The 57,671-nt window shown below is 44.2% G+C and carries 52 protein-coding genes and 2 pseudogenes (1 of these 54 running past the window's edge); 21 read left to right on the plus strand and 33 right to left on the minus strand.

Annotation, left to right across the window (positions count from 1 at the left end):
- Positions 1-129: 129 nt before the first annotated feature.
- Together AB6F11_RS06195 and AB6F11_RS06200 are read right to left on the minus strand one after the other, a co-directional pair.
- Complete coding sequence (locus tag AB6F11_RS06195; protein WP_102394185.1) at positions 130-1,464, minus strand: MATE family efflux transporter; 1,335 nt, start codon at positions 1,462-1,464, stop codon at positions 130-132.
- A 262-nt stretch (positions 1,465-1,726) separates the two neighbouring features.
- A complete protein-coding gene (locus AB6F11_RS06200) occupies positions 1,727-2,701 on the minus strand; it encodes an AraC family transcriptional regulator (RefSeq protein ID WP_017071579.1) in 975 nt (324 codons plus the stop codon).
- 92 nt (positions 2,702-2,793) lie between these two features.
- Between AB6F11_RS06200 and AB6F11_RS06205 the strand changes: the two genes are divergently transcribed.
- The gene (locus AB6F11_RS06205; protein ID WP_102394183.1) at positions 2,794-4,149 is read left to right on the plus strand and encodes a serine hydrolase; all 1,356 of its coding nucleotides are present in this window, start codon (positions 2,794-2,796) and stop codon (positions 4,147-4,149) included.
- 66 nt (positions 4,150-4,215) lie between these two features.
- Complete coding sequence (locus AB6F11_RS06210) at positions 4,216-5,007, plus strand: hypothetical protein (protein WP_017060557.1); 792 nt, start codon at positions 4,216-4,218, stop codon at positions 5,005-5,007.
- Between the two features lie 119 nt (positions 5,008-5,126).
- Here AB6F11_RS06210 and ppsA read toward each other — a convergent pair whose 3' ends face one another.
- Positions 5,127-7,499: a phosphoenolpyruvate synthase gene (gene ppsA / locus AB6F11_RS06215; RefSeq protein ID WP_102394182.1), complete on the minus strand. Its 2,373-nt coding sequence runs from the start codon at positions 7,497-7,499 to the stop codon at positions 5,127-5,129.
- 178 nt (positions 7,500-7,677) lie between these two features.
- Between ppsA and AB6F11_RS06220 the strand changes: the two genes are divergently transcribed.
- On the plus strand, positions 7,678-8,511 hold the full coding sequence (locus AB6F11_RS06220; RefSeq protein WP_102394181.1) for a pyruvate, water dikinase regulatory protein: 834 nt from the start codon (positions 7,678-7,680) through the stop codon (positions 8,509-8,511).
- 140 nt (positions 8,512-8,651) lie between these two features.
- Here the strand turns inward: AB6F11_RS06220 and grxB are convergent, their stop codons facing one another.
- The 3 genes from grxB to AB6F11_RS06235 all read right to left on the minus strand — a co-directional run bounded on the left by grxB (position 8,652) and on the right by AB6F11_RS06235 (position 10,935).
- Positions 8,652-9,284, minus strand: a complete 633-nt coding sequence (grxB, locus tag AB6F11_RS06225) for a glutaredoxin 2 (RefSeq protein WP_102394180.1) — start codon at positions 9,282-9,284, stop codon at positions 8,652-8,654.
- 347 nt (positions 9,285-9,631) lie between these two features.
- Positions 9,632-9,790 carry a hypothetical protein gene (locus AB6F11_RS06230; protein WP_004733064.1) on the minus strand — a complete coding sequence of 53 codons (159 nt, stop codon included), beginning with the start codon at positions 9,788-9,790 and terminating at the stop codon, positions 9,632-9,634.
- Positions 9,791-9,954: 164 nt separating this feature from the next.
- A complete protein-coding gene (locus AB6F11_RS06235; RefSeq protein ID WP_017060561.1) occupies positions 9,955-10,935 on the minus strand; it encodes a Gfo/Idh/MocA family protein in 981 nt (326 codons plus the stop codon).
- A 219-nt stretch (positions 10,936-11,154) separates the two neighbouring features.
- Here AB6F11_RS06235 and AB6F11_RS06240 point away from each other — a divergent pair, with 219 nt between their 5' ends.
- Positions 11,155-11,637 (plus strand): GNAT family N-acetyltransferase, encoded by a 483-nt coding sequence (locus AB6F11_RS06240; protein ID WP_017064907.1) that lies wholly within the window; start codon positions 11,155-11,157, stop codon positions 11,635-11,637.
- A 2-nt stretch (positions 11,638-11,639) separates the two neighbouring features.
- Complete coding sequence (locus tag AB6F11_RS06245; protein WP_017067270.1) at positions 11,640-12,413, plus strand: murein L,D-transpeptidase family protein; 774 nt, start codon at positions 11,640-11,642, stop codon at positions 12,411-12,413.
- A gap of 105 nt (positions 12,414-12,518) precedes the next feature.
- Here the strand turns inward: AB6F11_RS06245 and AB6F11_RS06250 are convergent, their stop codons facing one another.
- The 7 genes from AB6F11_RS06250 to AB6F11_RS06280 form a co-directional block, all read right to left on the minus strand.
- Positions 12,519-13,256, minus strand: coding sequence for a sulfite exporter TauE/SafE family protein (locus tag AB6F11_RS06250; RefSeq protein WP_102394179.1), 738 nt, complete (start codon positions 13,254-13,256; stop codon positions 12,519-12,521).
- Between the two features lie 159 nt (positions 13,257-13,415).
- Complete coding sequence (locus AB6F11_RS06255; protein ID WP_102394178.1) at positions 13,416-14,135, minus strand: glycerophosphodiester phosphodiesterase family protein; 720 nt, start codon at positions 14,133-14,135, stop codon at positions 13,416-13,418.
- 56 nt (positions 14,136-14,191) lie between these two features.
- On the minus strand, positions 14,192-15,502 hold the full coding sequence (gene ugpC, locus AB6F11_RS06260) for a sn-glycerol-3-phosphate ABC transporter ATP-binding protein UgpC (protein ID WP_102394177.1): 1,311 nt from the start codon (positions 15,500-15,502) through the stop codon (positions 14,192-14,194).
- Positions 15,492-16,334: a sn-glycerol-3-phosphate ABC transporter permease UgpE gene (gene ugpE / locus AB6F11_RS06265; RefSeq protein ID WP_017071585.1), complete on the minus strand. Its 843-nt coding sequence runs from the start codon at positions 16,332-16,334 to the stop codon at positions 15,492-15,494. Before ugpE ends, ugpC begins: the two co-directional genes overlap by 11 nt.
- Positions 16,335-16,372: 38 nt before the next feature.
- Positions 16,373-17,254, minus strand: a complete 882-nt coding sequence (locus AB6F11_RS06270) for an ABC transporter permease subunit (RefSeq protein WP_017060567.1) — start codon at positions 17,252-17,254, stop codon at positions 16,373-16,375.
- Between the two features lie 242 nt (positions 17,255-17,496).
- Positions 17,497-18,789 (minus strand): extracellular solute-binding protein, encoded by a 1,293-nt coding sequence (locus tag AB6F11_RS06275; RefSeq protein WP_017064900.1) that lies wholly within the window; start codon positions 18,787-18,789, stop codon positions 17,497-17,499.
- Positions 18,790-19,093: 304 nt separating this feature from the next.
- Positions 19,094-19,696 carry a 2OG-Fe(II) oxygenase gene (locus AB6F11_RS06280; RefSeq protein ID WP_017064899.1) on the minus strand — a complete coding sequence of 201 codons (603 nt, stop codon included), beginning with the start codon at positions 19,694-19,696 and terminating at the stop codon, positions 19,094-19,096.
- A gap of 202 nt (positions 19,697-19,898) precedes the next feature.
- On the opposite strand from AB6F11_RS06280, the gene AB6F11_RS06285 reads away from it, so the two are divergent.
- Positions 19,899-20,687 carry an MBL fold metallo-hydrolase gene (locus AB6F11_RS06285; protein WP_104216066.1) on the plus strand — a complete coding sequence of 263 codons (789 nt, stop codon included), beginning with the start codon at positions 19,899-19,901 and terminating at the stop codon, positions 20,685-20,687.
- A 146-nt stretch (positions 20,688-20,833) separates the two neighbouring features.
- Here AB6F11_RS06285 and AB6F11_RS06290 read toward each other — a convergent pair whose 3' ends face one another.
- A complete protein-coding gene (locus tag AB6F11_RS06290) occupies positions 20,834-21,262 on the minus strand; it encodes a RimK/LysX family protein (protein ID WP_004740039.1) in 429 nt (142 codons plus the stop codon).
- A 32-nt stretch (positions 21,263-21,294) separates the two neighbouring features.
- Positions 21,295-22,200, minus strand: a complete 906-nt coding sequence (gene rimK, locus AB6F11_RS06295) for a 30S ribosomal protein S6--L-glutamate ligase (protein ID WP_004740040.1) — start codon at positions 22,198-22,200, stop codon at positions 21,295-21,297.
- A gap of 602 nt (positions 22,201-22,802) precedes the next feature.
- On the opposite strand from rimK, the gene AB6F11_RS06300 reads away from it, so the two are divergent.
- Positions 22,803-24,587 (plus strand): SgrR family transcriptional regulator, encoded by a 1,785-nt coding sequence (locus AB6F11_RS06300; RefSeq protein ID WP_104216067.1) that lies wholly within the window; start codon positions 22,803-22,805, stop codon positions 24,585-24,587.
- A 187-nt stretch (positions 24,588-24,774) separates the two neighbouring features.
- Positions 24,775-25,836 (plus strand): MBL fold metallo-hydrolase, encoded by a 1,062-nt coding sequence (locus AB6F11_RS06305; RefSeq protein ID WP_029235615.1) that lies wholly within the window; start codon positions 24,775-24,777, stop codon positions 25,834-25,836.
- Positions 25,837-25,947: 111 nt separating this feature from the next.
- Here the strand turns inward: AB6F11_RS06305 and AB6F11_RS06310 are convergent, their stop codons facing one another.
- Positions 25,948-26,373, minus strand: a complete 426-nt coding sequence (locus AB6F11_RS06310) for a MarR family winged helix-turn-helix transcriptional regulator (protein ID WP_017060573.1) — start codon at positions 26,371-26,373, stop codon at positions 25,948-25,950.
- Positions 26,374-26,470: 97 nt separating this feature from the next.
- On the opposite strand from AB6F11_RS06310, the gene AB6F11_RS06315 reads away from it, so the two are divergent.
- From AB6F11_RS06315 to AB6F11_RS06330, 4 genes are all read left to right on the plus strand, one after another.
- Positions 26,471-26,962, plus strand: coding sequence for a DUF2798 domain-containing protein (locus tag AB6F11_RS06315; RefSeq protein ID WP_017069211.1), 492 nt, complete (start codon positions 26,471-26,473; stop codon positions 26,960-26,962).
- A 33-nt stretch (positions 26,963-26,995) separates the two neighbouring features.
- A complete protein-coding gene (locus AB6F11_RS06320) occupies positions 26,996-27,301 on the plus strand; it encodes a DUF3861 domain-containing protein (protein WP_017069212.1) in 306 nt (101 codons plus the stop codon).
- A gap of 205 nt (positions 27,302-27,506) precedes the next feature.
- A complete protein-coding gene (locus AB6F11_RS06325) occupies positions 27,507-28,271 on the plus strand; it encodes a hydratase (protein WP_104216068.1) in 765 nt (254 codons plus the stop codon).
- A 223-nt stretch (positions 28,272-28,494) separates the two neighbouring features.
- On the plus strand, positions 28,495-29,856 hold the full coding sequence (locus tag AB6F11_RS06330; protein WP_104216069.1) for a Na+/H+ antiporter NhaC family protein: 1,362 nt from the start codon (positions 28,495-28,497) through the stop codon (positions 29,854-29,856).
- 198 nt (positions 29,857-30,054) lie between these two features.
- On the opposite strand, the gene AB6F11_RS06335 is transcribed toward AB6F11_RS06330, so the two are convergent.
- The 5 genes from AB6F11_RS06335 to AB6F11_RS06355 all read right to left on the minus strand — a co-directional run bounded on the left by AB6F11_RS06335 (position 30,055) and on the right by AB6F11_RS06355 (position 36,236).
- Entirely contained in the window at positions 30,055-31,215 is a 1,161-nt protein-coding gene (locus AB6F11_RS06335; protein WP_050633202.1) for a multidrug effflux MFS transporter, read from the minus strand.
- Positions 31,216-31,425: 210 nt separating this feature from the next.
- Complete coding sequence (locus AB6F11_RS06340) at positions 31,426-32,919, minus strand: methyl-accepting chemotaxis protein (RefSeq protein ID WP_240698176.1); 1,494 nt, start codon at positions 32,917-32,919, stop codon at positions 31,426-31,428.
- Positions 32,909-33,766 (minus strand): ABC transporter substrate-binding protein, encoded by an 858-nt coding sequence (locus AB6F11_RS06345; protein WP_102394170.1) that lies wholly within the window; start codon positions 33,764-33,766, stop codon positions 32,909-32,911. The genes AB6F11_RS06340 and AB6F11_RS06345 overlap by 11 nt, the downstream gene beginning before the upstream one ends.
- A gap of 221 nt (positions 33,767-33,987) precedes the next feature.
- Positions 33,988-34,368: a hypothetical protein gene (locus AB6F11_RS06350; RefSeq protein ID WP_017064884.1), complete on the minus strand. Its 381-nt coding sequence runs from the start codon at positions 34,366-34,368 to the stop codon at positions 33,988-33,990.
- A gap of 155 nt (positions 34,369-34,523) precedes the next feature.
- A complete protein-coding gene (locus AB6F11_RS06355) occupies positions 34,524-36,236 on the minus strand; it encodes an RluA family pseudouridine synthase (RefSeq protein WP_017072196.1) in 1,713 nt (570 codons plus the stop codon).
- A gap of 279 nt (positions 36,237-36,515) precedes the next feature.
- Between AB6F11_RS06355 and AB6F11_RS06360 the strand changes: the two genes are divergently transcribed.
- A complete protein-coding gene (locus AB6F11_RS06360) occupies positions 36,516-36,968 on the plus strand; it encodes an NUDIX pyrophosphatase (protein WP_017060581.1) in 453 nt (150 codons plus the stop codon).
- Positions 36,969-36,985: 17 nt separating this feature from the next.
- Here AB6F11_RS06360 and AB6F11_RS06365 read toward each other — a convergent pair whose 3' ends face one another.
- The 9 genes and pseudogenes from AB6F11_RS06365 to AB6F11_RS06405 all read right to left on the minus strand — a co-directional run.
- Entirely contained in the window at positions 36,986-37,423 is a 438-nt protein-coding gene (locus tag AB6F11_RS06365; RefSeq protein WP_102394169.1) for a bifunctional diaminohydroxyphosphoribosylaminopyrimidine deaminase/5-amino-6-(5-phosphoribosylamino)uracil reductase RibD, read from the minus strand.
- A gap of 155 nt (positions 37,424-37,578) precedes the next feature.
- The gene (locus AB6F11_RS06370) at positions 37,579-38,133 is read right to left on the minus strand and encodes a nucleotidyltransferase family protein (RefSeq protein WP_102394168.1); all 555 of its coding nucleotides are present in this window, start codon (positions 38,131-38,133) and stop codon (positions 37,579-37,581) included.
- The gene (locus AB6F11_RS06375) at positions 38,133-38,420 is read right to left on the minus strand and encodes a putative quinol monooxygenase (protein ID WP_017060584.1); all 288 of its coding nucleotides are present in this window, start codon (positions 38,418-38,420) and stop codon (positions 38,133-38,135) included. The genes AB6F11_RS06370 and AB6F11_RS06375 overlap by 1 nt, the downstream gene beginning before the upstream one ends.
- A gap of 1,009 nt (positions 38,421-39,429) precedes the next feature.
- Complete coding sequence (locus AB6F11_RS06380) at positions 39,430-40,287, minus strand: hypothetical protein (protein ID WP_017083226.1); 858 nt, start codon at positions 40,285-40,287, stop codon at positions 39,430-39,432.
- The gene (locus AB6F11_RS06385) at positions 40,287-41,141 is read right to left on the minus strand and encodes an ABC transporter ATP-binding protein (protein WP_017079596.1); all 855 of its coding nucleotides are present in this window, start codon (positions 41,139-41,141) and stop codon (positions 40,287-40,289) included. Before AB6F11_RS06385 ends, AB6F11_RS06380 begins: the two co-directional genes overlap by 1 nt.
- Complete coding sequence (locus AB6F11_RS06390; protein ID WP_004729948.1) at positions 41,138-41,509, minus strand: GntR family transcriptional regulator; 372 nt, start codon at positions 41,507-41,509, stop codon at positions 41,138-41,140. Before AB6F11_RS06390 ends, AB6F11_RS06385 begins: the two co-directional genes overlap by 4 nt.
- Positions 41,510-41,732: 223 nt before the next feature.
- The gene (locus AB6F11_RS06395) at positions 41,733-43,478 is read right to left on the minus strand and encodes an EAL domain-containing protein (RefSeq protein ID WP_102394167.1); all 1,746 of its coding nucleotides are present in this window, start codon (positions 43,476-43,478) and stop codon (positions 41,733-41,735) included.
- 835 nt (positions 43,479-44,313) lie between these two features.
- Positions 44,314-44,793 carry a type II secretion system protein gene (locus AB6F11_RS06400; RefSeq protein ID WP_017060589.1) on the minus strand — a complete coding sequence of 160 codons (480 nt, stop codon included), beginning with the start codon at positions 44,791-44,793 and terminating at the stop codon, positions 44,314-44,316.
- A 250-nt stretch (positions 44,794-45,043) separates the two neighbouring features.
- Positions 45,044-46,432 (minus strand): annotated as a pseudogene (locus tag AB6F11_RS06405) (putative bifunctional diguanylate cyclase/phosphodiesterase); the annotation flags it as partial.
- A 182-nt stretch (positions 46,433-46,614) separates the two neighbouring features.
- Between AB6F11_RS06405 and AB6F11_RS06410 the strand changes: the two are divergent.
- Together AB6F11_RS06410 and AB6F11_RS06415 are read left to right on the plus strand one after the other, a co-directional pair.
- Positions 46,615-47,304: a response regulator transcription factor gene (locus AB6F11_RS06410; RefSeq protein ID WP_102394166.1), complete on the plus strand. Its 690-nt coding sequence runs from the start codon at positions 46,615-46,617 to the stop codon at positions 47,302-47,304.
- Entirely contained in the window at positions 47,297-48,646 is a 1,350-nt protein-coding gene (locus AB6F11_RS06415) for a HAMP domain-containing sensor histidine kinase (protein ID WP_102394165.1), read from the plus strand. Before AB6F11_RS06410 ends, AB6F11_RS06415 begins: the two co-directional genes overlap by 8 nt.
- Before the next feature lie 144 nt (positions 48,647-48,790).
- On the opposite strand, the gene AB6F11_RS06420 is transcribed toward AB6F11_RS06415, so the two are convergent.
- Complete coding sequence (locus tag AB6F11_RS06420; protein ID WP_102394164.1) at positions 48,791-49,327, minus strand: GNAT family N-acetyltransferase; 537 nt, start codon at positions 49,325-49,327, stop codon at positions 48,791-48,793.
- A 226-nt stretch (positions 49,328-49,553) separates the two neighbouring features.
- Here AB6F11_RS06420 and AB6F11_RS06425 point away from each other — a divergent pair, with 226 nt between their 5' ends.
- Entirely contained in the window at positions 49,554-50,819 is a 1,266-nt protein-coding gene (locus tag AB6F11_RS06425; RefSeq protein WP_050644072.1) for an HD-GYP domain-containing protein, read from the plus strand.
- 133 nt (positions 50,820-50,952) lie between these two features.
- Here AB6F11_RS06425 and AB6F11_RS06430 read toward each other — a convergent pair.
- Positions 50,953-51,276: pseudogene (locus AB6F11_RS06430) on the minus strand (PTS sugar transporter subunit IIA); the annotation flags it as partial.
- 200 nt (positions 51,277-51,476) lie between these two features.
- Here AB6F11_RS06430 and AB6F11_RS06435 point away from each other — a divergent pair.
- The 4 genes from AB6F11_RS06435 to AB6F11_RS06450 all read left to right on the plus strand — a co-directional run bounded on the left by AB6F11_RS06435 (position 51,477) and on the right by AB6F11_RS06450 (position 54,999).
- Entirely contained in the window at positions 51,477-52,097 is a 621-nt protein-coding gene (locus AB6F11_RS06435) for a hypothetical protein (RefSeq protein ID WP_017060596.1), read from the plus strand.
- Between the two features lie 445 nt (positions 52,098-52,542).
- Positions 52,543-53,751, plus strand: a complete 1,209-nt coding sequence (locus AB6F11_RS06440) for a NupC/NupG family nucleoside CNT transporter (protein ID WP_102394163.1) — start codon at positions 52,543-52,545, stop codon at positions 53,749-53,751.
- A 321-nt stretch (positions 53,752-54,072) separates the two neighbouring features.
- Positions 54,073-54,342, plus strand: a complete 270-nt coding sequence (locus tag AB6F11_RS06445; protein WP_017064869.1) for a hypothetical protein — start codon at positions 54,073-54,075, stop codon at positions 54,340-54,342.
- A gap of 45 nt (positions 54,343-54,387) precedes the next feature.
- Positions 54,388-54,999, plus strand: a complete 612-nt coding sequence (locus AB6F11_RS06450; RefSeq protein ID WP_102394162.1) for a class I SAM-dependent methyltransferase — start codon at positions 54,388-54,390, stop codon at positions 54,997-54,999.
- Positions 55,000-55,117: 118 nt separating this feature from the next.
- Here AB6F11_RS06450 and AB6F11_RS06455 read toward each other — a convergent pair whose 3' ends face one another.
- Complete coding sequence (locus AB6F11_RS06455; RefSeq protein ID WP_102394161.1) at positions 55,118-56,266, minus strand: DUF3541 domain-containing protein; 1,149 nt, start codon at positions 56,264-56,266, stop codon at positions 55,118-55,120.
- 283 nt (positions 56,267-56,549) lie between these two features.
- Here AB6F11_RS06455 and AB6F11_RS06460 point away from each other — a divergent pair, with 283 nt between their 5' ends.
- Positions 56,550-57,671, plus strand: partial view of a diguanylate cyclase gene (locus AB6F11_RS06460; protein ID WP_102394160.1) — the 5' portion only. The gene runs 234 nt beyond the window's last position; the window shows 1,122 of its 1,356 coding nt (coding positions 1-1,122); the start codon lies at positions 56,550-56,552; its stop codon lies off the right edge, out of view.

A 57,671-nucleotide genomic window follows, 5' to 3' on the forward strand; every position in this document is an offset into this window, starting at 1 on the left:
GACAGCTCTGAAGGATCCTTCAACCGATCGCTTTGGCTTTAACTGATCGGCATTAAGCCTAAGTGGCTGCTTTTTCGTTTAATAACTTTATAGCGGTTTAGCTGGCAAGCCGTTTAGTTCGCTAACTGATTAATTAGAAAGCTTAGCCTCGACTTGCCCAAGTGCGCGTTGGTACATAAACCAAGCACATGTACCGGCAAGCACATTACCCACCATGGCACCCCAGAACAGGCCTTCAATACCAGCAAGCTGCGAACCAATCCACAAGCAAGGCAAGAAGAAGGCGAACAGGCGCAGTGCTGATATCGTTAAGGCAGTATAAGACTTACCAAGCGCATTCGAGATAGAAACCATCAGCATACAGATACCCAACGGCCCTAAACTGATAGGAACGATAAGTAAGTGGTAGTTCAAAATGGTCGAGACTTCGTCTTCGCTGGTCATGAGATTTGCCAACCCGCCAGAGAACATCCAAGTTACCAGTGCGATCACCAATTGGAATCCTAATACAAACATCACGGCAATCTTCACAAGACTACGTATGTTCCCTAGGTTCTTTTCTCCCAACATTCGGCCAATCATAGGTGGCATCGACATAGTCAGAGCAAGCACTGCAACAATCGAAAAGAACTCAAAACGTGAACCTAGCGCCCAAGCTGCAACGGCTGCTGTGCCGTAGCCTGCAAGCAGTTTGGTGGCGAGCATCGAAGAGACTGGTGGCAGTAGCTGACTGATCATCGCAGGCCCCATGATGTTTCCTATAGAACGAATACTCTTGCCGATATCAAGATCGTGCCAGTCGAATGTCATCCAATGCTTCTTAGTTACCTTAGGAGCAACGATAAAGATACCCGCACCGAACGCCAAGATGGTCGCAATCGCGGCTCCGTTGATGCCCATGTCGAGCGTGAATATGAAAATCGGGTCCAATATCAAGTTGATGATGCTGGTCGCGATCATCATCGAACCGGGCAGCATGGTATTACCATTGGCACGACACACACTGTAGAAAAAGTAGAGCACTGCGCCTGTCCAAGAGCTTACCAGCCAATAGATCCAGTAATAATCAATGATCGGCAGTACCGTCGGTGGTGCATCGAGGAGTTGTAAAATAGGACCACGCAACAGATAGATGATGACCGAGAACAGCGCGACACTCACACTGCCCATCGCAACGACTAATCCGCCGAGCTGTTTGGCATAGCGTATCTCGTTAGCCCCAATAGCTCTCGCGATCACAGCCGTTGTCGCGATGCCTAGTCCGACTTGAATCCCGATAATGATCATCTGAATTGGTAGCGTGAAGCCTTGAACCGCGAGCGGCAGTACGCCTAACTGGCCAATAAAAGCACTGTCTACAAGTTGGAAGCTCATCAGGGAGAGCACCCCAAACAGCATTGGCCATGTCATTGTATAGAGTTGTCGGCCAAGAGAAGGCGAGGGAGTTGCGGTCGTAGAATTCATAACACTCTTATCAGTCTTGAAGGTAGGTTTGTCGTAGTGACAATCCACTCAATGAAGAATTGCGTAAAGGATAACGTAACGTTAGCTCGATACCAATAAATGTCATTAAATCTATCGATATTACCTTTGCACAGTTTCATCGGTATGTGAGCATTGTGCAATGCAACTTTATGCATTCGCTTATTGAAATTTAAGGTGTCGTATCTTGTTTCTGAGTTTTATATTAGCGGATTGGGTCTAAAGGTTTTCCATTCGACTATTTCTAATGTTTCGCTTTATCCCGATAACTTGGTGGCGTGACTCCAACCCAACCTTTGAATGCACGATTGAAATTACTCAAGTCGCTGTAACCCACTTGCCAACTGATGTCTTGAACAGAAAGGTTGGTCTCTTCAAGTAGCTGTTTTGCTTTAGCTTCCCGAACTTGTTCTTTGGCTTGTTTAAAGAGAATGTTTTTGCTCTTCAGGTTTCTCTGCAGCGTTCGTTTTGTCATGCCGAGCATGGTCGCAAACCACTCAATATTGAACCAAGGTAGAGTCGCATAGGTGTCTATTAATATCTCGACAGCGTGATGCCAATCTTGGGTACTATTTCGTTCTGAAATGGCACGATAATCATCGGGCAGCGGAATCGAGAACGCACCGTATTGCTCTTCAAACTGAATATCAGAATCAAAGAAATGCTTAGGTAATTTACGTGCGCTGTTGTTCTTAGAGACCAACTTGGCGTGTGATGGTTGCCAGCGACTGTCAATGAACTTACGGCATAGGCTAATCACGGTCAGGGCGCGAAACCATTCTGCTTGTTCAAAACCTGAGGTCGATGGGTGATAGCAACTTCGATGACACAGCCACCACAATCCATCGCTTTTTTCCGTCCATATGGTGACGTGATTACTTAAGGTCGATATTTCAGTAATCAAGCAGCGTACCGCTTGCTCGAGAGAAGTGCATTGTTCAATTTTTCGGTCTAGCTCAGGTGACAATTGCTCTAGAGAGGCCTTACGTCCAACCTCAATCCCTATCGAATAGCCAAACTTACGCTCAAGGCCATGAATGAAGCGAATCACGTCTTGTGTAGGAAGCCATTGATTGGATTGTGTCAGTTCAATGGGTAGACCGCACGCAACGGCGACGGTGCGCCAATCCAGTCTATGTTTGTCACAATACTGAATATATGGAGCAATGTTACTGGTCGAAGTGAGCAGTATGCTGGTGGTGTTCGATGATGCTTTCATTGTTTTGTGCCTACCATTAAATGTCATCAAGTGACCTAATTAAGTGTAGCGCATCTCCCTATACTTTTCCTAACCCAAACAGGAGAACAATTATGAAACTTAAACACATTGCCGTTCTAGTATCGTTAGCGACCCCATCATCATTTGCTCTTGCAGCAAACCCAGTTGAAGAAGCTCTGAAAGTTGAAGGTGCTCAAGTTACCTTGACCGTGAAAGAGGCGAGCACAGCATTTACCCCAAGTTTTACTGACTCAGCTCGTGAGTTATTCAATAACTTTCATTGGCAGATGGGCGGCGACCACAGCGTTTACTACAACATGCACATGAGTGAGTTTCTACCAACGGCACTGGCGGCTCCAAACGAAGAGTACAAGCCTTTAGTCAAAAATATCGACCCACGACTCGCTGCACTGAAAGTTGATACTGAAAGCAAAGGTCAGTTGACAATGGATGAGTACTTGGCGGATGAACAGTTCCGTACCCAAGGCTTTATGTTGATTCACAAAGGGGAGATCGTTTACGAAGCTTACCCAGGTATGAAGCCGACAGATACGCACGTTTGGGCATCTACAGCAAAAACGACGGTTGGCACAGTGATCGCAATGTTAGTGGAAGAGGGCAAAGTCGACCCTGAAAAAGAGATCGCTGAGTATGTTTCTGAATTGAAAGGAACGAACTGGGATGGCATCACAGTACACCAAGTTCTGAACATGTCGACCGCGCTAGACAATGAAGAGACATTAGAGTCTATCTTGAACCCAGACTCTGATGTGGTGCGTTTCTTTGCGGCATCGTTTAACTCACCAAGAGCAAAAACGGGTGAGATGGAAACTTGGATGGACGTGGCTAAGGGCGCGCAAAAGCTCGCAGGTGAAAAAGCCGGTGACCACTTCCGTTATGCATCTATCAACACCATGGTGCTGACTAAGTTAGTTGAAAACGTTGAAAACAAAACTTGGACTCAAGTATTCGAAGATCGTGTTTGGTCAAAAGTGCACGCACGTCAACCAATGCAATTCAACTTGACGCCAGATGGCATGGCGATCGCGGTTGGCTTGGTTTCATCAACGGTAGAAGATATGGCTCGCTGGGGAACACTATTTACACCTAGCTGGAAAGCGGTGGCTGATGAGCCAGTGGTGTCACAAGCTGTGATTGATCGTATCCGCAACGGCGGTGATCCAAAAGCATTCGTAGGTACTAGCAAAGAGAGCAGTTCACTGCACGCATACAACGAAAAAGCAGACTACAACGCATACCAGTTTGATTTCATTTTCAACGATGGTGCGATGTCGAAAAGCGGCAACCTAGGCCAATTTATTTACATCGATCCGGCACGTGACTTTGTGGGTGTGATGTTCTCAACCAACCCATACCACTCAGGTTTTGGTGAGAATAAAGGCCCTGCACTAATGCGTTCGGCAGCAAAACTACTTGCTGACAAGTAATCTATTTATTACCTAACAGGATGTTCCAGGCTTCAAGGAGGAAGCAAACGACTTTCGAGAGATATAATGAAAAAGTTTGCTCTATTAATCCCGTTGAGTTTAGGTCTAGCCCTTCCTGCACATGCCGATTCAGATTCCGAACGTGTTATCGATCCTGCTGATGTCACTAAAGTTTATACTCAAGCTGCATTGATGCTGAATGGTAGTTCAGATATCCAATTTCAAGGGCAAGTTTCTGGCGGTTTAGAAAACGGTCAGCAGTTTGCCCTACTGGCCGAAGGGACGTTTGTCGATGAAAGCAACACAGCGCTTCGCGATCCAGACAAATTCGGTACAGAGTACAGCAACTCTAGAATTCAGTACTTCCACGTCTTTGAAACAGGGACGAAAGCTACGCCTAAAGTGGGTCTTTCATTAGATTATATTAATACGCGCAACAGTATTAAAAATGACTTATTGTCGGTTGGCGGTGTTGTTGCGATTAATCCAGCTTATACCGGTGGATTCCTGGTATTTCCAAGAGCAGGACTGATGACTGGTAGTATGGAGATCCCTGGCGTCACTTCATCTAAAGATGATTTAACGGGATACTCGCTTGGTTTGATTACCGCGAAGCATCTCGGTGACTCTGGCGCTTATGTGTCTTTGGTTCCTGAGTGGCAAGATCTTTCTGGTGATGATATCGACATGCAAAACTTCTCATTTAAAACATCGTTAAATGTGCCGATGAACACTGCAAGAACTTGGTGGTTGAATACGCGCTATGACATTACCAAAGCGGATGTTGATGTGAAAGGTGTGCCAATGCCGAATGGTTGGCAAACCGAAGCTTGGGTTGGTGTGAGATACTACTTCTAGCGCTCTAGCCAGCTAATTTGGAAAGAACCTAAAAAAGCCAGTCAACGTGACTGGCTTTTGTCGTTAAGGTACCGCGTGAAGCGTTACTTATTTACTTATTTACTTATTTACTTATTTACTTATTTATTAACAACGTTACCTAGCTTCAACCACGTATCGATAACCGTATCCGGGTTTAGTGAAACAGAGCTGATGCCTTGATCCATTAACCACTCTGCTAGGTCGTCATGGTCAGATGGGCCTTGGCCACAAATGCCCACGTATTTACCCGCTTTGGTTGCTGCATCGATCGCCATTTTCAGCATTGCTTTCACGGCTGGGTTACGCTCATCGAATAGGTGTGCCACGTCACCTGAATCTCGGTCTAGGCCAAGCGTCAGCTGTGTCATGTCGTTTGAACCGATAGAGAAGCCATCGAAGTACTTCAAGAACTCATCAGCCAAAATTGCGTTCGATGGTAGCTCACACATCATGATGACTTTCAGACCTTGGTCGCCACGGCGAAGGTCGAATTTAGCCAGAATGTCGATAACCGATGCCGCTTCGCTTGGAGTACGAACGAATGGGATCATGATTTCAACGTTCTTAAGGCCCATTTCGTTGCGAACGCGTTTGATCGCTTGAGTTTCTAGCTCGAAACAGTCTTCGAATACTGGTGAGATGTAACGAGATGCACCACGGAAGCCCAGCATTGGGTTCTCTTCATGCGGTTCAAACGTTTTACCGCCGACTAGGTTGCTGTACTCGTTCGACTTAAAGTCAGACATACGTACGATCACACGCTTAGGCCAGAATGCAGAAGCGATAGTCGCGATGCCTTCTGTTAATTTGCTTACGTAGAAATCGATAGGATCTTTGTAGCCACGAATACGTTCGTTGATTTCCGCTTTTAGCTCATCCGTTTGTGCATCGAAGTTAAGCAGCGCTTTAGGGTGAATACCGATCATCTTGTTGATGATGAATTCTAGACGAGCAAGGCCAACACCTTCGTTCGGGATTTGTGCAAAGTCGAAGGCACGATCTGGGTTACCCACGTTCATCATTACTTTGGTTGGTAGCATTGGTAGCTCATCAACCTCAGAACGTTTGATTTCAAAATCGAGTTCGCCGTTGTAAACGTAGCCTGTTTCGCCTTCTGAACATGACACTGTCACGGTATCGCCATCGTTTAGGCTGCTTGTTGCGCTGCCACAACCAACGATTGCTGGGATACCAAGCTCGCGAGCAATGATCGCAGCGTGACAAGTACGGCCACCACGGTTAGTCACAATCGCAGACGCTTTCTTCATCACAGGTTCCCAGTCTGGGTCTGTCATGTCAGTTACCAGCACGTCGCCTTCTTGAACCAGTGACATTTGGTCTAGAGAATCAACCAAGCGAACAGGGCCAGAGCCGATACGCTGACCGATAGCGCGGCCTTCAACCAAGACATCCGCCTTGTTGTTTAGCTCGTAACGCTCGATAACGTTTTGGTCGCTTTGAGAGCATACGGTTTCTGGGCGAGCCTGAACGATGTAAAGCTTGCCGTCGATGCCATCTTTCGCCCACTCAATGTCCATTGGACGTTGGTAGTGCTTCTCGATGATCATCGCTTGTTTTGCTAACTCTTTGATCTCTTCATCGTTCAGTGAGAACTGGTTACGCTCTTGCTCGTCAGTATCAATGATGTCGACTTGCTTACCGATCTCTTGATTGGTCGAGTAGATCATCTTGATCAACTTAGAACCAAAGGTCTTCTTCACGATAGGCTGGTGGCCTGCTTCTAACATTGGCTTGTGCACGTAGAACTCATCTGGGTTCACTGCGCCCTGTACAACCATTTCGCCAAGACCCCAAGAAGAAGTGATGAACACGACTTGGTCGAAGCCTGACTCAGTATCAAGCGTAAACATCACACCTGAAGAGGCTTTGTCTGAGCGAACCATGCGTTGAATACCCGCAGACAATGAAATGCCACGGTGGTCAAAGCCTTGGTGTACACGGTAAGAGATAGCTCGGTCGTTAAACAGAGACGCGTAAACGTGCTTGGTTGCTTCGAGTACCGCGTCGATACCTTTCACGTTAAGGAAGGTCTCTTGCTGGCCTGCGAATGAAGCATCTGGAAGGTCTTCTGCGGTTGCAGATGAACGCACAGCTACAGACAATTCTTCGTTGTCTTCGATTAGCTCGCGGTAGTTATCACGGATGTCTTGCTCTAGTGATTCTGGGAAGGGTGCGTCTAGAACCCATTGTCGAATCGTTGCACCTGTCTTACGCAGTGCGTCAACGTCTTCAACATCAAGTTCATCAAGTAGTTGGTGAATGCGCTCATCAAGACCTTTGTAATCAAGAAAGTCGTTAAACGCATGAGAGGTGGTAGCAAAACCATTAGGTACAGAAACACCAGCATTGGATAGGTTAGAAACCATCTCGCCCAGTGAGGCGTTCTTACCGCCGACTTTGTCGACATCTTCCATGGATAGGCCATTGAACCATAGGGTATTATTTTGCATTTATTTCTCCAGAAACATAGCAAGCATTGTAGGGATTTAAAGGCAAACGATTACGTATCAGTTTAAAAAAATGTAAATTATTTTTTAAAGCTGTGGGGGACGTAATAGTCAGCAGGGTTTTGTTATATATATTATGGTTACCATCCTACTCAAAATAATTTTAAACATTAAATAAAAAATGCAAATTGATATTCAAAGTCGTGATGTATTCTATGTTTCTGATGGAACGGCCATAACATGTGAGACTTTAGGGCATGTTGTTCTAGGTCAATTCCCTTTTAAAGCCAATGAAAAAACCTTTCCGTTTGTGGAAAGTGAGGACAAACTTTCTGATTTATTAAAAGAGATCGAAATTTCGTATCGCGATAATGGAGTCGAACCACTTGTGTTCTTTTCAATCGTGATTCCAGATATCAAGGCCAAGCTGCTTGAAGCACCAGCGCACTGTTATGACGTGTTGGAAAGTATCGTTCAGAAGGTACAAGATGACATCCATATGGCGCCTGTTCCTAAGTTGCAGCGCTCACGCAGTGTAAACAAGGACTCGGTGAAGTATTTCGACCGTATTGCTGCGATTGAGTACACGCTCGCGCATGATGATGGCATCACGCTAAAAGGGCTGGAAGAAGCCGACATCATCTTGTTGGGTGTTTCTCGAAGTGGCAAAACACCAACAAGTTTGTATATGGCGATGCAGTTTGGCTTACGCGTAGCAAACTACCCATTTATCCACGATGACTTGGCACGCTTAAAGCTGTTGCCAGAGTTTGAGATTTACCGACATAAGCTGTTTGGTTTGACCATTGATGCAGAAAGGCTCACTGAAATTCGTGAGAACCGCTTAGCAGGCAGCGAATACGCCAGTGACTCACAATGTTTGTATGAATTGCAAACGGTAGAGGCGATGTTCCGTCGAGAAGCGATACCTTACATCAACACCTCTTCACTATCGGTTGAAGAAATTTCGACACGAATCTTGGAGCGAACAGGTTTGAGAAGGCGTCTGCTGTAAGACAAAGCCTTAGAGAAATAGAATGGCCAGATAAAAGAAAATCGAAGCTCGCAGTTTACACCTGAGAGCTTCGATTTTCTGTTTGTGCTCGTTGTAGTCGCTTGCGAGTCAGAGCTTGTTTTCTTAATCGAGATAGCTTTCTAGCGAAGTAAAGACAGCTTTAGCGTTTCACTTTTCTTTTCTAACCAGCGTTCAAGTGCTGGTGGCCATGTGATGCTTGGTTCTACGCAAAAGCCACGAAGCATCGAGAAATACACCGCTTGATCGACTAGAGGCAGTGATGACTCACCATTCTCTAGATCCAGTAAGAGTTCGGCATCTTTCAGTAATGGGTTAATCAGTTGAACGAACTGAGGCGTCTTTTCTAACAGTTCTTCAAAGTTAAAACCTTCGGTCTCTTTACTGGCACGCCAAGCTTCTTTGGCTCCAGCAGAGCGATATTCAGCCAAGTCGAGGTTCCACCAACGTGGGCGTCCAATCTGTTGAGTAAGAGGGAATGCGCGAGTTTGGAACACAGTCACTTGCTCAGATGGCACACGCTGCTCATCGCTTGATTTCAAGTCCATGAAGTACGCGATGATATCTAGGCTCTCTGCCATGATAGAGCCATCGTCTTTTTGTAAGACGGGTACCATCTTTTTACCGATCAGATCGATAAGGGTTTGGGCATCATCATAATCGACAGAAACAAGCTCAATGTTCAAGCCTAGCGATTGAGCAATGTAGGAGACTCTTGCACAGAAAGGGCAGTGATCGTAAATGTAAAGCTTCATAGCTTCCCTCATTCGGGTCTTTCTTAGTATAAGATGATGCTAATGTACCAGAAACTTTCGCAGACAATAAGCCTTTGTTAACAAGAACTATTCACTGCGATTAAGTGCACGGGAATATCAAGAGAACGATGAGAATAAGCACCTAGTGTAGAAACTCGTTGCCTAATTCTATTGTCAGTTGAGTGCGGTTTTATTGTAACGAGTAAGCTAATGAGAAAGCTGGTGGGTAAATGACGGGCATAAAAAAGGCTCTGGCTGCTTACTCTAATGCAGAAGAGTGAAGTCAGCCAAAGCCTCAATTTTGTTACCTTTAGTAGAGTGACTACTAAAAGGGCAGAGTGGTTAAACTATGCTTTTTTAAGATCTTGCGCTGGGTAAGTAAGCGTCATTGCGCCTTCTACCGTTGTAACGTGAACGTAGCCGCCACCAGCACTTAGGCCAGTTACTACCATTTCACCTAGTTCAACACCTTTTGTTGCTACAACGCGATCATCAACTGAAAACACTTTACACACCTTCAATAAATTAAATAAATACGATAGATATCGAACGCGGATTTAAACAGATGGGACCTTAATCAACTAATCCGGTTATTTGTCGTAAAGATTAAATTCAGTTATGTATAAATAATTATGTATTAAAAATCAGTTTGTTAACTTACGCTGTGACGTTATTTATCCGCTGGATACACTACACCAACTTGTTGGCGCATCTCTGTAATTAACTTCGCAACCGTTAAAGCGCGCAGTTGGGCCTGCGCTTGTGTTGCGTTGTCGCCAGCAATGCAGCTAGCAAAGGCCTGCGCTTCGTAACTCATGGAGTTTTCGCTTTGTGCTTGAGTAAGGTTTTCTACCGTGCCATCGCGGTAGCGGATCTTAACGTCAGTACATTCAGCGATGTGATCGATGATGATCGCCCCTAATTCACCTTGGATCTCGCTTGGCGCATAAGAGTCGCTGACTTTGGAGTGCGCAAGGGTCACATCAAACTCAGGGTATTGGAAGATCGCACAGCCATGAGCATCGACACCTGAATCAAGTAGCTTTGCAGAAGCCTGTGCGTTTTCAGGTTTGCCAAATAGCGCGACTGTCGCGGCAACACAGTAAAAGCCAATATCGACCAATGAGCCGTTAGAAAAAGCTGGGTTGAAGGTATTTGGGTTCTCGCCGTTTAGGTATTTTTGGTAGCGCGATGAATACTGGCAGTAGTTGATGTGTGCTTTATGTACCTTGCCAATCTTTTCTAACCCAAGTTGAACTTGCTTAAAGTTCGGTAGGAATTGAGATTTATACGCCTCAAACAGCACCACACCGTTTTTCTCAGCGACTTCGAACATGCGTGTTGCTTCATCAATATTTGATGCAACCGGCTTTTCACAGATAACATGCTTGCCGTGTTCCATCATGAAGATAGATTGCTCGCAATGCAGTGAGTTAGGGGAAGCGATGTACACGGCTTCTACAGTGTTGTCATTGGCCAATGCGTCGAGTGAGTCATACGTGGTTTCAACGTCAAATTCTTGGGCGAACTGTGCCGCGCTGTCTAGATTTCGAGAGTAAACCGCAGCAAGTTGCATCGATTGAGATTCGTGCGCAGCTTGAACAAACTTTTGTGTAATCCAATTGGTTCCAATTACAGCAAACTTAATCATAGAGGTATCCAGTCGTTAGTCGTCGTTAGTATATTGATTCTGCAGAGATAGTAGCACTCAACGGCTGGCAATGTGCCTGAGATTTACGGAACAATTTCCCTAAACATAGTGCCTAATATTAATGTTCAGCCTTCACAGAGCGTCTGAGTTGACCAGTGTAACGGTGCACAACTAAGCCATTTTTGCTAAGGTGTTATTGAATTCAAACAAGGTGATGATATGCAAATCCGGACGGCCAAGGTAACTGATATTAACGCGATCTTAGCGCTCTCTGAGCAGATAAACCGTCAACATCATCTTGGTGCGCCTATGGTATTTGCACCAGCGTCACAAGGCTTGGCCGACAGTGAAGAGTATTGGTTAGGTTTGATGCTTGACCCACTTGGCGCTTTCTTGGTTGCAGTAGACGACAAGCAAGTCGTTGGCTTTTTAGCGGGTAAGGTAACGCAGAACAAAGGCGTCAGTTTTATTCAGCCGCACAAGGTGGCAAGGGTCAATACGATTGTGGTGAACGATCAGGTTCAGAGCAAAGGTGCTGGTCGAGCGTTAATGAAGTCTTTTAATCAATGGGCGCAGGCGAGAGGAGCGATAGAACTTAGGTTGGAGGTAATGGAGTTTAACCAACAAGCTCAGGGTTTCTATGAGTCGTTAGGAATGGAAACTCAGTCACGAACCATGTCCATGCGTTTTGAGGAGATCTAAAGGTGCGTCTGTTTCTGCCTTTATCACTGTGTTTACTGTTTGTGGCTTCGAACGCGAATGCTGAGCAAGTCGTGGTCGAGAAAATAGTCTCTGACGCGACCGCTATCGAAACCATCGTATTCGAGTCTGCACCGGCTCATTCTCAACGTGTCTCAACGTCTTCATCTAACTCAACCTCTTCCACGAGCTCAAACTCCGAGCATGTGATTATTGTGGATGATGTTCTTAACAGTAGCCCTGATGAAAAGGTAGCTCAGCTTTCTCAAGGGTCATCGAAACGTCCACCTCAAAGTTCCTCTCGACAGTTTTACAACGTACCGGATAGCGCATCTGAGATAGATTCGCTGTCGCAAGTGGTTACGTTAGTTAAAGTCGATAAATCGAAACGTAGGATGTATCTGCTAAAAGGTGAAGAGGTGATTCAGGAGTTTCGTATTGCGCTAGGCAAACAACCGAAAGGGCATAAACGCTTTGAAGGGGACAACCGAACGCCGGAAGGGGAATACCAGCTCGATTATGTGATGGAAGAGTCGGACTTTTATCGCTCAGTACATATTAACTATCCGCAACCTTCGGATATGCAATGGGCAGAGCAAAATGATGTAGATCCTGGAGGAAACATCAAAATCCATGGCATCAAAAACGGCGAGCGTCGTTCGCCGAGCTTTATTCAAAGTTTTGATTGGACGGATGGCTGTATCGCGTTAACCAATCAAGATATGGATGAGTTTCTCCAACTTGTAAAAATGGGTACCCCTATCCATATCGAATGGTAGTCATTGGTACCCAGTTTTCTTAATCACTTTCCGCAGTCAATTAGCGCAATCAATTCGCGAAACCAATTCGTAAAAGCAACGTCCAAACTTAACCGCTAAAGCCAGTTACAGTATGACTCGACCTGCACTGAATATTGCAATCACAATCAGCAATGCAATGGTGACTGGCTTGAACTTCGCTCCACCAAATCTCTCGAACAGTTTAGAACCCACATAACCGCCAAACATGCTGCTTGGTAGAAGCGCGAGAGTCAGCCAAACTACATCGCGGTCGACTAACCCAGCGATAGATGCCGAAACAAATGCAGTGGAATCCGCCAAGACAAAGAAGGCTATCAGTCCGGCTCTAGCAATGTGCGGAGCGACTGGGCTTGCCAATGCATGAGTGCCAATTGGAGGTCCTGACATCGAAGCCGCGCCGTTCATTACACCTGCAAGGCTGCCTAGAATATAGGGAGCAAATCTAGGTTCGCTTTTGTACTGGAAGCCTTTATAGATCATAAGCGCAGACGCAAAAATGAAGGCACTGATGATCAAGATGATCGTGTCTTGGCTAACGGATTTAAGCAGAAGTAGGCCGACTGGTGTGAAGGCAAAACAAGGGATAAACACCTTTAAAACCCAGCGCCAGTTAACGTGCTTTCGAACTTTAGGCAGTAATTGAACATTGCCTAGGAGATCGATCAACATGAAGACGGGAACCAGTTCGATAACAGGTGCGAATAACGCACTTAATGGCAATGCCACTAAGGTGAAACCGAAACCTGAGAAGCCACGAACAATAGCGGCGAAAATGAAGATTGCACCCAAAATTGGGAAGGTTGGACTAAAAATGAGATCCATAAATTAAGTAACCAATGAAGCTGTCTAAATAGAGCGAGCTAATGAAACCAAGTGAGTAGCGGAATGTACTCCTACTCACTTGTGTTTGCTACCTAATTTTGAGGTTTCTAGAGGTTAATTTTAAAGTCTCTCAGGGTGACTTTTATTGTATTTGTGGGGTCAATTTATCGAGCTGAATTTATTCGGAAAATCAGTGAATACCGCGTCCACATTTGAGAGAAATTCGAAGCGAGACGGATCGTTTACGGTGTAGCACCAAGTTTGAATATTTGCTTCACTGAGTGTATCAAGATCGCTCTGATTCACATGCTCGTAGTTCATGTGACAGCTGAACGCTTTAACCTCGTCAATCAACATCAAGTCGGCTTGAGTCAGCTGCTCTGTGATCACACCTACGCGGTATCTCGGCAGGTGAAGAGCCATTTCAGAAACCACTTGATGGCTGAAACTTGAAAGCAGCACTCTGTCGGTGTCTAGATTTGAACGAATCAACTCGGTATGCAGCAAATCAACGACATGAGGCGCTTGATGTCGACTGTCGACTTTGATCTCTAAGTTCACGCTGAGATCATGCTGCTCAACAAGCGCGAGCAACTCTTCCAACGTCAATATTCTTTCACCAGCGAACTGCTCAGACTTCCAACTGCCAAAATCGAGCTGACGCAGTTCTGCAAGGGTGTGTTCGTCGACACGACCCTTGCCATCGCTGCAGCGCTCAAGGGTGTGGTCGTGACAAACCACAAGTTGATCATCCTGAGTTGGCTGAATATCTACTTCAATCCATTTCAAGCCGAGTTTAGCGGCTTGTTCAATGCTTGCTTTGGTATTTTCTGGGTGAGTACCTGCTACACCCCGATGACCTACGATGATAGACGACATAATTAATCCTTCTTAAAGACGCACCGTAAAAACGCATTAAATATCAGTGTACTCGATTAAGCGAGAGCCGTCGTTATGCTTGTCGTCTCTTCGCGTGACTCTTGTGAAGTAAAGTTATTCGGCTGAATACGCTTCCCACGACTGTCAAAAATATGCAGGTTGGATTTATTAATGCTTACTCCGAGCGGCAGTACTTGGCATAGTGTCGTTTCTGGCGTGACGGCGATAAAGGGTTGGTCGTTCACCAGGCCATGAACCAATTGATTCGGCCCCAATGGCTCAACCACACTGATACGCAGTTCGAGAGGCAAGGTGTTCATTTTTAATTCGGAACAAACCTCAGAGTGTTCAGGGCGAATGCCAAGCGTGATAGTCGCGTTCTTAACGTGCGCGTACTCTGGCAGGTACATTTGTTGATCACCGATTTCAAGATAGCCATCATCGAGCGTGGCAGTTAGGAAGTTCATCGCGGGGCTGCCAATAAAGCTTGCCACAAAGGTACTGGCAGGCTGGTGGTAAACTTCTCTTGGTGTGCCGACTTGTTCTATCTGACCTTTGTTGAGAACCACGATTCTATCTGCCAGTGTCATGGCTTCAACTTGGTCATGAGTCACGTAAATACTGGTTACGCCTAGCTCGCGTTGTAGCTTTTTGATTTCTAACCTCATGTGAGCGCGCAATGAGGCATCTAGGTTAGACAAAGGCTCGTCAAATAGGAACAGTTGAGGGTCGCGTACAATCGCTCGTCCCATAGCAACGCGCTGGCGCTGACCACCCGAAAGCTTGGCTGGCTTGCGGTCTAGGTACTCTTCGATCTTTAGTGTCTTGGCGACTTTCTCAATCTTCTCTTCAATTACGTGTTGGCTGACACCTCGGTTCTTTAAACCATAAGCGAGGTTTTTGTATACCGTCATGTGAGGGTAGAGTGCGTAATTTTGAAAGACCATTGCGATATCTCGTTGAGCTGGCTTTTCGTTATCAACACGGCGGCCACCTAAGTGAATCTCTCCGCCAGAGATGCTTTCCAGCCCCGCTATTGAACGTAGGATAGAAGACTTGCCGCAACCCGATGGGCCAACCAACACAAGAAATTCACCCTTTTCGATATCAAGCGAGACATCTTTCACTGCACGATGACCGTTCTCGTAAGTCTTTACCAAGTTTTTGATGCCTAACATGGTAGGTGCTTTGTGCGTATGGTTGTGAGTGGCTTGGGTGTGCCCTAACGTTTGTTTTAACTTTGGCATCGGGGTGTCCTCTGTATTTTTGTGGATAGCTTGGTGAGAATGCAGGTGAGACATCTTGTACTCAGCGAGTGATTGAATGCGGTTATCGTTCATTTGATTTTTGTCGTTATTATTTTTCACTTTCTACTAGCCCTTTTACAAACCAACGTTGAAATACAACCACCACTAAAACGGGTGGCAACATAGCTAAAATCACCATGGCAAAAACATAGTCGTAGCGCGGTAAACTGGTTTCATTGATGTTGTTGAGTACTTGTTTGATGCCCATCACGATGGTGTTGTAGCCTTCGTCCGTGGTCATCATGATTGGCCACAGATATTGGTTCCAACCCACCACAAACATGATGATGAAGATTGCGGCAATCATGGTTTTAGACAGTGGCAATAAGATGTCGACAAAGAATCGAAATGGACCTGCGTTATCTAGCTGAGCGGCTTCTAACAATTCATCGGGGATGGTTTTGAAGAACTGCCTAAAAAAGAACGTCGCGGTGGCTGAGGCGATCAAAGGCAGAATTAAACCTGTGTAGCTATTAAGAAGCCCAAGCCCAGCGACAACCTCATAGGAAGGGATAATGCGCACTTCTAATGGCAGCAAAAGCGTCACGAAGATCAACCAGAACCAAGCTGTAGCATAAGGCAGTCTGAAGTAGACCAAAGCATACGCAGCCATCATCGAAATGATGATCTTACCGATCGCAAAACCTAGCCCCATGATCATCGAGTTGGCGATCATTTTGCTGGCGGTGACTTCGCCACTGAAGCCCATGCTTTTGTTCCAAGCTTCGCTATAAATGGCCGTAAAGTTATCGCCTGGTACCCATTGCAGGCCTTCGCTGACAATGGTGTTCGGGTTATGCGTCGAGCTGGCGAAGATTAGCCAGATAGGGACCAACATGAACAGCATCCCAGCAATTAGAATTAGGTGGTCATAGACCTTATTACTTTTCATAAATAACTCCTGTCGCGTTAAAACCTAGCTGTGGTGGGCTAGTAGTGAACACGCTTTTCTACAACGCGAAACTGGATAAATGTAAGAGTGAGTACCAGTAGCAACAACACAACTGACTGCGCAGAGCTGCCGCCTAAATCTGCGCCAACAAACCCGTCTCGATACACCTTGTACACCAACGACGTTGTGCCGCCACCTGGGCCGCCATTGGTCATGGTGTCGATCACGCCAAAGGTTTCAAAGAACGAGTAGGTGAGGTTGATGACCAGAAGAAAGAAGCCTGTAGGTGCGAGTAGCGGGAAAGTAATGGTCCAGAAACGTTTCGAGTCACTGACACAATCGAGCATCGCCGCTTCTTTTACTGCGTAAGAGATCGATTGAAGCCCAGCCAGAAAGTAGATGAAATTCACCGAAACCTGTTTCCAAACCGAAACCAAAATCAGAGCAAACGTGGCATCCAAAGGGTCGGTCTGGAAGCTAAAGTCCCAACCTATAACCGCAAATATCTCGGCAAACACGCCAATATGTGGGTTAAACAAGAAAGCACCGATTACGCCTGCAATCGCAGGGGCAACCGCGTAAACCCAAGTGAGAGTGACCTTGTAAGCGCCTTGTCCGTGAATGATGTTGTCGGCTTTTACGGCGAGCAGTAGCGCTAAGGCAAGCGATAAGAAAGAAACCACAATCGCGAACATTAAGGTGAAGCCAATCGAGTTCAGATATTCGCTCGATTCGAACAGCATTTGATAGTTTTCGAACCACACGAATATCGATGAGGTGCCCCAAGGGTCTTCTAGCATGAAGGACAGGTAAACTGCCTTTGCCGCTGGGTAGATAAAGAAAACCGCAATGATGAGTATCTGAGGCGCCAAAAACAGGTAAGGCAGCGGAGAGTGAAAGAATTGCTGACGTCGTTCCACAGGGTAATCCCCAAAAATTAGTGACTGTTATCACTGTTAGTTACGGTGAGCACTAGCGCTATAGCAAAGGAATGCATCCAGTTGAGTTGTAGTTTTTGGAGCAAGAAATGGCGCTAGTGAAGAATCTCCTCACACCTTGCCATTACGTTTTTAATGACGCAGTGACAAGTGGTGAGGAGCAATGAACGGCTTTGGTTTATTAAGCCTTTAGCTCAGTAATCTGCTTTGGTTAAAAAGCCAAATTAGTTCATCGTACGAGCGAAGCGTTTCAGCAGTTTGCTGCTCTCATCTTCGACTTTATCTAGGCTATTCTCGACGCTAGAGCGGTCAGCGAAGATATTGTCGAACTCACGATGCATCACTTCACGAATTTGAGGGTAGTAACCTAAGCGGTAGCCCTTAGTCCATTCGCCCGATTTTAGGCTTAGCTGCTTAACGCCCACTTCTGCATCTGGTTGTTCGTTGTAGTAGCCAGACTCTTTCGCTAGCTCATAGGCAGCCGTTGTTACAGGTACATAACCAGTGGTTTTGTGCCAGTAGACTTGAGTTTCAGGCTTAGTCAGGTAATCAAAGAACGCTGCGACACCTTTGTCTTGTTGTTGGTCATGGCCATTGAGTGCAAACAGAGCTGCGCCGCCAATGAAGGTTAAGCCTGCGTCTGGGTTAACCGATTTCCAGTATGGAAGGTATGTGGTGCCGAGTTCGAAAGGTACGCGGTTACGTAAGCCACCGAATGAGCCTGAAGAACCCATCCACATCGCCACTTCTTGGCGCTCGAAAGGGGTTTGGTTTGCATCCCAGTCACTGCCGTAATACTTGTAGTAACCTAGATCTGACCACTCTTTCATCTTGCTAACGTGCATCATCATGTCTTTGGTGTTGAACATGATCTTAGTGGACAAGCCATCGTAGCCGTTGTTTTGATCTGCGACTGGCAGGTTGTGGCGAGACTTAAAGTTCTCGAACATGATCCACGGCGTCAGAGATTGAGAAAACGCGATGTGTCCTTCAGCCTTCAGTTTCTTAGCGACCACTTCTAGTTCTTCATAAGTTTTAGGCGCGTCTGCACCCACTTCCGCGAGAAGATCTTTGTTGTAGTAAAGAACCGGTGTCGAACTGTTGAAAGGCATACCAACCATCTTGCCTTGGTTGTCGGCATAGAAGTTACGAACGCCCGCTAGGTAGTCGTTTGAATTAAAGTTGTAACCCGACTCAACCAGAATATCCTGTACCGGTTTCGCGACGTCTTTCGCGTTCATGATGGTTGCTGCGCCTGCATCGAAGACTTGCAGAATATTGGGTGCTTCACCTGCTCGGTATGCCGCGATACCGGCTGTTAAGGTCTCTGTGTATGAACCTTTGTAGATTGGCGTGATCTCGTAATCATCTTGTGACGCATTAAAGTCGGTCGCAATTTTGTTTACTGTTTCTCCAAGCTGGCCGCCCATTGCGTGCCACCAAGTGACTTGAGTCGTTGCGAACGCTGGCATTGCCGCTGTCGCAGAAAGAACGCCTGCCAAAATTAGCTTATTCATCTTCGTTTCCTTTTGGATGAAATCGATGTCGAGGTATTGGATTAGAGTGTTAACGAGACGGTAGGGGTGTCGTTTGAAGCTATCTTGAACAGGGCGTATTTCACTTAAGTAGCTAAACCGTTTCACTGATATGAAAGATTCATTTCGATTTCATTTAAGAGAAAGTTATTGATGGTTTTAATATTTATTGCGTGCGGTTTTTAAGAGGTATGTTGTTCAATACTCGCTCAATATTTGTTCCATAAAAAAGCCTCTCGAAGGAGAGGCTTTGAATAAGCTAGAGCTTGTTATAATCGGCTTTGTTCTAGTGTGCGATATCTAGTTGGTTGTCTTTCACGCCGTTAATACGGAACCAACCTGCAATACTGAATCGCTCTGTGTTTGTCGGCAGTACCTCGTGTGGGAACTGTTCAGATAAGAACACAAATAAGCGGCCTGACTTTGGTGGAATGGTCGTGATGTGGTTGTCTTTTAGGTCGTAAACCACAAGTTCACCAGCGTCTTCTTCTGTCCACTCATCATTCATATAGAACACAGTGGTCAGGCGGCGGTTTTCATTGCCCTTGAAACAGTCTAAGTGCTTCTGGTAGAAGTCGCCTTTTTCGTATTTAGCAAAGTGCGCTTCGTACTCGAACAGACCCAAAAAGAACGCTTGGTTTGCCGCTAAACGAATTTGTTCCATTTTGTCTAGGAACAGAGATGCTGGCTGACCCATATCGCGGCGCACCCATTGAATCTTGTCACTACGAATGGTCGACTCTCGCGTTACTTCATCGTTACGGCCAATCCTAGCCTTTTTCCAGTTCTCTGGAATGCAATCCCTCAATGCCACCACTTCTTCATGAGTTAAGAAGTCATCCCAAACAAAGTAGCCTTGGGTAGAAAGAGCATCGATTAGTTGGTTCATGTATAGCACTCAGACAATAAATTAGAGGCGCATATATAGTCCTAATAACTTAGGTCAACAAATCACGTATTTTGTCGTCACGATAAAAGAGCGGAAGAGCATGGTACTTTGATGTGATTTTATAGTTAACAAATTTGTTACAAATAAATGTGTGTTTGCTATGGTGTAGGTCTGACCAGTTGAATTATCACAAGGAGTGGGTTTGCAGCTGCATACCATTAAAGGTTACATCCAAGACATGTACTTGGTGGAGTATCCGGACAAATTACTGTTGCTCGATGGCGCATGTCGAGCCGATATTCCGCATTTGAAGGCTTTTATTGAAACCGAACTTATGCGTGATTTTTCTGATCTCCACACGGTTGTGGTGACACACATGCATCCTGACCATGCAGGGGCAGCGCACAAGCTCAGAAAGCTCACGAGCTGTAACTTGGTGGCAGCAAACCGAGACAAAGATTGGTATCACGGCATCGATGGCATTTTGATGCACCTGACCGACTTAGCGCTTGCTAGGTGGATGGCGAACCGCTTAGGCAAGCCTAAAGCAAACCTATGGTATTCAAGAAAGTTAAAGCCGGACTACAAGCTGTCTGATGGGGATAGTATTCCAGGGTTTGATGATTGGTTGGTTCTTGAAACACCGGGCCATACCGACCGTGATCTCTCGGTCTATTGCCCATCACACAGCGTGGCTTATGTGGCCGATTTAATGGTCGAGGTTAAGAAGAAGCTGATTCCGCCGTTTCCTATCTTTCACCCTAATAAGTATCGAGCGTCTGTATCGCGCATTTATGACATGCAGCTCGATACCTTGCTGGTGGCGCATGGTGGGCAAGTCGATTTCAGTCAGAAGGCTTTTGAACACCTGTTGATGAGTGCCCCAAGAAGGCCTGTTACACATTGGCGAGTGACGAAAATCAAAACCAAGAAATTACTTTTATCGATTGGGCGATTTGGTTTTCAATCTCATGGTAAATCGAAGAAATAGATCAGAAGCTTGAATGCAAAGTCGTGTATTCAGAGCTGAAAGTAGAAATAGAAAAATAGATAGCAATAAGGCCAGTCATGAGACTGGCCTTATATCGTTGTGAGTAGCTTTAGTTATAACCTGTGGAGCGGTTACGATGACTCGGATTAGTGAGTCAGCAGGAATTCACCCGCAGGGTCAACAATCACTTTGTCACTCATGCCTTGACGTCCAAGCAACATCATGTAAGTCATGTCTTGACGGTTGCTTAGCGTGATATCGATCGGCCATTGTTGGCCACCGATTCTTAGCATGGTTTCAATCACGCAACGGTGTTCAACTTCGCCGTTAGATGATTTAATTTTCTTACTTGTTTTCAGTTTCGCCTTGCAGCGCACCGTCTCTTCTAGGTGATAAACGTCTGGGTGAAGGTCGAACTCTACGAATTTCTCACCATTTGATTTAACACATAGTAGATTGTCTACGTGTAGAGAAGAGGTTTTAGCCCCTGTATCAACACGTGTATGTAGTCCAGTTATCCCTAACTCTGGTAAGCAAAGTGCTTCGGTATTCCCTATGATCATTTTATTGTTCATTTTCTTTCCAATCATGAGTTATCGGTATTCAATCAGCCCTTGCCACGAGTACGGTTAGCGTTTGGTTTTGCATTCTTCTCGATGAATTCGAAAATCATGTCTGCTACATCTTTACCCGTTGCTTTCTCGATGCCTTCTAGGCCTGGAGAAGAGTTTACTTCCATTACTACTGGGCCGTTCTTAGATTGTAGGATATCTACACCACATAGGTTTAATCCCATGATTTTCGCTGCATTGATTGCTGTTGCGCGCTCTTCTTTGGTTAGTTTAACCAGCTGAGCAGTGCCGCCACGGTGCAGGTTAGAGCGGAATTCACCTTCACCAGCTTGACGCTTCATTGCAGCAATTACTTTGTTGCCAACAACAAAACAACGGATGTCTGCGCCATTTGCTTCTTCAATGAACTCTTGAACCAAGATGTTCGCTTTTAGGCCCATGAACGCTTCGATAACGCTTTCTGCTGCTTTGTTTGTTTCTGCTAGTACAACGCCGATACCTTGAGTGCCTTCAAGAAGCTTGATCACAAGTGGCGCGCCGCCTACGTTTTTGATCAGGTCTTGAATCTTGTCTGGGCGGCTAGCGAAACCTGTTTTTGGTAAGCCAATACCTTTACGAGACAACAGTTGTAGTGAGCGCAGTTTGTCGCGAGAGCGACTGATTGCTACTGACTCATTGATACAAAAAGTGCCCATCATTTCGAATTGGCGAACAACCGCAGTTCCGTAAAAGGTAATGGAAGCGCCAATACGTGGAATAACAGCATCGTATTGAGGTAGCTCTTCACCCATGTAGCGAATCTTCGGATTGTTACTCGCGATATCTATATCACAGTGCAACGTGTCGATAACATCGACCTGATGACCACGTGCTTCTCCAGCCTGCTTTAGACGAGCGGTAGAGTATAGATTTTCGTTGCGAGAAAGAATTGCGATACGCATGGCGTTTCCTTAGTTAATACCTGATTGGTAACTGCAAATAAATTAGTTGTTAGCTGAGCTTTCAGTTTTTTCTGAGGCTCCTTGCTTGCTTCGGGGCGAACCTTAAGGCTTTTCGTTCAACTAAGAAAACGAATTAAATTTGTCGAGTCGACAACGGAAATTTATCGATTGTGTGAGCTATTGGTACAGCAGGCTTGAGAGGGGAATTGGAATGGAAAAGCGAGTTGAGACCTAACTCATATTGGGGGTAGGAGCATATTAGGTTGTACCCAACTCGCGTTTACTCGGTGCTAAAAAGTGTACTAATAACGCCAGTTACATAGATCTATAAGTGTTCGTAGTGCTTCTCTTTCGAGCTTACTGCAGGTGCTTTTTAGCTTGTTAAGATAGTATTTTCTCATGGTCATTACTCTCTCTGGTTAGGCTTTATTTACAACCTATGGTTTGTTGCTGACCCGTTCATTATGGATAATTAAGAGGAACTAAAAAACAGATGTTATTTTTATTGGTTGTTCCTGTTTTGGTCGCATTACACTACTTTTTGATGAATGTGTTTTATAATGGGCTTAATTAGGAAGAGCTATCTTTAAAAGGTTCATTATTTGTCTGATCTAAACATGATGCGTTACTACACGCGGCTAGAGTCGTTCGAGCCAAACATTTCTCATTCAGTCACCCTAGCCGAAGTAGCGGATATGCTGTTTACAAGCTTGCGTCACGCTCGAACCTTACTTGGTAAGATGCATCAAGCTGAATGGGTGGTGTGGGAGCCAAAAGTTGGCAGGAATCAACGCTCTAACTTAACACTGCGTTTTAGCAATTCAGAGTTGGCGCAGCATGTTGCAAGTAAACTGATAGAGCAGGGCAAGTACGAAAAAGCACTTTCCATATTGGATAATGACCGCGCTGTGTTTGGTTCTTTATTGCAAGAAACTTCCGGCGCGACCATGCGTGAAGGGCTGCTGCACGTTCAATTAACCTATAAGCGTAAGTTTGAGGATTTGTTTCCGCACCATATACACCGCAGTAGCGAACGATTTTTGATAAGACAGGTTTTTAGCTGCCTAGTGACGTGTAATGGTAAAGGTGAGTTAAAGCCTGAACTAGCTCACCATTGGGAATATGACACTGAGCAACTGGTTTGGACTTTCTATCTGCGCCCGGGACTTACTTTCCATGACGGGCAACCTGTGGATGCTAAGCAATTAGTTTCGATGTTTTCTGCGTTGCAAACCTTACCTTTCTATCAGACAGAGCTAGCCCATGTCGCTTCAGTTTACAGTGAGCAGCCATTGAGGATCAGCTTTCAACTCACCAAAGCAGATACCGGCTTTGCTGGTTTACTTGCTGGCGTTAAATATTCGATTCAACCCGCAGCGCAAGTCACCCGTGAACCGTCGCCATTAAGTACCGTGTCCCATGCTGTTATTGGAACCGGCCCATTTAAAGTGGTTGATGCCAACAACGAACGAATCAAGCTCGCCGCATTTGAGCATTATTATGGTTGTCGCTCGTTAACCGATGAGGTGACCATCTGGCAGTTTGAGGAATCAATGACGGGCACTGCTCGTTTCGATGATAGCCAAATGCACGTATCGCCTTATGAAGATTCTTCTTGCTTCCATCAATTAGGGAAAAGCGATGCGGACCTTGTTTCAGCAGACACAGACGGCCTTCGTAGCCGAGTCGAGGATGGATGCTTGTTTATCCTGTTCAATCAGAACTCAGCGGCTAGCCCACTAAATAATGAGCAGCGCAAATACCTTTCACAACTGACCAACCCACAAGCGATTTTGTCTCAGCTGGAACACAACAAGGGTTTGTTTAGTGTCTCTTTAGCTCAAAATATACTGCCAAGTTGGCAGAAATTGTATCGAACGCCTTCGAAAGAGGCACAACTGCCGGAAAAGATGAGTATTGCGGTTTACGACTATTATGCGTTGTATCGATGTGCGATTTGCGTATCCGATATACTCAAACGATATGGTGTGGAAGTTGAGGTGAACACCTACAGTTTTCGAGAGTTGGCGCAGCTCTCTCAGAGTGGCGAGTTAAAGGAGGACTTGGTGCTGTGTAACTTGAACCTCGATGACAATGCCCCGTCTTCGCTGTTCTCGTGGATGATGAACGACCCTGTTTTGCACTCTGCTTTGGGAGAGATGAACAGCGATTGGCTCAAGCAGCGCTTGGATAGTCATAAAGCATCCGTGGAACTGCCTAATTACTTGGCAGAGCTAGAACCTATCGCGTCTACTCTGATCTCAGATTATTGGTTAGTGCCTATGTTCCATCACTTACAGACCGTTCGTTTCCAAGGGATTCTTAAAAACGTAGCCATCACCAACTGGGGATGGCCAGATTTCAAGAATGTATGGTCTGCTGATTAACCTTTCTGACTAGCTAAATAACTAAGTTAACTCGTTGCCAAAGTTGGTTTTTCCAAAATCGACTTTGACACGCTTACGTCTAGATAAATTAAAAATTACACTCTTCGGTTTACTTTTTGGTTTTGGTATATAAACTAGTCAGTGTAGTTTTTGAGTTGGGTCTTTCCCAACGGTTGAAGAGATACCAATGAAAAAATATCTATTACCGATTTTAGGAGTACTTGCCGTGGTCGCTATCGTAAGCACAGGTTCACAATCAAATGACAATCTAGATAAGCTTCCAAAGAAGTTTGCTAACAGTGAGTTAGAGTACAAATCGGGCATGTCTGATATTTTTTCAATCTTGAAAGCGTATGTAACCGTGGAAAGAAATGAGCCAGTGCCACGTGCTGCATTGCCTTTGATTCCGATGACAGCCGAGCAATTGATCGAAGAGACAGAAGACGTTGCGTACCGCTTAGGTCACTCAAGTGTGATGATGAAGCTAGATGGCAAGCTAGTGATGACTGACCCTGTGTTCAGTGATCGAGCATCACCAGTGCAATGGATGGGGCCAAAGCGCTTTCACCCAACCCCAATCTCACTGCAAGATCTACCTGACATCGATGTGGTAGTGATCAGCCATGATCACTACGACCATTTAGACAAAGGTGCCGTGAAGGTATTAGCCGACAAAGTAGGGACGTTCTTAGTGCCATTAAGAGTGGGCGCACTGTTGGAAAAGTGGGGCGTGGATAAAGAGAAGATCATCGAATTGAACTGGTGGGAATCGGCAACGGCCTCAGACATTGAGTTCACGTTGACACCGACACAGCATTTCTCTGGTCGTGGCTTGCTTGATCGTGACCAAACACTGTGGGGCAGTTGGGTTATTAACGCTTCAGACAAGAAAGTCTTCTTTAGCGGTGATTCTGGTTACTTCAATGGCTTTAAAGAGATTGGCGACCGTTTTGGGCCGTTTGATTTAACCATGGTTGAAACGGGTGCGTATAACTCACTTTGGGCGGATATTCATATGTTCCCAGAACAGAGTGTTCAGGCACACATTGATCTGCAAGGTAAGGTGATGATGCCAATCCACAACAGTACCTTCGACCTTTCTATGCATGATTGGCAAGACCCAATGGAACAAGCACTGGCGATTAGCAAAGAGCGAGATGTACAAATGGTAAGCCCGGTGATGGGTGAACGTTTGGTGATCTCAGAGCCTGTACCTGTTCAGGCATGGTGGAAACTAGCATCGAATTAGAGCTGTCATCCAAATAGACATAGCTAAACCACTAAGCTGTACAACCCAACTTATACACGAAACGCCACCGATCTTACGATTCGGTGGCGTATTTTAGTTTTATTTTTAAGATCAGCTTTCTAAGTTCTGCGCCATTTTCTTCGCAATTTTTCTGAATTGTTCTAACTCGTCTTCGGCCATGCCTTTGGTCATTCTCTTCAGCATGTCTCGATCGATATCCGAGACCTTACTCATGATCTCTTGACCCTTATCAGTCAGAACCAATAACTGGCTGCGCTTGTCTTCCGGGTTCGGAGACTTCTTCACAAGTTCCTGATTGATCAAGGCATTAATGAGCCGAGTGACCTGTGCTTTATCACGATCTAGGAAGTGTGCGATATCGATAGCGGTACATGGAGACTTCTTAGTAATGATCTTCATGACACGAATGTTCATAGGTGCGATCTCTGAGTCTAAGCTCTCAATCTGTTCGCTCATTTGACGTTTCAAAGAGTGCACTAGACGAAAGATTGATTCTAGCGATGTGTTATCAGACATAAACGATCCTTAGAAATATAGTTGACATTATCAACTACTGTATTTATAGTTGACATTATCAACTTAATTGTTCGTAAATTCAAGACAGGAAATAGATATGACGATTCAAGCAACTCTAACGCCAACTCTTCCTGAGCAAAAAGGCACACCGGTTTTATACAAAGTTTTGGTCATGATGAGCTTAATGCTGACGATTGGCGGCAGTTTAACGGCTGTGATGACTTACATGAATGTCGGATTCGGCGAGGAATTTATTGGCAACTGGCTTTCTTCGTTAGCCCTTGTTGTCGTGATCATGATGCCAATGGGCACGGTGATGATGGCTTTAGTCACCAAAGCCGTTGCTAGAGTGTTCACAACTTATAGCGAGAAAGTTCGCAACCTGATCGTAGGACTGATCATGGCATTCATAATGGAGTCCATGATGGCATTTGTAACAGCGGCAAATAACATTGGATTTTCGGATACATCGGCGTTTACCAGTGGATGGTTTAATGGATTTATTGCCGCGCTTCCTGTTGGCCTTACGATCATGGTCGTAATGTCGATGACGGTTAAACCTAAGCTAGAACGATTCATGAAGAGCTAGCCAAAACATTTCACAGCATTGTAGGAGATCCACATGAAAGCATTTACAGGCAAACACAATAACTACCGCATCACTATTGAAGAAGTGAGCGTTAAAGAAGACCGCGAACTTCAAACCATGCAGTTTGAAATTGAAGACAGAGAAAACATGTTCGCGATTGTTGAGAAGATCAAACAAGACAGCGGCTTAGATGAGCAATCAGCAGCACGACTAGGCGTGAGTATCCGCTTACTCGGCCCATTGATGATGCAAGATAGAAAGCATCCTCTGTTTGTTAATTTTATGCCTCACTTCAGAGACTTCATGCAAAACCTTAAGAAGACCTTGAAAGGGCAGTAAAGCCTAACCATCAGCAACACATCGAAAAGCCAGTAACGAACTTACTGGCTTTTTTACATTTAAATCAAAATAGTTTCAGTTGTTTGCGTCTAAAATATGCGAAAATTGATGGCTGAATTTTCGGTGTAGCACCGTTGTTGAATTGTCTATTCAAGCTTTAAGAAATCCGATATTATACTGGTCATAAAACTAAAGGTGGTATTATATGACAAATGTATTTAAACAAGCAGCTGAAGAACTGTTGAGTCGTCGTGTTGCTGGCACCAAAGCACCAAGATTGGACGAACAGTACCGTCCGAATAACTTGGAAGATGCGCTAAAGATCCAATCTTCAATGATCGATTTGAAAAGCGATAAAGTCGGCGGTTGGAAGTGCTTACTTCCTCTGGCTGAAGACAAGTTTGTTGTTGCGCCAATCTTCTCGGGCAGCGTTCAACAAGGCGAAGTTTGTGAACTGTTTGCTGACAACGGCGTAGTACGCGTTGAGCCTGAAATCGCATTTACGCTTGCTAAGAGCCTGCCTGCAAGCCAAGAAGGCTACAGCGAAGAGCAAATCAACGAAGCGATTGGTTCTTGCCACATGGCACTTGAGTTAATGCAGTCTCGTTTTGCGGATGACAGCGGCGCTGAGTTCTATGAAAAACTGGCCGATGGCCTAGTAAACCAAGGTCTATTCATTGGCCCTGAGATTGATCGCGAAAAAGCGTTCACTTCTGCAGAGATCAGTATTGAAGTGACTCAAGGCGAGCAAGTTCAAGCATTCGACGGTAAGCACCCGAATACACTGCCACCAAGCCCAATTTACTGGCTGATTAACTACATGACGCGTCGTGGTGTTGATTTCCAAGCGGGTGAAGCAATTATCACGGGCTCTTACTGCGGTATCGTGGAAATGGAATTCGATAAACCAACGACCTTCCACTACGAAGGCTTTGGTGAATACCAAGTAACGTTCAAGCAGAAACGCTAATTACGTTTACCTGCTAAGTTTACAAAAACGCTAGCTTCTATTGGCGCACTATCTGTTATCGAAAGGCTATTTACTGATGAGTAAATAGCCTTTTTTATTAAGTGATGTTCAATAGGGTTCTTATTACTTTGCATTAAATTAGGCGTTTAGACGTCTAGACGTTGACAAGTTCTAAGTGTGACATTAGTCTGCTCACCTTCCTGTTCTATTGTGTTGTCGTTCCATGTCCAATTCAAAAAATTCTAACGCGGTAATTGCCCCTTCTGCAGTGGCGCTTATCCCTCTGATCGTTTTCCTTGCGCTGTTTATTGGCGTGGGTACATACCTGTCGCTACAAGGCGTCGATTTTGCTTTCTATCAACTTCCAGCTCCGATTGCGGCTCTGCCTGCTGTGATGTTAGCGTTGCTATTGAGCAAAGATAAATTGAACCGTGCGATTGATCAGTTCTTAGGTGGCGTGGGTCACAAAGACATTATCGCAATGTGTATGATCTACCTATTGGCGGGTGCTTTTGCTGCTGTGGCTAAAGCTTCTGGTGGCGTGGACGCGACGGTAAACCTTGGTCTATCGGCTATCCCAACGAGCATGATCCTACCGGGCATCTTCCTTATTTCGGCGTTCATTGCGACAGCAATGGGCACCTCTATGGGTACTATCGCTGCGGTTGCTCCTGTTGCACTAGGCATTGCTGACTCAGCTGGTATGAGTATTCCTCTAACCGCTGGCGTAGTGCTAAGTGGCGCTATGTTTGGTGACAACCTTTCTATCATCTCAGATACCACGATTGCCGCGACTCGCTCGCAAGGCTGTGAGATGAGAGACAAGTTTAAAGAGAACATCCGTATAGCACTTCCTGCTGCACTTATCGCGATTGTTATCTTTGCTTTCAACAGCACAGCAACTCAAGTTCCTGAAACAGGCCCAATTGAATGGCTGAAAGTCCTTCCGTACATCACTATCCTAATCCTTGCGGTATCGGGCATGAATGTGTTCGTTGTGTTGACGATTGGTATCTTGCTAGCGGGTGGAGTGAGCCTAGGTTCTATTGAGAACTACGGTATGACGGATTACGCTCAAGATATCTACGCAGGCTTTGGCAACATGCAAGAGATCTTCTTACTGTCGATGCTGATTGGTGGTTTGAGTGAGCTGATGCGTCGCCAAGGTGGATTAGCATTTCTGACTAACTTAGTGAGCGGTTTGATTCGTGCATTTGGTTCTTCTCACTCTAAGCAAGCGAATGGCCGCGCAAGTGAGCTAGGCATTGCAGGCTTGGTATCAATGGTGAACCTATGTACGGCAAACAACACCGTAGCAATCATTGTTTCTGGTAGTGTGGCTCGCCAATTAGCTGAAGAGAACGATGTATCTCCACGCCGCTCTGCAAGCTTATTGGATATCTTCTCGTGTGTGATTCAAGGCGTACTGCCTTACGGTGCTCAGGTATTGCTATTAGGCTCTGTGTTTAACCTATCGCCGCTAGAGATCGTGTCTAACTCTTACTACTGTTTCGCGCTTGCAATCGTGGCTGTAGTCGCTGTGTTTATTAAACACCCAGCGCGTAAAGTGGCTAACGCTTCGTAGTAATTGACCAAACTGAGTGATCACTGGCTCTAATAAGAAGGCTCCTTAATAGGAGCTTTTTTGTGCGTGAAACTCATGGCTTGAAAATTCAATGTACGTCTTCAAATACAAGAAAACCGCCTATGTAGACGGTTTCTAATTTCGTTATAGCGGTTTTCAAGTTTATTGTAGTGTGAATGACAATTAGGCTTGAGAGCTTTAATTCAGCTTATTAGTCACGAACTCTTTGTTTCTGACCATTAGCCACATCAGGCCGCCTAGCGTACCGATGGATAATTGAATAAAGCCTAGGTTTTCAATCAGTGACTCTGGGCGTATTGAAACTAATACCATACCAAGCGAACCACAAATCATGCTGAAGAACTGAATCAGTGCGACGGCAGAGCCCGTGTCATGATCTTGTTGATTCAACATTAAGTTGGTGCCCGGTACTCGCATGATGATCGCCATTAATGTTGCTGGAGCAGCGATGAACATAAAGAACCAAGGGGACAGGTCGCCAATGGTTAGGGTGAAGATGCCCGCAAGCGCCAATAAAGCAAAACATCCTGAGATGACCTTTTGAACCGGCATTCGGTAGGACAACTTCATGTAAATTGTTGGACCAAATGAGGCGCATAATGCATTGAATGCGAACGCGTAGCTAAACTGTTGTTCGGTCAATCCAAAGTGATCGATGTAGATATAAGAACCCGCCGCAAGAAAGCCCATCAACGCCATCGGTATGATAGAGAAAATGACCAGTAGCTTGAGGAACGAGCGGTTTTTCATGACCACGCCCATTCTTCCCCATGAACGGAACATGGAACCTTGGTATTTGGTTTCGAGCGTTTCTCGATAGCAGCAAGCTAATACTGACGCAAATGCACCAAAAATGGCGAGGGTGACGAACATCATTCGCCAAGACGCAATTTTCAGTAGAAAGGCACCAAATACAGGCGCAACCATTGGCGCGATGATCACCAGTGACATGATAGTCGCCATGATCTTTTCACGTTCTCGGCCATCATAAAGATCTTTGACAATGGCGGTAGCGATAACGGTGATAGCACTACCAGCAAAGGCTTGGAATACACGAGCACCAATTAACTGTTCGATGCTATTGGTCATCGCGCACAATATGCTCGCGACCATATAACCCGCTAATCCAATTAATAGGATCGGCTTACGACCGAATTTTTCGCTGAGCGGCCCCCAGAACAAAAGACCGATGGCGTAAGTAACGAAGTAGCTGCTCAGGGTTAGGTTGACCATGGATCGGTCAGTATTAAACACCTCGACCATCTGCGGAAGCGCAGGTAGGTAAAGGTCGATGGTCAATGGAGGGAAAGCACTTATTATGACGAGAAAAAATAGCATACCGGTCTTTCCCAGTACTGGTTGTGGTCTCTTCAAGGTGGCTCTCCGTTGTCCAAAATAGGTTTTTAATTGGTGTGATAGTATCTTTAGGTTTTGTATGATTAGTTATCTCAAAGCTCTAAAATCAGCAAGGATTTGTGACCTCTAAATGTTTAACATCGAGTTGAAAGGTTCAAGCCAGCAAGTACCTATGCTGGCTTGAGGGTATACTTAGAACTTAAATTTAGCAATCTGAGTGGAGAGGACAGTAGTTTGCGTCAAGATATCATTGGATACGTTTGCCAAATCGTCATTCACGTTAACTAGTTCTTTTGCACTACTATCAAGAGACTGCATGTCATTTGCGACTTTTGAACTAACGTTTGACTGCTCTTCGCAGGCGGATGCAACAGAATCTACCATGCCATTGATGGACGTTACGGAAGAGATAATGCTCGATAGTGCTTGCTGTATTTCATCTGCGCTGGTTTTTGTTTGCTCCACTAAAGCTTTCGAGCTCTGTGTTGCAACAAATGACTCGTTTGCTTCTTTTTGTAGGCGTTCAATAATAGATTCAATTTCATTGGTTGAATCATGGGTTTTAGACGCTAATGAGCGCACTTCATCCGCAACAACCGCAAAACCACGGCCAGACTCACCGGCCCGTGCCGCTTCAATAGCTGCATTCAATGCCAATAAATTAGTTTGTTCCGCAATCGCTTTGATGACTACAATCACTCGACCTATATCATCACTGCTTACTTTTAGTGAATTCGCACATTCCGCTGCACTTTCCAGACTTACGACCAAGTCATCAATATTACGTTCATTGATATCGATTGTGTGACCACTTTGCTGACAAAGCTCGAGTGCATCATTTGATTGATACAGCGTATTTTCCGTATGAACAGCAATTTCTTTGGTTGCTAAATCAAATTGCTCAATGCTGTGCAAACTTTCTTGAGTTAACAAAGATTGTCGTTGGCTTTGTTGGTTCATTTCATCACGTAGTTGCGATATACCGTGGCCACTCTTATCCAACAGTTTGGTCGTGTTCGATGTTTCGAGAATGATAGATTGAATAGTAGCAACGAATTGGTTGAATGCTTTCGCAAGTGATGTGACTTCATCATTGCCTACTTCCGCAACACGTGAAGTGAGGTCTCCTCCACCAGAAGCAATTTCATTCATTGAATCAGCCATGTTTTTGATGGGCCTGACGACTTTTCTATCGAGGACTATGGAAATCAGAATCAGGCTAGCAATAAATATGCAAAGCAAAATACTAATCGCAAGTTGCATAGAGTTCATTAAATTAGCATTCGTCACATCATGGTTAAAACCAACATTAACTTTACCGATAGGCAATGAATCCCATGAAATAGCCATCGATGAGGATTCATCAATGTCACGTGGATTAACACTACCTAATATGTTGTTATTTTGATCGAGCACTTGAATGTTTGCGATTACGTCATTATTTGAATACGCTTCAATGATATTAAGTATCAGTGTCTTATCGTATGCATAAACAGGTTCTTGCAATATCACACTTAATTCAGAGGTTATACGCTGGATTTCTTGTGAAGATTTATCAGTAACGTTTGATTGGTTAATCATAAATTGGATTGGCAAAGCGATAGCAGCAACAATAAGCATCACTGCAGCGATCAGTAAAACCATTTTTTTTGTTATTTGGTTCATAAAAATGTACTCAGTTGGCAAGCGGATCAAAGAAATATTTTTCTGGGATAGAGCGGGTGTCTTCGGTCAGATATGGATTTTCAAGATCGATAATAGTTCGCTCTGAAAGGTTGGCCCGTGAGAGCGCCATTCTTACTTCGGAGTCTTCGAAAAAGAGTTTCTCATAGGTGCCATCAGCGAAAATTTCTTCAACCACTTCTGTGATGTGTTGCTGAAGTTTTGTGTTTTCTTTTTGGACAAAGAGCATATATGGCATGCGATAGCGGAGCATGACATGACTATCAACAGCTAAAGGTAGTTCTGGGTATGATTGCATTTCTGCAAATGGTTCCATGACACCACGAGCAAACAAGTGGCACCGATTACCAGCAAGCATCATCTCAAAAATATTTGGATATTTAAGCGATTTAGCGGTTTTTATACCATTGGCATCAAGAATGAATGTGTCTGGCCATGTTTTCCCTGAACAAACTTTAAAGCGCGTGAAATCCGCTTTAGATCTTACGTTTGCGAGTAATTGTTTATCTTTTTCATGAATTAATCCGATTCGCATACCAAGCATTCCTCGATATATAGGGAACAATATTGGAGCAAAGCGTTTTTCCATGTCGAGACTGGTCGCTGACCAATAAAGGTCAATCTCTCCCGACTCTAAATCCGCCATAACTCTTGATTGAGCAGGTTCCCCTGTTGCTTGATAGACAAACTCGATTTCATCGAATCGGCTCGAGCGATTAACAATTTCTTGAACCAAAGTAAGGTGCAGTTTTTTGTCATTCGGTTTACCTGGCAATCTTAAAGGTTCAGCGTAAGTTATTTGGCAAGTACTAAAAATAAGTATCAAAAAAGTAAAAATGGAGCGAAACATTCTTGGTTCTATAGGCGTGTGATTAAGTGGCGGTAATATCGGTTACCGTGTGCTATTTTGATACGAAATTAACGCCACATTGTGACTTTTCTCTCGTTTTGTATGGGTAATTTAATGCAAGGTCGGATCTGAAATATAAGCATGTAAATATAGGTTTCCAGCCCAATCAGGGTAGCTTGTAATCGCCAGCGACACATTGTAATGATTATAGACTTGGCTTGTTATCTTTTCTTTGGGCGTTTTTCGACTAAACCGTTACGCTCTAAACCACGTCGAACGCTGCTGCATAGTTTACCAAAGCGGCGCAGTTCTTCGAAGTTAGGGCCTTGGCCAATGGAAATACTGTGCTCCCAATACATTAACTCGCTGTCGACCATCTCAAGTAGTTTCTTAGAGCAACCCGAGCAATTTCCTTTTGGACCACAGATAAACGTCTCTGACTCGTAAAGTGGGAGTTCGTTTTTAACTTCTTCAATTAAGTTAAGCATTGCCGAGTTTAAGTCTGGCTTTTTGGATGTAAGTGGCTTCAAGCTCGGTGCTTGAGTCGCAATTAATGGGGAAGTCAGTTTGTTAGGTTGTAAATTCAAAGCAGCTGATGACATATCAAAGGCCTCAAGGAGAGAAGAAGGTGGGCATGCTACTCTTCACAACAAAGTGAATCTTGATGTAGTGCAATAAGCGTGGATATATACCCAAAAGAGGTAGGAGCCACAAGCGGTTGTGACTCCTTATCAAAGCTCGCTACTAATGAGAGATTTTAGAATTCGGCGTCGAACTGGAATTCCATCCACTCTTTGGTGACTGGGTGGTGCAGCGCAAGTCTTTCTGCGTGTAAGTGCAATCGGTCGGCTTTATTGCCATACAAGCCGTCACCGACGATAGGCATGTTAAGGCCTTCTTGGTGTGAACAGTGAACACGCAACTGGTGTGTACGCCCTGTTTTAGGATGCAGGTAAACCTTAGTGGTTTGCCCGTTTCGCTCAATCACTTCCCATTTGGTTTCTGCTGGCTTGCCGTGTTCGAAGCAGACAATTTGACGAGGGCGGTCGTACAAATCACCACGCAATGGCAGTCGAACATAGCCTTCATTTTCTGTTAGAACGCCTTCAATCATTGCCACGTAACGCTTTTCGACTTCACGAGTAATGAACTGCTTCTGTAAGCTCTTGTTCGCACGTCGTGTGAGAGCGAAGATTAGAATGCCAGAGGTCGCCATGTCTAAGCGATGAATCACAAATGGGCCTTCAACATCGGGATGCATTTCTTGAACACGTGTGTAGGCGGAATCTTTGATGGTTTTACCCGGCACGGATAGAAAACCTGCTGGCTTGTGTACTACCACGATGTGCTCATCTTGGAACAGAATATCCAGTTCTTTGCCTTCTGCTGGGTTCTCTAGCAATGGGTTTGGATCGACTTCTAGGCCTTTCATCATATGGCCTAAAATCGGCACACATTTACTCTGACAAGAAGCGTAGTATTTCTTGTGCTTGCGGATTTCCGACTTTGGAGAGCGGCCCCACCAAAATTCAGCCAATGCCAGTGGCGTGTAACCATGTAAGTACGCGTATTGCAGCAATTTAGGCGCAGCGCATTCACCAGAGCCAGCTGGTGGTATCTTGTTTGGCGTGTTTTCAAAGATTTGGTTAAGGTCTTCAACGTTTCCTTCCGCATTTTGGAAAGCGTATTGTGAAAACAACTTGTGTTGAAGCTGATGAGAAATGTGTGCTCTTTGCTCTTTTAGCTCAGCCAGTTGAGTGTTGAACACATCAACTTTAGCTTGCAACACTTGCAGGGTCTGTTCCCAGTTAAGTTTTAGGTACTTCTGCTGGTTCTTGTCGGCAACACTGGCTTTGTTTAGCTCATTATTTAGCTGTTCGAAAGCTTGCTCATCAAGGTTTTCTTTACCTTGTTCACGTTGTTCTTTACGCGTTTTTCGGCCTTCAATAATCAATAGACGTTGAGCTTCAATCTCTTGCTCGGCTTGCGCTTTTTGCTGTGCCAGTTGCTCGCACAATTCAAGGTATTCAGTATTTGCTTGCAGCGCTTTAAACTCAGCGTTGACAGCCATCATGTCGGCTGTGTCTTGATGGAAAAAGCTGTCGCTGCTGAGCATGTCGAACACGGGCGGTACAAAGTGAGGCAGTAGGTTTTGGTCGGCGATTTTCCCTGAAAAAGCAGAGAAGTACCCCAATTCACCTTCAGGGCTTTTCACCAATAACACACCAAACATTTTGCCGCGACCAGCGTCAGAATCCAGTCCGAAGTCATGCTGCCAGTCGGTTTGAGTTTCTAGATATTGTTGAAGCTGATGAGAAGCGATTTCACACAATGGGTGCGGTTCGTAGTAGAACGGGAATGTGAAACGCTCAGGCAACGAATATGACTCGATCGGCTGTTGAAAACGAGTGAAGCAATGCTCAGGTGTGTGGCTGTTTTCTGAGTCGTGCGTTGGTTTTGATGAGTGCATAGTCGTATTAATACTTATATCGTGGTGATAAATGGTTGTGAGTCTACTGTGTATGTTCAGAGACGTTAAACACAGTACAAGGCGGCGATTCTACTCTTTATCGAAAAGCGCCTCAAATAAGAAATAGTTCTATTACTGGGTAGCCAAGCGACGAGCCTATGAGTTATGGCTTGAACGCCATTAATTGATGAGTAACTTCTCGTTTTTAATCATAGAAGACAATTTAACAAACCAAGGGTGGTAGCCTTGCCGCCCTCTTATTAAAACTAAGGTAACGTTATGATTCCACTCAATACTTCGATTGTTTCCGGTGTCGCTATTTCAGAGAGCGACGGACAAATGAAAATGCTATTAATGAAGCGTGTTAAAGGTGAGTTTTGGTGTCACGTCGCAGGCTCGATTGAAGCGGGTGAAACAGGCTGGCAGGCTATCGTGCGCGAGTTTGAAGAAGAGACCCAAATTAAAGTGGAAGCTTTGTATAACGCGCAGTTTCTGGAGCAGTTTTATGAGGCGCACGTGAATGTGATTCAGCTAATCCCTGTGTTTGCGGTGCTATGCCCACCCAACCAAGCGATTGAACTGAATGACGAACACACCGAGTACCGCTGGTGTAATTTAGAAGAAGCAAAAGCGTTAGCGCCGTTCCCCAACCAACATGCCGTCTACGATCATATTTGGTCGTATTTTGTCGATAAGCCAGTCAATCCGCTTTACCGAGTGAAATTGAACTAATACTGGCTGTTTAAGATCTAGGACTTACCAAGGTAAGAGGTTAAAAAGGCGCTCACTTGCGCTTGGCATAACCCCACTTCTACCTTCACACCGTGCGATTCAAGGATCGCAACACCACGACCATTATTGCGAGGGTCTGGGTCTAGCATCGCCACGACTACGTGTTTTACACCTGCTTTAACCAATGTATTGGCGCAAGCGGGAGTTCTGCCAACAAAAGAGCATGGCTCTAAAGTTACGTAAGCGGTAACCCCCTCCATTGTTCCGTCCGTTTTGTCGTTATAACTATTCAGTGCTTCAACCTCGGCGTGGTTTCCGCCGACTTTTTGCGTGTACCCAACAGACACCACCTTATCGTTCTTCACCAAAACGCAGCCTACTGGCGGGTTTGGTTGGCAATCAGGTAAGGCTTGGCGCGAAGCTTCGAGTGCTTGCAGCATGTATTGTTGGTTCATGGTCGTTACTCAGTATGACGAGAGAGCGTAGCAGCTAGTCGCCACGCGTGGTTGATGAGTTGGTTAATTACTAACTTAATAAGCTAATAAGTGGGGCATGTTCGATCTGATTGGACTTTTAGTCAATGGTTTTAGCGTTTGAATTCGACTGCTAGTTAACTGTGACTCATCGTTAACTTGGGCCACTGGGTTAGCCAACCTTTGGATTGCACTCTTTGATCAAAGATATCTCGGCTACGCTTTGGATTGGGTGTGATTTGCAAATCAAACAAACTCTCTAAGCCAAAGGCAGAAATACACTCGATGTTTCCATGGAGGCTTTGTTTCACGGCGACGGCGGTTTCTTTCTCTGGCCAATAACTCATCGCATCCAATGAGCCTTGGTAACGTTCATCCCCATTTCTAGTGTGCATGTAGGCTTGATTGCGAACTTGCCAATTCAGTTCGGGTAACCGTTGTTTAAGCTGAGCCTCGTATCTAAGATCCGATTCGTAAGAGGTATCAATGGGATCAAAGTAGATCACATCAATATCATTGAATGGAGTCGGGGAGGCATTACCATGATGGTGATCCCAAACGAGGTTTCTCACAAAGCCCGCAGCGACATAACACTGCGGCAAATCCAACTGAGCGACACAGTCTAAAACCTTCATTCGTAAGGGATCTTGTTTGATCAACGTGACGATGCGTTTGGCTAGCGGATGTATCATTATGATGTCGGAACATCAGTGACTTGGTAATGACGTGTCACGTTCTGGGAGATTTCACCCCATTCAGAGGCTTTTACTCGCTGTTGGTGCATTTCGAATGCTTCTCGGCTAGTGAATTCTTCATACACTTCAAAGCGATTAGGTTGAAGCGTGCTTTGACTGACTCGAAACACAATACAACCAGGTTCTTCTAGTGTCAGTTCTTTGTGCACAACCAAGGCATGTGTCACTGCTTCTAGGTCGTTGTCTGGCACTAGAATATGCCCTTGCAGAATTACTTTACTCATAATTACGTCCATTTAATTACGTCTATTTAATTTGGTCCATTACGGCTTTTTTCTATCAAAAGCTCTATCCGTTACAAACATAATCCCATTTTGATGTTGTAACGTATAGGCTAATGTGGCGATTATTAGTTCACATTGAATGTATTTTTTAGTTACACCGTAACTTTAAAGGTGATGTAATCAACAAATGACAAGACACTGGAACTAAATCAACGTTGGTCCGGTCTATTAAATTAGTATCATTGAACTGTATTGATACTGAAATGAATTTGTCATCTGAGAGAACTAACCTTAATTTTGAACAGCGGCTCATAGGATTGAATTGAGCCATAGTTGATATCTAGGTCATACTTTGATGTAAATGGTACTCAAAACTCTATATATTTTGTGATTTGTATCATTGATCTGGGCATCAAACACCGTTAGATTCGAATGGTTGGCAATAAAAATAGCTCATGAAGAGCAGTTAAAGAAAAGGAAATATCCCTTATGAAAAAAATGAGAAGAGCACAGCTTCATCGCGTTCGTATCCAATACTGGAAAGACACGTCAAAAGAAGCATCAAAGAAATAAGCTTTAAATCGTAAAGCTTTAAAAGCTGAAAAGCTTAATAAAATGTAAAACGCAACAAACTGATTTCATTAGCACTCTCAAGGACCTTCATCTGGTCGGCGACTAGCGAAATCATCCCCAAAGAGCTGGCAGGCATTAACAACAATGCAATTCAATGTCAGCTCATTAATACCTCCTCTAAGTTTATCTTCGTTTGTTAAACCTGTTCTCCAAATTAAAACTTGTTTGTTCCTTGTTCCTTGTTCCTTGTTCCTTGTTCCTTGTTCCTTGTTCCTTGTTCCTTATTCCTTGTTCCTTATTCCTTATTCCTTGGTTTCGCATCCCCGTATTCGCTAACGTCCTGATAATAAAAAAGCTCCCGATTTCTCAGAAGCTTTGATTTAGATTTTGGTACCTGATGTGACTGCCCGATAAAGACTCGTGCTTAGGATAGACTCTAGCGTTGGAATAGCGTCTTTAAGCTCACATCGTCCGTTCTATTTAGCTTTAGGCTCAGTAGATAGCCACCAACACCGATTAGTGCGTAAATACCTAAAGATAAAATCGGCGCTTCTGCAATCGCACTTAATGGGTTGCTTGCTATGAGTACATTCATTGGTAATGACGCGATGAGAGATAGGAAGTCATTGATGCCATAGAACCCAAACACTGCGACAGAGAGGAACTTAATCGCATAGCTTGAGATGAAAATGACAAGCAATGGAGAGTTTACCAGCTGCGAAATAGCTAGAGTGACGGTTGCCAGTGGCAATAAAACCAGTGCAACTAACATCATTCGTCCAAAAAACACGACCCAGTTGCTCAGCACATAAAACAGAGATTGCTGCTCAACCAATAGCGCCAGTTGTTGTTCACTTGAGACGTTCAATATCCAGAATAGAAAATCTGCGAACAGCACTAACAATGCACAGATAGCTGGAATAACCACTAAACCGAATCCTAGCTTCACGCCGTGAGTCATTGCGTTAGATACCGGCATACTTCTCCAAAACATCGAACTGCCTTCTTGGCGCTCTTTACGCAGCGTTTTAGGGATATATAGCGTCGACAGGATCAGTGAAATAAGGCCCGCGCCAAAGTAGATCACTGAGTTGAGATCTTGTGCGAACTCTCTGTGGATGTCGCTCACGTCACCGTTCACTTGCATTTCAAAGAAAAACTCATGTTGTGCTGCGCCATTAAAGAACAGACCAACGAACAGTAAGAAACCACATAACGCGACAAACAGAGGCAATCGAGTGTTAACTTTGTGCTCGATGAGTTCTTTTTCTAGCATGTAAAAACTTGGATGCATTATGCCTTCTCCATCTGTGTTGCAAGGAATAGATCTGCGAGACCAACGTTATAGATGTTACCCAGTGATTCAACCTGCGCTTTGTATTGACCTTCCAATAACCACTTAGTAGTGCCTAGCCCTGATTGTGAGGTCAGTGGGTTGAGTTTCTGAATCTCGCTTGAATGGTTGTTTGCGACTTCAATAATGAAATAGTCGCTCTCGATGTCTTCCATGCTTTTTTGCAGTACACAATGACCTTGCTTCAAAATCAGTACATCCGTTAATAGGTGTTCAATTTCTGAAACCTCATGGCTTGCAATGATCATGGCGCGTTCGCCGTCGTGGAACCATTCTAGTAGGTGGCGATAAAAAGTATCGCGGTACAGCAAATCTAAGCCCAGTGTAGGCTCATCTAAGATCAACACTTGAGTGTCAGTCGCGATGATGATCGCAAGGTGAAGTTGTACTTTCATCCCTTTAGAAAGCTGCTTGATAGTAGAAGACAACTTAATATTGGTGCTGCTTAACGTCTGTTCTGCTTTTTGCTTGTTGAAGCTAGGGTGCACACCTTGTGTGTATCGAAGCAGTTGTTTAACCGTCATCCACTCGGGTAACACGTTAACATCTGAGATGTACGACAAGTGCTGCATGAGCTCTGCGTGCTGGTGGATAGGGTGGTAGCCGTTTACTTCAATCTCACCTTGATAGTTGTGTCCACCAAGCAGTGATTTGATCAGAGTCGATTTACCCGCGCCATTGTGGCCAAGCAGACCAAGTACTTGCCCTGGCTTTAACTCAAAGCTGATGTTTTCGACACCCACTTGATTTGAATAGGTTTTGGTTACGTTTTTCACGGAAAGTAAAGTACTCATGACTTGTCCTTTATATGTTGTGCTAGCTGTTTCACGAGTTCTTCGACACTCATATCAATGATGCCTAGCGTCTCAGCGATGGCTGGGATCTGTGTGTTGATGAATGATTGGTGTGCAGACTCTTTCAATTTTTGAAGTGCCCCTTCGGCCACATACATGCCTTGGCCGCGTTTTTTCTCTACCAAGTCTTCATCCACCAGTAACTGATAGCTTTTCATGACAGTAAGGTGGTTGATCTTGAGATCGGCAGCAACCGCACGCACAGAGGGTAATGCTTGTTGCTCTAACCAAACACCTTGAAGAATTTGGTCACTGATCTTTGCGGCAAGTTGCCTAAAGATCGGTTGGTCGTCTTTCCATTCGGTCATAATTAAAACTGCATGGTGATATACATGTGTATAACACTAACCTTTTTATTCGAATTGGCAAGGGTTTTATGAAAATGGATCGGATATTTTTATATTTGGATAAAGCATGTTTGGCGGGGAGGGTACTTGAAGCCTACGTCCTTGTGGGCTCTCAAGCAGCTGTATGAGCGATGATTATTTGAATAGGAAATGGTTGCTGATCAAGATTTCTATTAGGCTGGGCCTATTGCTCCTTTGAGTCATTAGGCCGGCTATATAGGTAACCTTGATGTAAGTTGTAGCCTAACTGACACAAGATATATTGCTGCCTACGCGTCTCGACACCTTCATAAATCATTGTGATATTTGATAGGCGTCCAATCTCCGAGATATTGAGCAATACACCCTGATGATGCTCTCCTGACTCGATATCCTTAACAAAGCAACGATCCAGTTTTAGATAGGCCGGAGAGATAACATTGATGATTTCGATGTTGTTATTGCCCGTACCAAAGTCATCCAGAGCGATAGTGATACCAAGCTTTTTGATATCCTTAATGTTATCGATAACCTCACACCCATAGCCAATGTTCGAATATTCAGTAATCTCTACGACAAACTCATTCGCTTCCATCGCGGCTAAATGCTCTCTGAGCCTTGCGAAGTTCGACCCTACCAAAGCACTCGGACACACGTTGACACCATAGATCTCATGGCTGTTGTTTAACTTCGCTTTTCTGACTGTCTCGATGAGTAAAATAGTATGAAAGGTGAGTAAATTGGTGCGTCTCATGGTGTTGATGAAGCTTAAAACGCCAACGTTACGCACACGAGATAACAACTCGTAGTAGAGAACGCAGTTGTCTTCGGTGTTGATGATCGGCTCTTCTTCAAAGGAGATGTGTTTCCAACGAAACAGGTAGATCACGAAACCCAGAATATAGGAGCGATAAAGCAGGGTGGCGAGTATCAGAGAAAGCGCAATCCATAGTGCAACAATGTCGTCACTGTAGAAGGTGATGGTTGCACCCGTTGGTAGGGAGGTTTGATAGATAGATTTACTCTCTTCGCCAAGGTTTAAGATGTGGTAACCATTCTTCTGGATGGAAATCGAATCGACTAATAGAGGCAATAGTGAGTTCTTGTATCGAGCTTCGATAGAGCGTGTAGAAATACGCACTGTAAGGTCAATGTCATGCTTAGTGTCTGCGAAACGTGAATAAGCGAAATCGGCACTATCGTAAAAGTCATCAACTTGATCAAGGTCTACCATTTTCGAGCGTGTTTTGGAGATATAACATGAACCATAAGACGTAGTCATGATGACAGAATCAAGGTTGAGCGAGTGCCTTAGCGAGTGCACAGCCCCGTGGCTATCGCAACCGTAGTCCATGACTTCTGCGGCAATGTGTTTGGTGTTCTCACTGTATTCATTCGCAATCTTCGTCGTATAAAGGATTTGGGAAAAGTAGACAACGAATAGGAAAAAGGAAGAGATGGTGAACACGGCTATCAGAGCCTTAATCAGCTCTCGATGATAGGTGTTGAACATCAGTTTCAACATCTCGAACTGGCTGGGCTTGAACTGGTTGATGTCGTACTTAGGTGCGATACGGTTGGTTGAGCTTTTATCGAGATCGATAAAGTAACCTACCTTATAAAGGTTAGAGATAAGTTCGCTATTATTATCTACCTTCGCTTTCTTACATAAGCTTCGATATTTCTTTCTTATAGAAGCAATAATATTTTTTAACGCGTATAAGCTAAACTCTTCGTCAAAGTGTAATTTAAAAGATTCTTCAACATCTCGTGCAGATTGAGGGTTTGATATTGACGAGTGTTCAATAAGGTATTTGAAAACAAAACTCTCTTTACTATTAAGAGTTTCCTCTGATATCTTATTACTGTCTCTTTTTATGTATATTTTTTCTTCATTATAGATTAGTTGCAAGCTCTCATTATTGTTATTTATATTGAAAGAACAGTGCATAGCTTAACTCCTAAGCGATAGTTATTATATTTGTGTGATGGATATGTGATGGCTGGGATTTTCATTCAACACAAGAGTTCGATCTAAATAATATAACCAAAATGTCACCATTTTATCTCAAGATGTTGATACTAATCGCAGAATTTGGGCTTTAATGAAAGGTTATGGAGATGTTCACCCAAAAGTTGAATTTATAAATGAAAGCCAATGATTTACAAGGGGTAAGGGGGATTTATCCATTTGTTTTGGTATTTATCCATTTCACAGCTTCTACGCGGTAGGTTTAGCGACTGGATTTAGAGGTTTCTAATGTAGCTTCTGATGGTATTCATTCGGTTTATCGATGTGTGAGATTTATCATAATTTTTCATGATAAAATTAAATTATGTCATTTTATGTGATATTAATATAATTTATGTGGCGTATTGTTTTGGTGATTTAATTAAAGTAATAAATGATAGAATTAATTATATTTGTTGAATGATTGACTTTAATTTATTCTGTTACGAAATTTAAATAATTAAACTTTAAGGTGGGATATTTAAAATAGGGAAAGGATGATTTTTATCATGATGTGTTGATTAAAGAATTTTAATGGAATTATTATTGACATATGTATCAAATATGTGTCTATGTAAATATTAATCGGCTAGTGATGAAAATAAGATATGAATGAGGTTGGTGTTATACCATGAGCACTGCCTAAAAGTATAAGCAGCAACAAGTTAGATCAATTAGTGTTATTTTTGAGCAAATGTTAGCGTAACCACATGATATTCAAAGACCTGTCGCGGAGGCTTTGTGTTAACTATGGAAGCGTGCAATCGTTGAGTATTTAACATGCACCATCAAGCACCACGATCTGTGGTTCTTTTTCTGGCTGATAAAGCACCTGACAAAAGTCTCCTTCTGGCGAATAGGTGTAGTTTTCGGTGTCGAAAGAGATGGCGGCTACTCTTTCTGCATTGCTGCCAGAGTCTACTTCTTTGTTGATGACATGAAGCTCTGTTGCGTCGATATTGAGCAGTCTTCTTAGTGAGTCAACATAGGCGATTGGGTAACCATGACAAACGTAGTAGGTCTCAATCTCCGTCTTTTCAACATAGTTGCACTCATCCTCAACGCCAGCAATCGCTGACTTCGCGTAGATCATATCGATACCCGTGCGAAGGTTACCAGCCACATCATGTATTTTACTCGCCCGAGCACTTCCTTGAACGTCTAAGAACTTGACCATAGCTGTCGCCGAAACGATCGCTAAAATTAATACAGAGATGATGAGTTCTAAAAGAGTGAAGCCGTTTTGTCTGTTCATGGTTACCGATTATTTGCTCTGCTAAAGGGACGGAATGAGGGTAATCTAAATACCAAAGTCATTACAGTTAGTGGGTATAATGGTTTGGTGTTTTATTGTGTGAATTTCTATGTAATTTTCTTTATAAACAATAGCTTAATTATTTCCTCTTACTGTTAAACGCTATGTAAGCATACGTAAGCGTACACACCCACAGCAGCCGATTGTTTAGGAAGCATTCAAACGACTTAATTTATTGATAAATAAGTCTTTAATTGTAGGATTGTCGACCATTCAAAAACTGACTTTCGACTTCATTTGAGGGAATTGGTTTACTAAATAAAAATCCCTGAAGATACTGGTATCCACAATCGATTAAGAACGCTTTTTGCGTTTCGGTTTCGACACCTTCAGCAACCACTTTTAGCCCCAATTTTTCATAGATAGCATGGGTGGCTTGGACAATCGCTTTGCTCCCTTTGTGTGAACCGTGGACGAAGCTTTTATCGAGTTTCACGCTGCTAATCGGTAAGTCATGCAACATCGACAGTGACGAGTAGCCTGTGCCAAAGTCATCAAGGTGAAGCTCTACGCCCAATTTAGAAATATCGCTTAACGCTTGCCTGACTTCACCATGCTTGAAGATCATGGAAGATTCGGTGATCTCAAGGGCGATGCTTTGAGGTTGGATATTGTAGAAGTTCAACATTGCTAATAGCTGCTCGGCAAAGGTCGCGTGCATCTGAATACTCGAAATATTGATACTCATCATCAACTCACTATCAAACTCACGTTGCCATATCGATAGCTGTTTGAGTGCAGAGTTCAGAACCCATTTCCCGAGCGGTACAATCTGCCCCGTCTCCTCCGCTAAGCTAATAAACTCATCAGGGCCTATGTTACCTAGCTCTTTGTCTGACCATCGAAGCAAGGCTTCAAACCCTTTCACCTTGTCGCTGTTGGTGTTCATGATCGGTTGATAGTGAAGGTTGAGATCGTCGTTTTCTATGGCGCGTGCCAGTCGATGGCGGATCTCTACTTTGCGATGCAGGGTTTGTGCTAAGTCTGGGGTAAACGTTTGGAAGCGGTTTCGACCATTCGCTTTTGCAAGATGCATCGCCATACCCGCTTGCTTTAGCAATGTTTCTTGGTCAACCGCGTTATCAGGGAAATGCGCGGTACCTATGCTGCAACCGACAGATAAACTGCCGATGCCTCTGATATGGAAACTTCGGTTTAAGGCATCAATGATGCGAGAGCAAAGTAGTGGGATATTTTGATTTCGGCAGGTGTGGGCAATCACAATGAATTCGTCGCCACCAAATCGCCCTATCATACATTTCTCATCAACCAACTGTTTAAGGCGTTCACCAACCCGTTTGAGTAGTTGGTCTCCGACAGTGTGCCCATAAGTGTCATTAACTAATTTGAAGCCATCAAGGTCGACAAACATCAATTCAAACGGTGAGCGATAGGCAATGCTGGTTTCTAGAAGGTTGCTGATCCCACGGCGATTATAAAGCTCCGTTAAACAGTCGTGTTCTGCGTTGTATCTGGCTTTTATCAGCTTCTCTTTTTGCTTTGTTGTACAGGTTAGGTTTAGCAGCAGTTCGCTTTTATCAAAGAGCCACTTTCCTTGCACATCAAAATGGTGTGCTCTGAAGGAGGAAACCTTGATAAACCAAGGCGCACCGGTTGTTGGTTCTCTATTCTGTAAACGTGTATGTACAAAAGTGATTACTATGTTTTGCGTACGGTAAATGTAGGGCTCTGATTCCAATATTGATGATCTATGACCAGTATATATACTGCCCTCGCTTTTAATAAATACTGGTGATAGGAATGTCGAAAACCAAAGTGCTCATTGTTGAAGATGACCAAGAGATAGCTCGTTTAACGACGCTTTACCTCGAAGCCGAAGGTTACAATGTTAGCGTTGTTCATGAAGGGAACTTGGCACTTGAAGCGATCCGAAGTATTGAACCTGATTTAGTGCTGTTGGACTTGATGCTCCCAGGGATGAGCGGCGCGCAGATTTGCCGTCAAGCCCGTGAGTTTTACAATGGAATGATCTTAGTGCTAACGGCCTCTGCCGATGAAATGAGTGAGGTCAGCTTATTTAAATTTGGCGCGGACGATTACGTTGCCAAGCCGATTCGTGGCCATGCCTTGTTAGCGCGAATTGAAGCGTTATTGCGCCGAGCCACTCCCATAACAACTACGCAAGAAACTGCGGCTGAAAAACAGTGCGATATTGTAATCAACAGCTCTGCTCAAAGTGCCACGCTCTATGGCCAAAACCTCAAGCTTACTTCTGCTGAATTTGAAATCTTAAACCTTCTCGTTAATAACATCTGTCAGGTCGTGACTCGAGACCAGTGCTGTCAGCTATTTAGAGGGATTGATTACGCGTTTAATGATCGCTCGATTGATATGCGCGTGTCTGGGTTACGCCGAAAGCTTCGCATCCACGCAAAAGACAAACAGTTGATTCGTACGGTTCGCAACAAGGGGTACATGCTGGTTGCGTAAGTTCATTGCTACGAAACTTCGCTCGGTTTCGATGTTTGCTCGCTTATACCTTGGGATAGTGACTGGGATGTCGGCAACGATATTTTTGTTTTTGAACCTTGGTGAAGGGCACATGCGACGCACCGAGATCGAAACCTTCCTCAATGATGGCATCTACTTTGTGGAGCAGTATGTTCGTCAACATAATCAAGAAAACTCACTCTATAAAGAGCTCGATAGAACAGGCTACCAACAATTTTATATCTTCAATTTACGCCTGTTGGAGAATTGGTCTGGCGAGGCGCCTTGCCAACAATGTGAGCTATACACAACCTTAAACGGTGTGCCGATATATCTAAGTGATGACAACCTTTATTCGGCCGTGTTTCAGCTACCAAACTCTAAATTTAGTTTTGGGTTCAGTGAGGTAGGGGACTTTTTCTCTCCTGACATTGAATGGTATGAAGACTCAGAACGACACTTTTTGTTAGGGCTGTTATTGGCTGTAATCGTGGCGATTGGAGCAAGTGTTTACTTACCTGTGAGGCGTTTTCAAGAGAGAATTGAGTTGCTCGTCGAGAAGCAGAAGCAGTTTGGTAAGGGCAAGCTTAGTACTCGATCTGACATGGACGACATCCATCCTGTTTCTGATTTGGCCAGCAGTTTTAACTTCATGGCTGAAGAGATTGAGAGTAAAGTAAAACAAAGTCATATCTTCGCTCAAGCTATCCCACACGAAGTACGAACTCCGTTAAGTCGTATTCAGCTGGCGACCGATATATTAAGAAGGGGGGCACCCGATAATCATCAGGTTCTTTTCGATGACATTGATACCTACATTGAGGATATCAACGAGCTCACGTCAGAAATCATCATGCTTTCGAAGTTGAATGTCATGGATAACTCTTTCTTTGAGTTGGTAAAAGTGAGAGCTAACCTGCTCGAATATTGCTTAGATCGGATTCGCTACTCGGAGTTGGAGAACGTGACCTTTGACTCTAAGGTTCAGAAAAACTGCACGATAAAATGTGACTGTTCAATGGCGCGCTTGGTGTTCGATAACGTTCTCAAGAATGCGGGTAATTACACACAAGACAAAGTGTGGATGACGCTGGATGAGAACTCAGAAAACTGGCTGGTGGTGATTGAAGATAATGGTTCTGGAATACCGGAGAATAAGCGTGATGAGGTATTCCTACCGTTCTCTCGATTAGATTCAAGCAGAACGTCGACCACCGGTGGATTGGGATTAGGCCTCGCGATTGCTCTATCTGCGGCTAAAAAGCTTTCTTGGGATATCAAAATCGACGACAGCAACTATGGTGGTGCCAAGTTCAGTATCGTGATTCCTAAGATCGCATAAGATGGAGCTTTTAGAGATCTTCAGGCTCGTCAAATAACAAAGCCACGAACTAATACCGTGGCTTTTTCATATTCCGATTTACAAGCGAGTGACTGCTTAGTACTACTGCTTAGAGCTTAGAGCTTAGAGCTTAGAGCTTAGAGCTTAGAGCTTAGAGCGATGAAGGCCATAAATAGCGTGGTCAACGATGCGACCATTCAAGTTCTCGTTACGCGTGATGATACCTTCTAACGTGAAATGTAAGCGCTCACAAACCTTACGGCTGCTTTGGTTACCGGTTGCGGCTGATATCTCTACCTTTTCCATATCTAACTCATTGAAAGCAATATCAATCAGCTTCTGGACAACGCGCGTCACAATCCCCTTTCCTTGGTATGTCTCAGATAACCAATAACCTATCGTCACCTTTTGCTTATCATGATCAATGGTATTGAAACTGCAGTTACCAACGACCTTGTCTTGATACACGATTGCACAAGTCATGCTTTTCCCTTCCGCATAATCGTGTAGCGAGCGTTGGATGAAGATCCTAAAGTCTTGCTCGGTTTTACAATGTGGTGGCCACACGAGCCATTGACTTAGGTACTCATTCTGGCTTTGTGAGATGTCCGCGTAGTGAGAAGCGAAGCTCTCTTCAACCAATGCGATGGAGAGTTCGTTGTCGATAACCGTTTTAAACATGTCTTTCCTTTTCTTATGGCTGCTTATTAAAGCGAATCTTAGTCGGCAGGCTATAATGTCGCATGATTTTTAATATGCAACCACTTGTAGCATGGATTTTTCGTGATACATTAGATCTATCACGAAACTCATTAAACCTTACAATAGTTGTGTATATAATCATTAGCTATGCATTAGTATTAGCGGCCTAAATATATAAAAACTATAAAAATGCTAGGCTTAAATAATGAATCAACATTGCCAGGACGTGACCGTGGACCTAAGGAAGGCTCTATTCGGTATTGCTAAGGCGCTTGATAACGTCGGTTTCGAAAGTAAAAATCATGGACAGAGAGTGGGCTACATCGCGTATCGATGTGCTCTGAGTGTAGGGTGGGAAGAAGAGCAAGCGCAGCTCGCATTTTCGTTAGGCTTGATTCACGACTGTGGTGTCTCGCAAATTGATGAACAGCTCAGCTTAACGTCTGGGTTTGTACCCGACTCAAGCTATCACCATTGTCAAAAGGGCTACCAAATATTAAAAGAGTGCCCAGTTCTTTCTATATTCGCTAAGCCGGTTCTTTATCATCATACTCCGTGGTCTGAGCTAAAGGCTATTCATATCAGCGAGTTAGAAAAAGAACTAGCTGCCATCGTGATGCTTGCCGATAGAGTCGATTATCTATACGGCATAACCTCTTCTGATCGTTATGGAAACCTAACACCAGATGGCAAAGCGAGCATCATTGAACGTTTGACTGAACAAGCGGATGAGATGTTCGAAACCAACCTTGTGCAACACATGTGCGAGTTGGTTGATTTGGATGACTTCTGGTTTTCTATGGAGATTCCATACATCGAGAACATGAGGGATAATTTTGAGCCTGTGCCATTCTTCTCTCAACAGATGTCGTTGGATGAGACGGTGGCCTTTGCCGAATTTATTGCCAACGTTGTTGATACCAAAAGTTCGTTTACCTTTAAGCACTCTTTAAAGGTTGGGCAGCTTTCAGAATACCTCGCCAAACAGCTGGGTTATTCCTACACCACTCAGCGCAAACTCTATCTGGCTGGATTGGTCCATGATATCGGTAAACTGCAAACCCCTAATGACATTCTGCATAAGCCGGATTTACTTACTGAAGAAGAGTATTGCTGTATTAAACGCCATGCAACGGACACTCGATTTGCATTGCAGGAGTTGTTCAGTTCACCTCAGGTTTGTCAGTGGGCATCTAATCATCATGAAAGGTTAGATGGCTCGGGTTACCCGATGGGCAAAACGGCTGAAGAGCTGGATCAACCCAGTCGAATTGTTGCTGTGGTGGATGTGTTTCAAGCGCTAACTCAGTCTCGCCCTTATCGTGCAGGTATGACATTAGAAGAAACACTCGCTATTTTGACGGACTACGTTGATAACTTTAAGTTGGATCGAGAAGTGTTTGAGTGCCTTAATAAACACGCGCAATATTGCTTTGAATTATCAACAGATAAAAGAATGTACGCGTTTTAACGCCACTGAATGCTTTAGAGGTGTAATGCCTAAACTCATACTCGGTCGAAATGACTAAACACCAGAAACAGAAAAGCGATAGCCGAGGCTATCGCTTTTTTAATGGGGGCTTATCAGGATCTTTAGATCGAGATTAGTATCGCTTTAAGAGCTCGATGATCGCTTGCTCAGTTTCCGCTGCGATGATGGCATCAATGTCATCATCATTTTGGAACAACTCTGATAGCGCCATAATCGTATGGATGTGGCTATCTGAGTCCATCGCCGCCAGAGTAATCGAAAGGTAAACGTCACCGTTGTCTTCTGACTCTAAATCAACACCCTTTTTGAATACCGTTACTTGCAGTGATGCTTCGTTCACACCATCTTCAGGGCGAGCATGAGGCATCGCAATTTTTGGTGCCAGAACATAGTACGCGCCGATGTCCTTGTGCTTTTGCTTGATAGCTTGAACATAATCTGTTCATTTCATAACTCTCATTTACAAGGGCTTGTTACTTAGCGTTTTATTGATTGACGACTCAGTAAATTCAACCTGATGTGTGAGCTAATTTATAGAAATAAAGATTATATAAATTATTGATTTGATGAATATTTACGGAGCGAGGCAATGTTTGTTAGAACAGCCTATTCAAAACAATAAGATAGGTAAATCTAATGAAAAAACTCGTCAGTTTGCTGCTTGCTGCAGTATCTCTAGGACTTTCCGGTTGTGCGACAGTATTAACTGCAGAGCAAAGTGCGCCTCAACTCAATGAAGTTCCACAGGAAAAAGCGTTGACCGTCGCTGTAATCGATAAGAGACCATACGTTCTCGATCATGATAAAGAGCCAAAATTTGAGGGAATTATTCGCAGTTCGTTAGGTATTCCTTATACCTACAACACGGCGACACAGCAGCCAATGTCTCAATTTTTGACTGACAGATTGGTCGCAGGCTTGAAAAAACAGCAAGTAGCTGTTGAGTCGGTTGAGACGACGCCTGAAGAGGATATCACCAAGGTTGCTGAGCAGATGAAAGCATTCGACAACAAATCGATGATGTTTGTCTTGAATGAGTGGAAGTATGACTTCCACGCATTTACGGATAACTCTTGGTACAACGTTAATGTGATTATCTATGATGAAGCTGGTAATAAGCTACTCAGCAAAAATTTCCAAGGCGAGAATGATGTACCTGATGGTGGTGCAATCATCAATGAGATGCAACTGATCTACAAACAGCGTTTTGAAGAGATATTCCGAGATGCTGAAGTGAAAAGTGCCCTGCTAAACTAGTTATTCCCACTTTGATCTCATATTTTGAAAAAGCCACACTCTGTGGCTTTTTATTTTAATGATGGTTTTTTTTGCATTATTTCTTGCTGGAAAAATTAATTATTGCGAGAAGTAGTTCGATTTGTACGCTTTATGACCGCGCGATCGTTTGCGTCAAAAAATGTGATGAAAGTCTCACTTAACTGTTTATACTTCTTTTCCGGTTTTAAGCCGGTGCTTAGCCAATACAAGCCGTCACATGGATATGTGAATGACCCCACGGACCGGACCAGCTACGTTCCACTGCTTGTATAAGGTGATTTTTTACATGAACAACTCGTTGTTACATTCGCTAACCCTGTTAGCTCCTTCATCGCGTAGCGTTTTGCTTGCGGTTCTTTGTCCTGTTCCTTTGATGTCATTTGCTTGGCTCATGTTCACTCTTTAAGGATTACTAGGACACATTATGAATATTCTATTTGGTTTTGTCGGTGTTCTTGCACTGATTGCTTTCGCGTACCTGTTATCTGAAAGTCGTTCTTCAATTAACTGGAAAACGGTCTCTCGTGCACTATTACTTCAAATCGGTTTTGCAGCCTTAGTATTGTATTTCCCATGGGGACAATTGGCGCTAACAAGCCTAAGTAATGGTGTTTCTAGCCTGCTTGGTTTTGCAGACGTTGGTATCGCATTCCTTTTCGGTGACCTTGCTACTGAAGGCTTCATTTTCGCGGTTCGCGTGCTTCCAATCATCATCTTCTTCAGTGCTTTGATTTCTGCGCTTTATTACTTAGGCGTCATGCAAAAAGTGATTCAAATCTTGGGCGGAGCGGTGCAAAAACTGCTGGGTACAAGTAAAGCTGAATCTCTGGTTGCTACAGGTAATATCTTCCTTTCTCAGGGTGAGTCTCCTCTTCTTATTCGTCCCTTTTTAAAGTCTATGACTCGTTCGGAACTGTTTGCTGTAATGGCAGGTGGTATGGCGTCGGTAGCGGGTAGTGTACTTGGTGGTTATGCTGGCCTTGGTGTTGAGCTTAAATATCTTATCGCTGCAAGCTTTATGGCGGCTCCGGGCAGTCTGTTAATGGCGAAGATCATTGTTCCTGAGCGCAGCACACCAAGTGATTACGACCATATCGAACTAGATAAAGCTGACCAAAGCAACGTGATTGATGCATTGGCAAGCGGCGCGATGAACGGTATGAAGGTTGCGGTAGCGGTTGGTACTATGTTGGTTGCATTCGTGAGTGTGATTGCGATGGTCAACACTGGCCTAGAAAGCCTAGGTGAAACGTTCGGTTTTGCGGGTATTACGCTACAAGCTATCTTTGGTTACCTGTTCTCGCCTCTTGCATGGCTGATCGGTATCCCAAGTGACGAAGTATTGATGGCGGGTTCTTACATCGGTCAGAAGATCGTTATGAACGAGTTTGTTGCTTTCATCGACTTCGTTGAGAACAAAGCTCTGTTATCTGAACACAGCCAAGTGATCGTGACTTTTGCTCTATGTGGCTTTGCTAACATTGGTTCTATCGCGATTCAGTTAGGTTCAATCGGTGTTATGGCACCAGAGCGCCGTGCTGAAGTTGCAAACTTAGGTTTGAAAGCTGTAGCTGCTGGTACGCTAGCAAACCTAATGAGTGCATGCTTAGCGGGTATTTTCATCCTGCTTTAAGCTATATTCAGTTAAAGCGGACACTTTACTTACGGAGTTAACGTAAGGAGGGTGTCCGCTTTTTTGTGCCTGTTAATCAGGCGAAATCAGGTTTTGGCCGTCGACTGTGATTTGTCTATCGTGAGTAAAAGCTCACTCGGAAGAGTAATAGAGCCAGTTCCTTTTATCCGATATACTTGAATATCATCAGGTTGCGATTAATAACATTCGGCTTCGATTAAGAACATTCGATTTCGATTGAGAATATTCGGTTCCGACTAAGCATATCCGCTTTCGATTAGGAACAATGGCAACCAAGCTAAATTAATCAAGGGTCTCTCCATGAACATTCGCGTTCTCATCGGTCTTATTGTTACCTTCATTGGCTTGTTTGCGATGGTTTACCTAATTGCTGGCGGCGCTCAGTTTCCTATCTACCAGTGGCCAAAAGAGGCTTATCTCGGTTTGGTGTTCAGCGTGGTGTGGGGGGCTGGTGTCGCAGCGTCTGTAGCGTATTTCTTCTCGGCATTGGTGTTTGTTACTGTCGCCGTGGTTTGCTATGCGATCGGTTATAAAATCGGTGGGCTCTTTTCTTCAAGTTCTAAAGCTTAATCTTATCAAGGTGTGCTGATGTTCATTGAAGTAGGGCTGATTTGAATGCACTGGCTCGATCGTTGGAAGGTGTATCGCTATCATCGAAAGCAGACAAACCGCTCGAATGGCGACAAGGCTAAAGCTTTAGGTTGGACTAGCGAAGAGAGCCAGTTGTGTCGCTTTGAAGTGATCGCTCGTGCAGCGGACTTCGAAAAGAAGAGTGTTTTAGATTTGGGTTGCGGCTATGGCGAGCTGTTTGAGCTGCTCGACAGCATCTATCGCATTCAATCTTATACCGGCGTTGACCAACACGCAGGCTTTCTTAAGAAGGCAAAGCAAAACTATACAGAAGATCGTTGTCGGTTTTTGTCGGGTGATATGAGCAAAATGAAACTTGAGGCGCACGACATTGTCATCGCGAGTGGTTCACTGAACTATGTCTCTCGTGATTCTGATTATCTGACAAACATGATTACTCGCATGTATGAATTGGCGAATCAGACGGTGATTTTTAATCTTCTCAATTCAAGCCAACATCCTTCACGTAATACCTTGATGAGTTATCACCCTCAGGGCGTGTATCGCTTCTGTAAAACGTTTTGTGAGGATGTTTCTTTAATAGAAGGTTACGCAGAAGGGGATTTCACGATAGTGATGAACAAAGTCTGCCTCTAAACTCAAACTCAAACCTAAGCCAGAGCGAAGCGATGGTGTGGAAAGAATAAAAAAAGCCGCAGCCTTGAAAGGTATGAGGCTTTTTGGGTTCTATGATGAACCTAGGCTAGGTATGTTGCTAGTTCTTCGGTGGTTGGTTTTTAATGAGTCCGTAAGGGATGTTAGTAAACACCTTAGGGCTGCCTTCATAAGTCGGCGCTTCATTCACTTGCTGCCAATCGAGTAGCATGATTGCTAATACGTTGCGGTGTTCGCCGTACTCAAGGTCAAAATCGCCAGTAATTGAAGGGATCATGCCTTGTTTCTCATCGATTGAAGCTTGAATCGCGAGTCGAGTTTTCTCTACAACTGGGTCATCTTCTAAACCTGCCAACAAGAAGGTTAATCCAACCTCAGCAATCACATCTTCTTTCGCACGCAGCAGAATCGTATCGATGTTTTCTCTGAAGTAATCGTAGATCCATTGATGATCTTGTTCGCGGACTTGATGTTGGTAATATTCTGAGTCGCCAAAGATGACGTGTGTCATACCATAGATCTTATTACCGTATTGCTGGCTTGAAAGCTTTCTGTCTTTATCGTTTGGGTATGCTTTTTTGAAGGTATCGACGAACTCATCAACGACATCTTGTTCACCCAGTTGGCGCAACCAGTAAACCTGATTCGCTAATTGAGCAGCCCACGCTTTCACCATGTCTTCATTGGTCACGTATCGTGAGAAGTCATAGCGACGAATGATTTCGCGCAGCTTGGCATCGTTCTTGTGTTCTAAACCGTATTCATTAGCACGAGCCATCGAGCCTAGAAGGTCAACACCAAGGTAAAGATATTCTGGCATGTGCTTGGTGATGTTGTAGCGTCGAACACTGCGCTCATCGTTATCACCAATATAAGATGCAACTCGCTTCTCTGAGTAGAGTACGATTTGTTCCATGGTTTGAACTTCGTTCGACAGAGTGCTTAGCTTGCTTGCCACTCGAGCCATGTCACTCCAAACCGCCGCCGAATACTTATCGTCTAATGTTTGGCGATACATGCGCAGCCCGTAGTGACCTTCTTTGAATGCAGGCAGAGTGTAAAGCTGGCTTTCGTAGGTGGTGCGAATTAGGTCTGCAGATTGCTTGAAAGATTGTTCTTGAGAATTGAGCGAATCTGCTTGGGATTGAACGTTCGCCGCGGTTGGCGCTTGAACGTTTTCTTGTGCGTGAACGGCAACGGCAACCGAGGCTGATAGCAATGTACACAGTGTGATAGTTTTTAACTTCATGTCGTGAGGTACCAAGCTGATTATTAGTCTATGTAAAATAACATTGATGAATCCTTTAATGTAAGCATTGAGTCAATACAATGTAAGCTTTATAAGGTTCACTAACCCTTTTTGATTAAACCATTCGTTTAGTAAAGAAGTTTGAAGTGATGGATCACTCAATATTTGATAGATAGTCGACGTCAGTATGGATTTTTAATGACTTAGCGGCATACTGGGGCAATAAGCCAGAAATGAGCCGTTATAAGGCAGTATATAGAACAATAGTGTTAGAGGTTCGTAAATGCCAAGTGGTTCTAGCAAGCAGTGGTCTGCCAGAGTAGTATCTTTTCTTTTTTTCCTTGCGATAGTAAGCGCAATTGAGTTCTTTCATGCCAAGCAATTAACTTTTCTTAAAAACGAATCGTATTCAGAGGCAAAAAAGCAACTATCCATTATTCGTTCTCGGATTGAAGCCGCGATCGTGTCAGATATGTATATCCTCAATAATTTCTCGACCTTAGTGACCATCAACCCCGATGGTGAGGTGAAAAATTGGGATAAGATTGCTGAGAATATCATTCAAGATGGCTTCCATATTCGACTTATCGGACTCGCCAAAGACGACATTCTAAACTTTGTTTACCCGATGGAAGGTAATGAGCAGATTCTCGGTATTAATTATCGTGATCACCCAAATCAATGGGAGTCTGTTGAGATAGCCCGTAATCTTGGCAACACCTTTATTGCCGGTCCTTTTGAGCTGTTTCAAGGTGGACAAGCCCTCATTGCACGCACTCCGATCTTCCGAGACCCGCCTTTCAATCAAGATTACTGGGGTGTCTCCAGTGCTGTTATCGGTTTAGATGAGCTGTTTGAAGATGTTGGAATCGGCAAGATAGAGAACAAGTATGAATTAGCAATTCGTGGTGCAAACAGTTCAGGGAAAGATGGCGCTGTCTTTTATGGCACTCAGGATGTGTTCGATAATGCGTTCGCCACTGAACAGGTGAGTTTCCCATACGGGGGTTGGTACCTTGCTCTCTCCGGTAACGAACATGTATTGATGGATGAGCCTTGGTATCGAATCCAAGCGGTAAGGCTGGTAGGCTACTCCATTATATTAGTGTTGGCGTTTGCCTTCTTTACTATTTATCGTCTGTACCGGATTGCAGATAGCCGTTCTATGCATGATGAGCTAACGATGTTACCGAATCGTCGATACTTCATGTACAGCCTCAAGCAGGCATTTAAAACCACTCAAAAGCAGAGAGCGAGAACCTTTGCGGTTGTCAATATCGATCTGGATGGGTTTAAAGCGATCAACGACACTTATGGTCACGCGGCAGGCGATCAGGTATTGATTGAGTGTGCTAACCGCATCAGAAGTGAGCTGCGTGTTTCAGATATCGTCGCAAGGATAGGC

Origin of the sequence: Vibrio sp. 10N.247.311.14 (assembly GCF_041467715.1) — a bacterium.
Taxonomy (GTDB): Bacteria; Pseudomonadota; Gammaproteobacteria; order Enterobacterales; family Vibrionaceae; genus Vibrio; species Vibrio crassostreae_C.

Coding starts and splice junctions, on each gene's coding strand:
- AB6F11_RS06195 (WP_102394185.1), bottom strand. CDS start 1,464: ATGAATTCTACGACCGCAACTCCCTCGCCTTCTCTTGGCCGACAACTC.
- AB6F11_RS06200 (WP_017071579.1), bottom strand. CDS start 2,701: ATGAAAGCATCATCGAACACCACCAGCATACTGCTCACTTCGACCAGT.
- AB6F11_RS06205 (WP_102394183.1), top strand. CDS start 2,794: ATGAAACTTAAACACATTGCCGTTCTAGTATCGTTAGCGACCCCATCA.
- AB6F11_RS06210 (WP_017060557.1), top strand. CDS start 4,216: ATGAAAAAGTTTGCTCTATTAATCCCGTTGAGTTTAGGTCTAGCCCTT.
- ppsA (WP_102394182.1), bottom strand. CDS start 7,499: ATGCAAAATAATACCCTATGGTTCAATGGCCTATCCATGGAAGATGTC.
- AB6F11_RS06220 (WP_102394181.1), top strand. CDS start 7,678: ATGCAAATTGATATTCAAAGTCGTGATGTATTCTATGTTTCTGATGGA.
- grxB (WP_102394180.1), bottom strand. CDS start 9,284: ATGAAGCTTTACATTTACGATCACTGCCCTTTCTGTGCAAGAGTCTCC.
- AB6F11_RS06235 (WP_017060561.1), bottom strand. CDS start 10,935: ATGATTAAGTTTGCTGTAATTGGAACCAATTGGATTACACAAAAGTTT.
- AB6F11_RS06240 (WP_017064907.1), top strand. CDS start 11,155: ATGCAAATCCGGACGGCCAAGGTAACTGATATTAACGCGATCTTAGCG.
- AB6F11_RS06250 (WP_102394179.1), bottom strand. CDS start 13,256: ATGGATCTCATTTTTAGTCCAACCTTCCCAATTTTGGGTGCAATCTTC.
- AB6F11_RS06255 (WP_102394178.1), bottom strand. CDS start 14,135: ATGTCGTCTATCATCGTAGGTCATCGGGGTGTAGCAGGTACTCACCCA.
- ugpE (WP_017071585.1), bottom strand. CDS start 16,334: ATGAAAAGTAATAAGGTCTATGACCACCTAATTCTAATTGCTGGGATG.
- AB6F11_RS06275 (WP_017064900.1), bottom strand. CDS start 18,789: ATGAATAAGCTAATTTTGGCAGGCGTTCTTTCTGCGACAGCGGCAATG.
- AB6F11_RS06280 (WP_017064899.1), bottom strand. CDS start 19,696: ATGAACCAACTAATCGATGCTCTTTCTACCCAAGGCTACTTTGTTTGG.
- AB6F11_RS06290 (WP_004740039.1), bottom strand. CDS start 21,262: ATGAACAATAAAATGATCATAGGGAATACCGAAGCACTTTGCTTACCA.
- rimK (WP_004740040.1), bottom strand. CDS start 22,200: ATGCGTATCGCAATTCTTTCTCGCAACGAAAATCTATACTCTACCGCT.
- AB6F11_RS06305 (WP_029235615.1), top strand. CDS start 24,775: ATGAAAAAATATCTATTACCGATTTTAGGAGTACTTGCCGTGGTCGCT.
- AB6F11_RS06310 (WP_017060573.1), bottom strand. CDS start 26,373: ATGTCTGATAACACATCGCTAGAATCAATCTTTCGTCTAGTGCACTCT.
- AB6F11_RS06315 (WP_017069211.1), top strand. CDS start 26,471: ATGACGATTCAAGCAACTCTAACGCCAACTCTTCCTGAGCAAAAAGGC.
- AB6F11_RS06320 (WP_017069212.1), top strand. CDS start 26,996: ATGAAAGCATTTACAGGCAAACACAATAACTACCGCATCACTATTGAA.
- AB6F11_RS06325 (WP_104216068.1), top strand. CDS start 27,507: ATGACAAATGTATTTAAACAAGCAGCTGAAGAACTGTTGAGTCGTCGT.
- AB6F11_RS06330 (WP_104216069.1), top strand. CDS start 28,495: ATGTCCAATTCAAAAAATTCTAACGCGGTAATTGCCCCTTCTGCAGTG.
- AB6F11_RS06335 (WP_050633202.1), bottom strand. CDS start 31,215: ATGCTATTTTTTCTCGTCATAATAAGTGCTTTCCCTCCATTGACCATC.
- AB6F11_RS06345 (WP_102394170.1), bottom strand. CDS start 33,766: ATGTTTCGCTCCATTTTTACTTTTTTGATACTTATTTTTAGTACTTGC.
- AB6F11_RS06350 (WP_017064884.1), bottom strand. CDS start 34,368: ATGTCATCAGCTGCTTTGAATTTACAACCTAACAAACTGACTTCCCCA.
- AB6F11_RS06355 (WP_017072196.1), bottom strand. CDS start 36,236: ATGCACTCATCAAAACCAACGCACGACTCAGAAAACAGCCACACACCT.
- AB6F11_RS06360 (WP_017060581.1), top strand. CDS start 36,516: ATGATTCCACTCAATACTTCGATTGTTTCCGGTGTCGCTATTTCAGAG.
- AB6F11_RS06365 (WP_102394169.1), bottom strand. CDS start 37,423: ATGAACCAACAATACATGCTGCAAGCACTCGAAGCTTCGCGCCAAGCC.
- AB6F11_RS06370 (WP_102394168.1), bottom strand. CDS start 38,133: ATGATACATCCGCTAGCCAAACGCATCGTCACGTTGATCAAACAAGAT.
- AB6F11_RS06375 (WP_017060584.1), bottom strand. CDS start 38,420: ATGAGTAAAGTAATTCTGCAAGGGCATATTCTAGTGCCAGACAACGAC.
- AB6F11_RS06380 (WP_017083226.1), bottom strand. CDS start 40,287: ATGCATCCAAGTTTTTACATGCTAGAAAAAGAACTCATCGAGCACAAA.
- AB6F11_RS06385 (WP_017079596.1), bottom strand. CDS start 41,141: ATGAGTACTTTACTTTCCGTGAAAAACGTAACCAAAACCTATTCAAAT.
- AB6F11_RS06390 (WP_004729948.1), bottom strand. CDS start 41,509: ATGACCGAATGGAAAGACGACCAACCGATCTTTAGGCAACTTGCCGCA.
- AB6F11_RS06395 (WP_102394167.1), bottom strand. CDS start 43,478: ATGCACTGTTCTTTCAATATAAATAACAATAATGAGAGCTTGCAACTA.
- AB6F11_RS06400 (WP_017060589.1), bottom strand. CDS start 44,793: ATGAACAGACAAAACGGCTTCACTCTTTTAGAACTCATCATCTCTGTA.
- AB6F11_RS06410 (WP_102394166.1), top strand. CDS start 46,615: ATGTCGAAAACCAAAGTGCTCATTGTTGAAGATGACCAAGAGATAGCT.
- AB6F11_RS06420 (WP_102394164.1), bottom strand. CDS start 49,327: ATGTTTAAAACGGTTATCGACAACGAACTCTCCATCGCATTGGTTGAA.
- AB6F11_RS06425 (WP_050644072.1), top strand. CDS start 49,554: ATGAATCAACATTGCCAGGACGTGACCGTGGACCTAAGGAAGGCTCTA.
- AB6F11_RS06435 (WP_017060596.1), top strand. CDS start 51,477: ATGAAAAAACTCGTCAGTTTGCTGCTTGCTGCAGTATCTCTAGGACTT.
- AB6F11_RS06440 (WP_102394163.1), top strand. CDS start 52,543: ATGAATATTCTATTTGGTTTTGTCGGTGTTCTTGCACTGATTGCTTTC.
- AB6F11_RS06445 (WP_017064869.1), top strand. CDS start 54,073: ATGAACATTCGCGTTCTCATCGGTCTTATTGTTACCTTCATTGGCTTG.
- AB6F11_RS06450 (WP_102394162.1), top strand. CDS start 54,388: ATGCACTGGCTCGATCGTTGGAAGGTGTATCGCTATCATCGAAAGCAG.
- AB6F11_RS06455 (WP_102394161.1), bottom strand. CDS start 56,266: ATGAAGTTAAAAACTATCACACTGTGTACATTGCTATCAGCCTCGGTT.